Here is a 54,623-nt window from a genome sequence, read left to right on the forward strand (position 1 = left end):
GGCGTCGGGTGCGCGGGGGTGGTGGGGAGCGGTCTGGGCGGGGCGAGGCCGGTGGTGGGCCGCAGGGGGACCTCGCTGGCCAGCAGGGCGACCTTGTCGGCGACCGCGTGGAAGCGGCTGCTGCCCAGCGCCTGGAGCGCGGTGGAGTGCGCCCGGGTGCGGGCCAGGGTCAGCTGGCGGTCGAGCAGCGCGCCCGCCTTGGCCGCGCCCACGGTCAGGTGGGCGCGGTCCGGGGGCGGCCGGTGGGCGGCGGCCGGTACGGTGACGGCCGCGGTCGCGGCGGCCCGGCCCGCCGGCTGCCGGTCCGGGAACGCCGACGAACCGGACAGCCGGTGCAGGGCCTGGAGCAGGCGTTCCAGGCGGGACGCGTACGCGTGCTCCAGCGCCAGCGTGCCGGACAGCCAGGCCAGTTCGGGGCGCATGGCCTCCGCCCACTCGGCGTCCAGCAGCGGCTGGTACGTGTGCAGGGTGCCGCTCAGCCGGCGGGCCGCCCGGCGCAGGGCGCGGGCCGCGTCCACGGGACGCTCGGGCGGGGGTGCCCCGTCCGGCCCGTGTGCCCCGTTCGCGTGCGCGCCGCCGCCTGACTCCCGGTGCAGGCGCAGGGCGCGGAGGAACTCCGTGGCCTGCGCGCGCAGGTAGGACGCGAGGGCGTCCGAGTCCGGGTGCGAGTTCGGGGTCGCGGGTACCGGCGGCCCGGTGGTGGCCGTGGGGTTCGTCGGGTCAAGGTGCTGCTGTGCCACGCCGGCGCCTCCGGGCGTCTATGAGCATCTCCTGGATGTTGCGCAGGGGTTGGCCGTCCGCGTCGGCCGCGTGCCGGGTCCACTCGCCGTCCGGGCCGAGGTGCCAGGAGGCGGTGCCGTCGGACATGCCGGTCTCGAGGAGCCGGTTGAGGGCCGCCCGGTGGGCCGGGTCGGTGACCCGGACCAGGGCCTCTATGCGGCGGTCGAGGTTGCGGTGCATCATGTCGGCGCTGCCGAACCAGACCTCGGGCTCACCGCCGTTGCCGAAGGCGAAGACACGCGAGTGTTCGAGGAAGCGGCCGAGGATCGAACGGACCCGGATGTTCTCCGACAGACCCGTCACGCCCGGGCGCAGCGCGCAGATGCCCCGCACCCACACGTCGACCGGGACACCGGCCTGGGACGCGCGGTAGCACGCGTCGACCACGGCCTCGTCGACCATCGAGTTGACCTTGATGCGGATGTAGGCGGGGCGCCCGGAGCGGTGGTGCTGGATCTCCTTGTGGATACGGGAGACCAGGCCGTCGCGCAGGGACTTGGGCGCGACGAGCAGACGGCGGTAGGTCTCGCGGCGTGAGTAGCCGGAGAGGCGGTTGAACAGGTCGGAGAGGTCCGCGCCGACCTGCGGGTCCGCGGTGAGCAGGCCGAGGTCCTCGTAGAGGCGGGCCGTCTTCGGGTGGTAGTTGCCGGTGCCGACGTGGCTGTAGCGGCGCAGCGTGTCGCCCTCCTGGCGGACGACCAGGGACAGCTTGCAGTGGGTCTTCAGGCCGACGAGGCCGTAGACGACGTGGCAGCCGGACTCCTCCAGCTTGCGGGCCCACTTGATGTTGGCGTGCTCGTCGAAACGGGCCTTGATCTCGACCAGGACGAGGACCTGCTTGCCGGACTCGGCCGCGTCGATGAGCGCGTCGACTATCGGGGAGTCGCCGGAGGTGCGGTACAGCGTCTGCTTGATCGCGAGGACGTCCGGGTCGGCGGCCGCCTGCTCCAGGAAGGCCTGTACGGAGGTGGAGAAGGAGTCGTACGGGTGGTGGAGGAGGACGTCCCTGCTGCGGAGGGCCGCGAAGATGTCCGGCGGTGACGCCGATTCCACCTCGGCCAGGTCGCGGTGGGTGCCGGCGACGAACTTCGGGTACTTCAGCTCCGGGCGGTCGATGCCGTGGATGCGGAAGAGCCCGGTGAGGTCGAGGGGGCCGGGGAGCGGGTAGACCTCCGCCTCGCTGATCTTGAGTTCGCGCACGAGGAGGTCCAGGACCTCGCGGTCGATCGACTCCTCGACCTCCAGGCGGACGGGCGGGCCGAAGCGGCGCCGCATCAGCTCCTTCTCGAGGGCCTGCAGGAGGTTCTCGGCGTCGTCCTCCTCCACCTCGAGGTCCTCGTTGCGGGTGAGGCGGAAGGCGTGGTGCTCCAGGACCTCCATGCCGGGGAAGAGCTCTTCGAGGTGGGCGGCGATCACGTCCTCGAGGGGGACGTAGCGGCCCGGGGCGGCCTCCAGGAAGCGGGAGAGCAGCGGGGGGACCTTGACGCGGGCGAAGTGGCGGTGGCCCGTGACGGGGTTGCGCACGACGACCGCGAGGTTGAGGGAGAGGCCCGAGATGTAGGGGAAGGGGTGCGCCGGGTCGACGGCGAGGGGGGTGAGGACCGGGAAGATCTGGTGCCGGAAGAGGGTGAAGAGGCGGGCCTGCTCCTTCTCCGCGAGCTCGTTCCAGCGGACCAGGTGGATGCCCTCCTCGGCGAGGGCGGGAGCGACGTCCTCGTGGAAGCAGGCGGCATGGCGGGCCATGAGCTCGCGTGAGCGGGCCCAGATCATGTCCAGGACCTCACGGGGCTGGAGGCCGGAGGCGGAGCGGGTGGCGACACCGGTCGCTATGCGGCGCTTGAGGCCGGCGACGCGGACCATGAAGAACTCGTCCAGGTTGCTGGCGAAGATCGCGAGGAAGTTGGCACGCTCGAGGAGGGGGGTGTTCGGGTCCTCCGCGAGTTCGAGCACGCGTTCGTTGAACGCGAGCCAGCTGCGTTCACGGTCCAGGAAGCGGCCCTGCGGCAGCTGGGCGCCGCCGGCCTGGGACTCCTCCGACTCCTCGTAGCCGTCGAGGTCGGCGTCGATGTCGGGTTCCAGGTCGGAGACCGTGGCGGCCACGGTGTGCGGGCGGTGCGCGGCGATGGAGCCCACGGAGGGCTGGGGGTGCTGGACCTCTGCCTGGGTGTTCGGCTGCCTCATGAACCCATTCTTCCGCGCCACGCGCAGGACAGGCGCGTCGGAAGGCGCGGAATGTTCTGCTCCTGGTGGCACGGTCGGCTTCATTCGGTGAGGGTCGCAAGGCTGTCTGAATCGATGGTTACGGGGACATGACGTGTGGGATAGCGGGGGGCCTCTGACGGGTGCGGGGCGGCGCCCGATGGCGCCGGCCGGCGCCACCCGCCGCCCGGCCGGAAGATTCCGGCTGCGATCGTGTGAACCGCCCGGCCGGGCTCGTCCGATGAGGAGACGTGAGCGAAACGAGGAGCGACGGCGCGCTGCTGCGGGCCGTCGCGGACGACGGCGACCGGCGCGCCTTCGAGGAGCTGTACCGCCGGTACGCGCCCTGGCTGACCGCCCGCATGCGCAGCCGCTGCGCCGACACCGGCGTCGTCGACGACGTCGTGCAGGAGACCTTTCTCGCGGTGTGGCGGGGCAGTGCGCGCTACCGGGAGGACGGGGACGTGGCGGGCTGGCTGTGGCGGATCGGGTCGCGGCGGCTGATCGACGTGCTGCGCGGCGACGGGGCGCGGGGACGGCTGCGGCAGGCACTGGCCCGGCTGCGGCACCGGGACGAGGTCTCCGCCGAGGAGCGCGTGCTCGCCGGCGTCGAGCACGGGGACCTCGCCGGCGCCCTCGTCCGGCTCTCGCCGGAGCTGCGCGCGGTGCTCCAGGCCACGGTCGTCGACGGGCTGACCACCCGCGAGGCGGCCGTCCTGCTCGGCATCCCGCCGGGCACGGTCAAGACGCGGGCGATGCGGGCCCGCCGGCAGTTGCGGGAGGCGCTGGCATGAGAAGCGAAGACAGGCGCCGGGACACCTGGCACGTGGACGTGGACGACCTGCGGGCGTACGCCCGGGGGACGCTGACCGTGCCCGCGCTGTGGTCCGCCGACACCCACCTGACCGCCTGCGCGCACTGCCGCGGCGTCCTCGCCGAGGTGAGCGACGTCGCCGTGCTGGACCAGGGATGGGAGCGGCTCGACGCCGAGCTGGACGCGCCCCGGCCGGGTCGGTTCGAGGGGCTGCTGGTGCGGTGCGGCGTCTCCGACGGCACCGCGCGGCTGCTCGCGGCCACCCCCGTACTGCGCCGCTCCTGGCTCGGCGCGGTCGTCGCCGTGCTGCTCGTGACCTTCGTCGCCGCCTTCTCGGCCGGCGTCGCCGACAGGCCCACCCTGTTCCTCGCCCTCGCGCCCCTGCTGCCGCTGGCCGGGGTGGCGCTCGCCTACGGGCCCGCGCTGGACCCGACGTACGAGCTGGCGGTCGTCTCACCGGTGCACGGCTTCCGGCTGCTGATGATCCGCACGGTCGCCGTGCTGGTCGTGGCGCTCGGCGTCAACGGCCTGGCGACCCTCGCCCTGCCGGGGTACGGGCTGCGCGCCCTGGCCTGGCTGCTGCCCGGGCTCGCCCTCACCACGGCCGGGCTCGCGCTGACGCCCCGGCTCGGTCCCGTGGTCGCGCCGTCCGTGACCGCGGGGGCGTGGGGGGCCGTACTGCTGGCCGCGGACACGGCCCGCGCCGCCGGGGACGGCCCGCTGGCACCGTTCACCGCGGCCGGGCAGGGCGTGGCCGCGGCCGTGGCCCTCCTGGGGGCCGGGCTGCTCTTCCTGGTCCGTGACCGGTTCGACGTCTCCGCGCGCGGTGCCGCGTGAGTCCTTCCTCTTCCCCGCTTCCCCTCTTCTTCCTGTACGGGAGTGCCGTATGAATCCCACCGTCTCCGCCTCAGGGCTCAGCCTCCACCACGGCCGCACCCGCGCCCTCGACGACGTGTCGCTGCGGCTGACCCCGGGCGTCACGGGGCTGCTCGGGCCCAACGGGGCCGGGAAGACCACGCTCCTCAGGGTGCTCGCCACCGCCGTGCCCGCCGACCGGGGCTCCTTCACCGTGCTCGGGCACGATCCGGGGACCGCGCGCGGACGGCAGGAGGTACGGCGGCGGCTCGGGTACCTGCCGCAGACGCCCGGCTTCCACCCGGACTTCACCGCCTTCGAGTTCGTCGACTACGTCGCGATCCTGAAGGAACTGACGGACCGGGGCGCCCGCCACCGCGAGGTGCGGCGGGTGCTGGAGGAGGTGAACCTGGGCGACGTACGCGGACGGAAGATCAAGAAGCTGTCCGGCGGCATGCGGCAGCGGGTCGCGCTCGCGGCCGCCCTGGTCGGTGACCCCGGGTTCCTGGTGCTCGACGAACCGACCGTCGGGCTCGACCCGGAGCAGCGGATGCGGTTCCGGGAACTGATCGCCGGGGCCGGGGAGGGGCGCACCGTGCTGCTCTCCACCCACCAGACCGAGGACGTCGCGATGCTCTGCCACCGCGTGGTCGTCATGGCCGCCGGGACGGTGCGGTTCGACGGCACCCCGGCCGAGCTGACCGCGCGGGCCGCCGGACGCGTGTGGAGCAGTACGGAGCGGGACGCGGGCGCGAAGGCGGGGTGGCGTACGGGGACCGGTTCCTTCCGGAACGTCGGTGATCCGCCCGCGGGAGCGGACCTGGTCGAACCCACGTTGGAGGACGGCTACCTGCTCGCCCTCGACGGTGCCGTCCCGGAGGTGGCCGCGTGAGTGCCGTGCTGGTGACGGATCCCCCCGTCGCGGACACCGGGGCCCGCGGTGGCGGCGTACGGGCCGTGCTCGCCCTGGCCCGGTTCGAGGCACGCCGGCTGCTGACGAGCGTCCCCGTCCTCCTGGCCTTCCTCGCGTACGTCGCCTGGATCGTGTGGCGCACCCTCGACTCCGCGGACGGCTACCCCGCCCTCCAGGACGCCGACCGCGCCACCCAGAGCATGCCGATGCTCGTCGGGCTCGCCGTCCTGCTCTACGCCAACTTCGCCGTCCTGCGCTCCGAGCGGCACGGCACCGAGGCGCACTTCGCGGTGCAGGTCGTCCAGCCCTGGCGCCGTACGGTGGCCCACGCGCTGTCCGTCGTGCCGGCCGCCCTGCTCACCGCGGTCTGTGTGGCCGGGCAGTTCACCTGGGAGGCGTTCAAACCGGGGGCGGTCGGGCACGGCTCGCCGGCCGAGCTGGTCGTGGGACCGCTGACGGTCCTGCTGTTCGGAACGCTCGGGGTGCTGCTGGCCCGGGTGGCGCGGTCGGGGCTCGCCGCGCCGCTGACGATGGTCCTCCTGCTGTTCGCCTTCGCGCTCGGCACGGGGCCGAGCGGCATGGACGGTACGTCGTGGCTGGCACCGGCCGTCGCCGGGGGCAGCGCGGACACCCTCCCCTCCGAGCTGCTGGGCCGGCCCGCCGCCTGGCACGCCCTGTACCTGACGGGCGTCGCCCTGTGCGCGGCCTTCCTCGCGGTGCTCCTCGCCGGCGGACGGAACCTGGCCGTCCGGGCGGGTGTCGTCCTGACCCTCGCGCTGGCGGTGACGGGCGGTGTGCTGCAGGCCAGGGGCGTGGCGCCGTCACCGGAGCTGACCGCGGCCCGTGAGCGTGCCTCGGTACGGCCGGAGCAGACGTGCGTGGAGCGCGGGCGGTCGACGTACTGCGCCTTCCCCGAGTGGGTGCCCCGCGTCGGTACGTGGGCCGAGGTCGTCGACCGTGTCCAGTCCCGCGCGGGCGGCTCCGCGCACGACCGGCCGCTCGTCGTACGCCAGCGGATCGACGCCCGGTACGGGCTGGAGAGCGACGCCGCGATCCCGTCGCTGACCGAGGCGCACCAGGTGACCGTGGGCACCGCCTGGGGCGGCAACCGGGTCCCGGAGTTCTCCAGCGCCGTCGCCGCCGTGCTGGTCGCGGGCACCGAGGAGGCCGGGGGTGAGATCTGCGACGGGCGGATGGTCACCCTCATGTGGCTCTCCCTGAGCTGGCAGGACGACCCGGTGAACGCCCTGCGCCGGGTCCGTCTCGACGACAGCGTGGAGGGGGCGGCGATCGTCCTGTCGCCGACCAACCCGCTGACCATGACGGAGGGGCAGACGGACGTCGTACGGCGCCTGCTCGAGAAGCCGCGGCCCGGGGTCGGGGACCGGGTGAAGGCGCACTGGGACGAGCTGACCTCGCCGGGCGTCACCACCGCCCGCGCCGCCGAACTGCTGGGCGTGGCCGGGCCGGACAAGGCGGACTCGTGCGAGGAGTGACGCCGGCCCTGGTCGGCCCGGTGTGGCGCACGCTGCCGTGGCGGACCCTGGGCGCGGCCGGCGCCCTCGGGCTGCTGCTCGCCGCCGCCCCGGGGCTCATGGACGCGGAGCCGGCCCGCTGGCAGACGCTCGTCATCCTGCGGGGCATCGCCCTGATCGGCGCGCTCGGGCTGGCCTTCCTGCTGGACGACCCGGCCCGGCACCTCACCACTCCCGTCCCGACCGGGCGCCCGCTGCGGCAGGCGCTGCGGGTGGGGCTGGTCGCACCGTTCGTCGCGCTGTGGTGGACGGCCGTGCTGCTGCTCGCCCCCGCGGCGTCCCGGCCCCCGGCCGGTGACATCACGCTGGAGGCCGCGGTGCTGGGCGTCCTGGCGCTCGCCGGCGCCGCGGCGGCGGTACGGCTGACGGACGAGGTGCGTCCGGGACCGGTCGTCGTGGCGGCACTGCTGCTGACGGCCGTCCTCGCGCCCCTGCTGGCACCGGACGGCTGGGCGCTGTTCGTGCCGCCCGACGACCCGCGGTGGCCGGTGGCCCACGACCGGTGGGCGGTGCTGCTGGCGGCGGTGGTCGTGGTGTGGGGGGTGTGCGGGCCGGAGCCGTTGGGGCGACGGCGGCAGCGACGGCGGAAGCGTGGGGCGCGGCGGGCGCGTGGGGCCACCTGACGGGTGCGGCACGCGCGCCATCCGGCCGGTGCGGCGCGTGGGGCTCCACCTGGCCGGTGCGGCGCGTGGACCTCACGTGCCCGTGCGGTGTCTGTCGCGGGGCGTCACGTCTCCGTGCGGTACATCAGGTCCGTCTCGTGCGTGACGAAGCCCAGGCGCTCGTAGACGGACACCGCGGCCTCGTTGTCGGCGTCGACGTACAGCATGGCCGTGGGCAGTCCCAGCCCCGCCAGGTGGCGCAGGCCGATGGTGGTCAGGGCCTTGCCCAGGCCACCGCCCTGGGCGTCGGGGCGGATGCCGAGGACGTACACCTCACCCAGCCGCTCGGCCGCGTGCACCTTGGTCCAGTGGAAGCCGACCAGTTCGCCGCCCCGCTCGGCCAGGAAGAACCCCGCCGGGTCGAACCACGCCTCGGCCTTGCGGTCGTCGAGGTCCCGCTGGGTGAGGGCGCCCTGCTCGGGATGGTGGGCGAAGGCGGCGGCGTTCACCGCGAGCCAGGCCGCGTCGTCCTGCCCGGGGACGAAGGTGCGCACGGTCACGCCCTCCGGCAGGCGCGGGTCGCTCAGTTCCAGGTCGGCCAAGGGGCGCCGCATCTGACGCAGTTCGCGGAAGAGGGTGAGCCCGAGCACCTGCGCGAGGTGCCGGGCGGCGGAGTGGCCGCCGTGCGCCCAGATCCGCAGCCGCTTGCCGGAGGCGGCGAGCAGCGCGGAGCCCAGCGCCCGCCCGTGCCCCTGCCCCCGGTGCGAGGGGTGGACGACCAGTTCGGCGGCCGGCGGCTCCACCGGGTCGGTGTCCTCCAGCTGGGCGTAGCCGACGAGTTCGCTGCCGTTCACGGTGAGCAGCAGGTGCGCGATGCCCTCCCGTGCGGCGCCGCGCAGTTGCAGCCGTCCCTGCTCGGACACGGCCTGCTGCCCGTCGTTCCGGGCGGCCTCGGCGAGCAGGGCGAGGACGGCGTCGGTCTGCTCCGGGGTGAGTTCGGCGAGGGTCTCGATCGAGCGGGGGCGGCCGGGCCGTACGGTGTCGTCGCTGGTCATGCGTACGAGGGTAAGGGGCGGGCGCGGCAAAGCGGCGGCATCCCAAGGAGAAGGCCGGGCCACAAGCTAAACCAGGATGTAACCCGGAACCCCCTGTCGCGCTACGCGCGTTGACTCTAGGCTGCTGCGCCGACGAGCCGTCTCCTCAGCGGCTCGCGTCACGCACACCACAGGGGGGCGCATGCCACTCACCGCACCGTCGCACCAACCGCGCCGCAGACGTCGTACGAACCGTCTCCTCGCCGTCGCCGCCACCGTCCTCACCGCCGGGGCGCTCGCCGCGGCGGCGCTGCCGGCGACGGCCAGCGCGGGCGAGAGCGGCCGGGGCCACGGGGGCCACGAGCCCGACCACCGCTCCGGCCGCTACCAGGACGTCCAGCTCCTGTCCTTCAACGACCTGCACGGCAACCTGGAACCGCCGGCCGGTTCCTCCGGCCGGGTCACCGAACTCCAGCCGGACGGCACGACGAGGACGGTCGACGCGGGCGGCGTCGAGTACCTCGCCACCCACCTGCGTGAGGCCCGCAAGGGCCACCGTTACTCCATCACCGCCGCCGGCGGCGACATGGTCGGCGCGTCACCCCTCCTCTCCGGCCTCTTCCACGACGAGCCGACCATCGAGGCGCTGAACAAGCTCGACCTGGACGTGACGAGCGTCGGCAACCACGAGTTCGACGAGGGCGCGACCGAGCTCGGCCGCCTCCAGAACGGCGGCTGCCACCCCACCGAGGGCTGCTACACGGAGGAGGAGTTCGAGGGCGCCGACTTCCCGTACCTGGCGGCGAACGTCCTCGACGAGAAGACGAAGAAGCCCGTCCTGAAGCCGTACTGGGTGTGGAAGCAGAAGGGCGTCAAGGTCGGCTTCATCGGCGTGACCCTGGAGGGCACCCCGGACGTCGTGTCGGCCGAGGGCGTGAAGGGCCTGTCCTTCAAGGACGAGGTCGAGACGATCAACACGTACGCCAAGGAGCTCCAGCGCCAGGGCGTGAAGTCGATCGTGGCCCTCGTCCACGAGGGCGGCTTTCCGGCATCGTCCTCCTACAACTACGACTGCGACTCCCCGGGCGCCGGCGACGGCATCTCCGGCCCGATCGCCGACATCGCCGAGAACGTCACCCCGCAGGTCGACGCGCTGGTCACCGGCCACACCCACGCGGCGTACGTCTGCACGATCCCGGACCCGGCGGGCAAGCCCCGCATGGTCACGTCGGCCGCGTCCTTCGGCCGCCTCTACACGGACACGACGCTGACCTACGACCGCCGCACGGGTGACATAGCCCGTACGGCCGTGAAGTCGGCGAACCACGTGGTGACACGGGACGTACCGAAGGCGCCGGACATGACCCGGCTGCTCGACAAGTGGAGCACCCTCGCCGCCCCGATCGGCAGCCGCCCCGTCGGCTACATCTCCGGCGACATCCCCCGCGACGGCACCGAGTCCCCGCTGGGCGACCTGATCGCCGACGCGCAACTGGCCTACGGGAAGTCCCAGGACCCGGAGACCGACCTCGCCCTGATGAACCCGGGCGGCATCCGCGCGCCGCTCACGTACGCGGCCACGGGGAACGAGGGCGACGGCGTGGTGACGTACGCCGAGGGCTTCGCGGTCCAGCCCTTCGCCAACACGGTGAACCTCAAGGACTACACGGGCGCCCAGCTGATCCAGGTCCTCAAGGAGCAGGTGAGCGGCCCGAACGCGTCGGCCCCGAAGATCCTCCAGGTCTCGTCCGGCCTGACCTACACCCTGGACCTGACGAAGACGGGCGCCGACCGTGTCGTCACGGACTCCATCCGCCTGAACGGCTCGGCGATCGACCCGGCCGCCACGTACCGCGTCGCCTCGAACGGCTTCCTCGCGGGCGGCGGCGACGGCTTCCCCACCCTGGGCGAGGGCACGAACGAACTCGTCGGCGCGGACGACCTGACGGCACTGGAGCAGTACCTGACGGCCCACTCCTCGGCGACCGACCCGATCACCCCGCCGACGGCGGACCGGATCACGGTCGTGCGGTAGCCGACCGCCGGCGTTTCCGCCTCGGGGCCCGGGCGTGTACATCCTGTACGCGCCCGGGCCTCATCGCGTCCCTGAGGACAGTGATGTGACCTCGGCGCACCGCGGCCACCCCCGGCGGGCCGACGCCCGCGGCCTCGGCCGTGCTGCCGAGGCCGCGCCGCGCCACCGGTGGGGCGTCGGCACGGGGCCCGTCCGCCAGGCCGGCGTGCGTCGACTGGCCCACAAGGTCCTGGAGCGCATGCCCGTTGCGGCACTGCGCTCGGCGGAACGGGGGAGCGCCGCGCGGTCCGCTACGACGCGGTAGGCACCCAGCCGCCCAGCCAGTCCCCGATCTGCTGGTCCGCCGCCTGGGCGTCGGTCAGGTGGGGGCGGTCGGAGCTCGCGGGGCCCGCGCCGGGGCCCGTGTTGCGGTACTCGGCGAAGCGGTCGTCCTTCCAGGAGAAGCCGCTCATGTCGCTCCACGGGGCGGACTTGACCGCGGCGCTGAGGGTGGTGTCGCGGACCGTGGTCTGGGGGTCGAGGGAGGCGTCGCCGCCCGCGTGCCAGGGACGGCCGAGGTGGAAGCTCCGGTCGGCGACGTCGCCGTTGACCGTGGAGGCGGCGATGAGGATGCCCTTGCGGCCGGCGGGGGTGCTCGGGGCGGTGACATAGCCGCCCGAGGTGCCGTTCCAGCGCTTCTTCAGGGTGATGACCGACCGGTCGATCACGGCCGTCGCCCGGCCGAAGATGAAGTCGACGTTGCCGACGACGTAGGAGTTGGTCACGCGGACGCGGCCGGGCTTGTCCTTCGACGCCGTGTCCAGGAGCAGCGTGTCCTGGTCGCCCGTGACGATCACGCCGTCCAGGAAGACCTTGTCGGCCGCCGTGCGCAGGGCCACCGCCTGGTGGGCGGACAGGGACTGGTTCGCCTTCTCGTCGAAGTCGTTCGAGATCGTCAGGTTGCGCGCCTGGAAGTCGTCGGCCTCGACGGCGACCGTGGCGCTGCCCGCGGTGCCGTAGGTCCCGGAGCCGTCCGGCTTGGGCGTCCCGGCGGCGTTGCCGTACACGATCACCGTGTCCTTGCGGCTGCCACCGGTGCCCCGGAGGGTGACGTGCGGCTTGTTGGAGGGGATCCTGACCGTCTCGCGGTACGTTCCCGGCTTGACCTCGATGACCACCCGGGCCGGGTTGTTCGCGGGTACGGCGTTCACGGCCGCCTGCACGGTCCGGTACTGGCCGCTGCCGTCCCGGGCGACCGTGAGGGTCGTCGCCGCCTTGGCGGCGGCCGGCTTCGTGCCGATCGAGCCGCGCGGGCCCGTGCCCGACCTGAGCAGGGACGGCACGTCCGCCGCCCTGTCGAGCGTGTAGGCGTAGTACTTCTTCGGGTCGAAGGCCGTGCCACCACCGCTCTCGTTGCGGCCGGACGTGCCGGTGAAGACGCTGCCGCGCTGGACCAGGGCCGCGGTGCTGTCCCTGGTGACGGGGTTCCGCACGCCCTGGAAGTAGCTGTTCTCCAGGACCATCCTCGTCCTGCCGCGGGCGTAGTTGCCGTAGGCGGACGTGATGTCCGTGCCGGGGGCGTCCTCCAGGTAGTTGTTGTAGAGGTGCGCGTGGGCGGCGTTGTCGGTGGACGGGTTGCGCTGCTCGGTCTCGCGGAACCAGTTGTGGTGGACCGTGATGTCCGTGGTGACGTTCTTCGTCCAGCCGATGCCGAAGGTCTTGTTGTTGTTGCTCAGCTTGTTCCAGGAGACCGTGACGTTCGTGCTGTCCTTGCGGACGTCGATCAGGCCGTCCGCCATGTGCCGCAGGTCGTTGTGGTCGATCCAGACGTGGTGGGCGCCGTCCATCTGGATCGCGTCGAAGTCGTGCTCCTTGTCGTTCCAGACGCCCTGGTACGAGTCCCGGATCGTGAGGTTGCGGATGATCACGTTGTGGACGCCGGGGCCGAGGAAGAAGCCGCCGCCCGCTATCTGGCCCGAGGTGCCGGAGCCGACGATCGTCTTGTCCGAGGCGACCTTGATCTCCTTGCCGACCGGGGCCATGTCGATCGTCCCGGCGACCACGATGACGTACGGCTCGGCGGCCGTCGCGTACTTCTCCAGCTCCGCCTGCGTGCGCACGGTCACCGTCTTGCCGTCCCGGCCGCCGTACGTGCCGTTCTGGCCGAGGGCGTTGACGGAGGCGAAACCGTCGGCGGTCGCGGTCGCCCAGGCGGGCGCGGCGGTCGTGGCGGACGCCTCCTGGGCGCCGGAGCCGAAGACGCCGAGGTCCGTTCCGTAGACCAGGGTGCCGGTGGCGGTCAGGGCGAGGGGGAACCCGATGGCCAGGGCTTTCCTGCCCTTGCGGTGACGGGGCTTGCTGCGGTGCTCACTCATACGGCGGTCCTTTCCACGTGGGGGGATGTCCGCCGCTCAGTCGCCGCCCGGCATCGAAAGGTTGCCGCTGGCCAGGACCTTTCCGCCCTACGGCACCTCGGGAGGGGGTGTGGGCGCCCCCGGCAGGCGGATCGTGGCGGTCGTGCCGCCTCCCTCCGCCGGTGTCAGGGTCACCTCGCCGCCCGCCTGCTGCACCGTCCGCGCCACGATCGACAGGCCCAGACCGGAGCCGGGCAGGGCGCGTGCGCTCGGCGAGCGCCAGAAGCGGTCGAAGACGTGGGGGAGTTCGTCGGCCGGGACGCCGGGGCCGTGGTCGCGGACGGTGAGGACGCCGTCGGCCAGGCGTACCTCGACGATGCCGGACTCCGGGCTGAACTTCACCGCGTTGTCCAGGATGTTGACGACCGCGCGTTCCAGGGCGGCCGGTTCGGCCCGTACGTACCAGGGCTGTACGTCCGCCGTGATCGTCAGCTCCGGGCCGCGCAGGCGGGCGCGGCGCAGGGCCGACTCGACGACGTCGTGCCAGGGGAGGATCCGGGTACGGCCCGCGTGCTGGCCGGTGTCGGGGCGGGAGAGTTCCTGGAGGTCGCCGATCAGCGCCGCCAGTTCCGACATCTGCGCCTTCACCGAGGCGAGCAGCGCCTTGCGGTCCGCCTCCGGGATGGGGCGGCCGGTCTCCTCGCTGCGGCCGAGGAGTTCGATGTTGGTGCGGAGGGAGGTGAGGGGGGTGCGCAACTCGTGGCCCGCGTCGGCGATGAGCTGCTGCTGCAGGTCGCGGGAGCTGGCCAGGGACGAGGTCATGCTGTTGAAGGAGCGGGAGAGGCGGGCGATCTCGTCGTCGCTGTCGTCCTCCACGGGGATGCGGACGGCCAGGTCCTCGGTGCGGGCGACGTGTTCGACGGCCCGGGTCAGTTCGTCCATGGGCCGCAGACCGGCCCGGGCCACCCAGAGCCCGGCGACACCGGCGCCCACGACTCCCGCACCCGCGACGAAGAGGAGCACCAGGGCGAGGTTGCTGAGGGAGCTGTTCACCTCGCTCAGAGGTCGCGCGGCGGAGACGGCGACGTCCGGCAGGCCGGGGACGGTGTAGGTGAAGACGCGGTACGGGGTGCCGTCGGACCCGGTCGCGTTGTGCAGCGCGTCGGAGGACGAGCCCTCGGCCACGGCGTGGTCGGTGCCGGTGAGCGGGACCTCCTCCGTGCCGATGATGAGGCAGCTCCCACCCGCCCGGTCCACGAGCTGTACGGACGAGCCGAAGGGGTTCTGTTCGTGCGTGACGGGGTCGTGCGCGCACAGGCCGGTGCGCAGGTTGACGTACTGGCTCACCTGCTGCCCGTCCATGCGGTTCGCCTTCAGGGCCTCGTCCAGCGAGCTCACCAGCACGCTCTTCACCACGAACCAGCACGCCACTGCCGCCGCCGCCACCGCGAATGCCACCGCCGACGCAACCAGCAACGACAGCCGGGCCCGGATGGGCAGCGCACGGAACCGGCGGACCAGTCCTCTCACTCCGCGCCGCCCTGCCGCAGGACGTAGCCGACGCCGCGCACCGTGTGCACGAGGCGCGGTTCGCCGCCCGCCTCGGTCTTGCGGCGCAGGTACATGACGTACACGTCGAGGGAGTTGGACGACGGCTCGAAGTCGAAGCCCCAGACCGCCTTCAGGATCTGCTCCCGCGTGAGGACCTGGCGCGGGTGCGCCATGAACATCTCCAGCAGCGTGAACTCCGTGCGGGTCAGTTCCACGCGCCGCCCGCCCCGGACGACCTCCCGTGTCGCCAGGTCCATGGTCAGGTCGGCGAAGGTGAGGGAGTCGTCGTCCTCGGTGGTGGCCTCGACCGCCGCCGCGTAGGAGCTGCGGCGCAGCAGCGCGCGGATGCGGGCGAACAGCTCGTCCAGCTCGAAGGGTTTGACCAGGTAGTCGTCGGCGCCGGCGTCCAGGCCGGTCACCCGGTCGCCGACCGTGTCGCGGGCCGTCAGCATCAGGATCGGGGTCGTGTCGCCCGCGCCGCGGATCCGCCGGGCGGCGGTCAGGCCGTCCATGCGGGGCATCTGGATGTCGAGGACGACCAGGTCGGGCCGGTACGCCGCCGCCTTCTCCAGGGCGTCGGCGCCGTCGACAGCGACCTCGGTGTCGTACCCCTCGAAGGCGAGGCTGCGCTGGAGGGCTTCGCGCACCGCGGGTTCGTCGTCGACGATCAGGATGCGCTGGACGTCACGGTCGCGGTCGCCTTCTGCGGGGCTCATGGGCTCGGGTTCCTCGGATGCGGTCGATGCGGTGGATGCGGGTGGAGCGGGTGGATGCGGTGGATGCGGGCGGAGCGGGTGGATGCGGTGGATGCGGGCGGAGCGGGTGGATGCGGTGGATGCGGGCGGACGCGGTGGCCGTGGTCGACGCGATGGACGCGGTGGGCACGGCTGTCAACGCCTTCAGCGTCGCACGTTCTCGTGCCGCTCAGCCGTCGGCGCCCGCCCGCAGTGCCGACAGGTCGGCCTTGACGGTGTTGACCGGGATGGCGAACCCGAGGCCGACGCTGCCCGCGGCGGCGGAGGACTCGGTCGCCGAGTACATCGCGGAGTTGATGCCCACGATGTTTCCGTTCATGTCGATCAGCGCGCCACCGGAGTTGCCCGGATTGAGGGAGGCGTCGGTCTGGATCGCCTTGTACGTCGTCGTCGACGAGCCGGTGTCGCCGTTGAACTCCTGGCCACCGAACTCGAACGGCCAGCCACCGCCCTGGCGCTGCTGCCGCTGCTGCTGGTCCTCGTCCGTCGAGACGGTCACGTCACGGTTCAGGGCCGAGACGATGCCGCTGGTCACGGTGCCGGTCAGGCCCTCCGGAGAGCCGATCGCCACGACCTGGTCGCCCACCCGGACGCCGGCCGAGTCGCCGAGCGTGGCGGCCTTCAGCCCGGAGGCGTTCTCCAGCTTGATCAGCGCGAGGTCCTTGCTGCTGTCGGTGCCGACGACCTGCGCGGTGTACTGCTTGCCGTCGTTCGTCGTCACCTTGACGGACGAGGCGCCGGACACGACGTGGTTGTTGGTGATGATCTCGCCGTCGCCGGTGATGATCACACCGGAACCGGTGGAGGAACCGGCGTTCGAGGTCGCGTTGATCTCCACGATGCTCGGGCTGACGGCCTGGGCGACCCCGGCGACCGTGCCCCTCTGGCTGGACGGCACCACGGTGGTGCTGGTGGCGCTGGAGGCGACGGTGTCGCTGCCGGTCAGCTCCTGGATGCCGTACGCGGTGCCGCCGCTGACGGCCGCCGCGACGATCGCCACGGCCGCGAGCAGGCCGACCGGGCCGCGACGAGCCGACCGCTTCCCGTGCGGCTGCACCGGCTGCACCGGCTGCACCGGCTGTTCGGGGTGCCCGGGCTGCGTGGACGCCGTGGGCGGCTGCGCGGGCGGGGGCGGCCACGCGGGGTCGACGGGAGAGGAGGCGTGCTGCTGGGTTCCCCGGTACGGGTCGGCGTACGGGTTCTCTTGCGCGTGCTCGTACTCGCCGCTGCGGCGGAGGCTCTCGGTCATGTTCATGAGCCTCCCGCTCCCGTATGAGAGCACCCTGAGGGCTGTCTGAGAAGCCCGGCAGAACCTCGTATGCCCGATGTAAAGAGCCAGGGCGGGCGCAGAGACAGGCGGGGCACGGAACTCTGCCGAGTGGACCCGGCCGGCCGCCGGAGGCTACTCGCAGCCGCAGGACTGCCGTACCACCAGCCGCGACGGGAACACCTTCAGCCGCTCCCGTCGTGAGCCCGCCACCCGCAGACCGTCGTCGAGGACCAGGTCCACGGCGGACCGCGCCATGGCCGACCGGTCGGAGGCGACCGTCGTCAGCGGCGGGTCCGCCAGGTCCGCCTCCTTGATGTCGTCGAAGCCGGCCACCGCCAGCTCGCCGGGCACGTCGATGCGCAGTTCGCGGGCCGCGCGCAGCAGGCCGAGCGCCTGGTCGTCGGTGGAGCAGAAGACCGCGGGCGGTCGCCGGGGCCCGGCGAGGAGCTCCAGCGCCACGCGGTACGCGTCGTAGCGGTTGTACGGCGCCTCGAAGAGCCGGCCCTCGGTGGAGAGCCCGGCCTCCTTCATCGCGCGCCGCCAGCCCTCGACGTGGTCGGAGACCGGGTCGCCGACGGACGGTGTCTCGGCGGTGCCGCCCATGCAGGCGACGTACTCGTACCCGTGCTCCAGCAGGTGGCGCACGGCGAGCTGGGCGCCGCCCAGGTCGTCGGTGACGACGGCGACGTCGTCGATGGCCTCGGGGCGCTCGTGCAGCAGGACGACCCGGGCGTCCCAGGCGTCGATCTCGGCGGCGGCCAGGTCGCTCAGGGCGTGGCTGACCAGGATCAGGCCGGAGACCCGCATGCCGAGGAAGGCGCGCAGGTAGTGGACCTCGCGCTCGGCGACGTAGTCGGTGTTGCCGACGAGGACCATCTTCCCGCGCTCGGACGCGGCCTGTTCGACGGCGTGGGCCATCTCCCCGAAGAAGGGCTGGCGGGCGTCCGGGATGATCAGTCCTATGAGGTCCGTGCGCCGCGACGCCATGGCCTGGGCGACCCGGTCCGGCCGGTACCCCAGCTCCTTGATCGCGGCGAGGACACGCTCGCGCGTGGCCGGGGCGACCGGCCGGGGTCCGTTGTTGATGACATAGCTGACGACGGCGGTGGAAGTCCCCGCCAGCCGCGCCACATCGTCCCGAGTCACCTTGGCCACGCGCGGAGTCTACGCGGATGGACCCGCTCTGGGCAGGGCGTATCAGACCTTGGCCGAGGTCGCTTCCGCGGTGCCCGGCGCCGCCGCCCCGGCCTCGCTCTTCACCGTGGCGTCCTCCCCCGGGCGCCCCGCCCTCTCCGCCCTGTCCGTCCTGTCCGCCTTCTCCGTCTTTTCCGCCTTCCCGGGCTTCTCGGGCTTCTCCGGCGTGACGAAGCGGTAGCCGACGTTGCGGACGGTGCCGATCAGCGACTCGTGCTCGGGGCCGAGCTTGGCGCGCAGCCGCCGTACGTGCACGTCGACGGTGCGGGTGCCGCCGAAGTAGTCGTAGCCCCACACCTCCTGGAGCAGCTGGGCGCGGGTGAAGACCCGGCCCGGGTGCTGGGCGAGGTACTTCAGCAGCTCGAACTCCTTGAAGGTCAGGTCCAGGACCCGGCCCTTGAGCTTCGCGGAGTACGTCGCCTCGTCCACCGACAGGTCGCCGTTGCGGATCTCCATGGGGGAGTCGTCGCTGACGATCTGCTGACGGCCCATGGCCAGCCGCAGCCGGGCCTCGACCTCCGCCGGACCGGCGGTGTCCAGCAGGACGTCGTCGATGCCCCAGTCGGCGGTGACGGCGGCGAGGCCGCCCTCGGTGACGACGAGGATCAGCGGACAGCCGAGCCCCGTGGAGCGCAGCAGCTGACACAGGCTGCGGACCTGGGGCAGGTCACGGCGCCCGTCGACGAGGATCACGTCGGCGCCGGGGGTGTCGACCAGGGCGGGGCCCTCCGCGGGGGCCACGCGGACGTTGTGCAGCAGCAGGCCGAGGGCGGGGAGCACCTCCGTCGACGGCTGGAGGGCGTTGGTCAGGAGCAGCAGAGAGCTCATCGCGCCCCACCTGCCCGGGTCGTCTCACGGTCGTGCACGGTTCGCTCGCCCATAACGTCTGGTTCCTCCTCGGTCCCTGCGAGGACGTTTACGGCACTGCTTCGTACGGGTGCGGATCCCGTGCCCGTGGGGCCCGCCGTGCGTCCGGGAGGTGAACGTTCGCCAACGCTCCCGAAAGCACGAAAGGACCCGGGGGCTACGTCGCCCGAGTCCTCTGCCCAGCAGAATAGCCGACATGAGCATCTGTCCGTCAGGTCATGTGGCGCGTTCCACCATTCGTCCGCATCGCGAGACCCCCCGGGGGATGTCCCGGGAGACCTCACGGCGAGCGCCTGCACGGACACCCGCACGGACACCCGCACGGACCTTCCTGCGGGCGGCCGACGGGGTCCGGATCGACGCCGTGTACGAGCCCGGCACCACCGGCGGCATCGCCTGTGACCTGGTCTTCGTCGTCGCGCACGGCTTCACGGGCGACGCGGACCGCCCGCACGTGCGGCGGATCGCGGCGGCGTTCGCGCGCCACGGGGCCGTGGTCACGTTCTCCTTCCGGGGGCACGGCGCGTCCGGCGGACGGTCCACCGTCGGTGACCGGGAGGTGCTCGACCTGGCGGCGGCGGTGACCTGGGCGCGCGGCTTCGGGCACGCCCGCGTGGTGACCGTCGGCTTCTCCATGGGCGGCTCGGTGGTCCTGCGGCACGCCGCGCTCCACGGCGGTGACAGCGCGGCCCGCACGGACGCCGTGGTGTCGGTCAGCGCCCCCGCCCGCTGGTACTACCGGGGGACGGCACCCATGCGCCGGCTGCACTGGCTGGTGATGCGGCCCACGGGGCGCCTGGTGGGCCGCTACGGCCTGCGCACCCGTATCCACCACCGGGACTGGGACCCGGTGCCGCTGTCGCCGGTGGAGGCGGTACCGAGGATCGCCCCGACGCCCCTGCTGGTGGTGCACGGCGACCGGGACGGCTACTTTCCCGTCGACCACCCCCGGATGCTGGCCGAGGCCGCCGGTGACCACGGCGAACTCTGGCTGGAGCCCGGCATGGGCCACGCGGAGCACGCGTCCGGCGAGGAGCTGCTGCGCCGGATCGGCGACTGGGCCGTGAGCCGGGCGGGCTAGCCTGAGGTGTTCACTGCCGGGCGGCACGGACGCCGACCGGCACCGGCGACGAAGGATCCAGATGGCAAAGGTCACGGTGCGCTACTGGGCCGCCGCGAAGGCCGCGGCGGGGGTGGCCGAGGAGCCGTACGAGGCGGCCACGCTCGCCGACGCGCTCGGCGCGGTGCGCGAACGCCACCCCGGCGAGCTCACGCGCGTGCTGCTGCGCTGCTCGTTCCTCGTCGACGGCGACCCCGTGGGCACCCGCGGGCATGAGACGGTACGGCTGGCCGAGGGCGGCACGGTCGAGGTGCTCCCGCCGTTCGCAGGAGGGTGAGCGATGACCAACCAGCCGCATCAGCCGCACCAGGCGTATCAGTCCTACGAGGGCTATGAGGGGTACGAGGGGTACGACGCCCAGGCATGGACCGGACAGCAGCAGCCCCAGGGGCAGCAGGCGTACCAGGGGTACGAGGACCCGGACGCCGCCCAGTACACGCAGCAGTGGCAGGGGCAGACCTGGGAGACCCAGACGCAGCCGCCGGTCTCGGTGGAGGAGACGGCGTACATGCCGCCACTGGCCCCGCAGACCCCTCAGCCGTACCAGCAGCCGGCCCCGGCGCCGTACGGAACGACGACCGGGGGCTACCCGCAGCCGGCGTACCCGTCCCAGCCGCAGCCGCAGCCGCAGCCGCAGCCCCAGCAGTATCAGCAGCCGCAGCCGTACACCCCCGCTGCGCCCGCCCCCACGGCCTCCGCCGCCCCCTCTCCTGTCCCGGAGACGACGGAGGCGCCGGAAACCTCGGAGGCGGCGGAGTACGGTCCCGCGACCCTCGCCGGGAACACGCGGATCACCGACGCGCAGCGCGCCCGTGCGGAGGGGCGTTCGCCGATCATCGACCCGGGGATGCAGCCCGCCGGGCTCACCGCGCTGCTCGGGCTGCTGCTGGCCGGTGCGGCGGCGCTCGGCACGTACGCGCTCCTCGTCCCGCTCGTCGTCCTCCAGGCCGTCACCTCGGCGGGCTGGTTCCGGCTGAACGGAATGTGGCCCGCCCGGCAGGGCATCGCCCTGGGCTTCGCGGGGGCGCTCGCCGCCGACGCGGCACTGCTGGCGTCGGACCGTTCCCCGGCGGCCATCCTCGGCACGCTCGGGGTGTGGGTCCTGCTCTCCCTCGTCCTGCAACTGCGCTCGCACGCCGACCCCGACGAGCGGATGTACGGCCTGATGGCGACCGTCGCCGCGGCGGCCCTGGCCGTCGTCGCGGGCGGGTACCTCGCCGCGGACACGGACGCGGTGACGGTCGGGGCGGTCGCGGTGGCCGTCGCCGTGGTGGTCCGCGCCCTGCCGCTGCCGACACCGGCGTCGGTGGTCGTCGCGCTGCTCGCGGCGGCCGGGACGGGGCTCGCGGTCGGTTCGCTGACGGGGCTCGGGACGCCGGGGGCACTGCTGGGCGCGGGCGCGGCGGTGTGCGCGCTGATCGGTCACCGGGTGGCGGCGTACGACTACCCCTCCCGGTTCGTCCACTTCACGGCTGGTGTGGCACTGCCCCTGGCGGCCGCGGCGCCGGCCGTGTACGTGCTCGGCCGGACCCTCGGCTGAGTCCGGCGCCTCGCCGCCGAATCCGTGCGACGACTGTCAAAACGGGGGCTCCGCTCCCCCCGACGGCCCGACGGCCCGACGGCCCGACGGCCCGGCGGCCCGGCGGCCTGGTGGCCCGGTTCCGGCCCGGTGGCTCGGGTGTCGTGGCGGCCGGGCGTTCCGGCAGGTGCTGGGGTCTCGGCGGGCCTGGTGGCCTCGTGACCGCGTGCTCCCGGTCCGACGGTTCCGGTGGCCTGGCGGCCCGGTGGTCCGGTTCCGGCCCGGTGGCCGGGGTGTTGTGGCGGTCGGGCGTTCCGGCAGGTGCTGGGGCTTCGGCGGGTCGGCGGGCCTGGTGGCCTCGTGACCCCGTGCTCCCGGCCCGACGACCCCGGTGGCCCGGGTGCTTCCGGCTCGGTTCCGGCCCGGCGGCCCGGTTCCGGCCCGGTGGCCGGTGTTCTGGCGGCCCTGTGCTCCCGGCCCGATGACCCCCGGTGGCCCGGGTGCTTCCGGCCCGATGACCCCCGGTGGCCCGGGTGCTTCCGGCCCGGTGGCCCGGTGGTCCGGTTCCGGCCCGGTGGCCGGGGTGTTGTGGCGGTCGGGCGTTCCGGCAGGTGCTGGGGCTTCGGCGGGCCGGGTGGCCTGGCGGCCCCCGGGCTCCCGGTCCGACGGTCCCGTGGCCCGGTGCTTCCGGTCTGGTGGGCTCGGTGTGCTGACGGTCGGCGTCCCGGCAGGTCCTGGTGCCCGGCGGGCCTGGTGGTCTCGTGGGCCGATCCCCCGGCCCTGCTCCAGCCCGACGACCCCGACGACCCCGGCGGGCCCCGACGACCCCGGCGGGCCCCGACGACCCCGGCGGGCCCCGGCGGGCCCCGGCGGGCCCGCGTCGCGGCGCCCGGGGCTCCCGCCCCGGCTGCTCCCCTGTCACAGCTGATCGACAAAACCGCGGCGGCCCTTCCCAGCCGCGTTACCCTCGCGCTGGACGGTTGTCGGTCGTCGGTGACCGCCGTCTTTGACTGCACAGGGTTGGGGAAACACCGCATGCGCGCACTGCGAATACTGCTGATCGTCGTCGTGATCCTGGGTGGCCTCTTCGTGATCGCGGACCGTGTCGCGGTCAACTTCGCGGAGGACGAGGCGGCGGACAAGCTGCGGAGCACCGAGAACCTGGCGTCGACGCCGGACGTCTCCATCAAGGGCTTCCCCTTCCTCACGCAGGTCGTCGGCGGTGAACTGGACGACGTCGAGATCGGCATCGACGACTACGAGGCGTCCACCGCCAACCGCGCCGAGAAGATCCGCGTCGACGATCTCCGGGCCACCATGAAGGGCGTCGAGTTCTCGAGCGACTTCAGCTCCGCCACCGCCGCCTCGGCCACCGGCAGCGCGACCGTCAGCTACGACGAGCTGATGAAGGCGGCCAAGTCCGAGCCCACGGACGTCGCGCCCGGCGTCAGCGCCAAGGTCATCGGCCTCTCCGACGGTGGCAACGGCAAGATCAAGGTGACGCTCCGGGCCACGGCCTTCGGCGTCGAGGTGCCCGAGCCGGTCGACGTACTCAGCACGGTCACGGTCAAGGACAACAACGTGGAGGTCGTCGCCGACGGTCTGCCCGAGGTCGGCGGCAAGCAGCTCGCCGAGTCGCGGATCCGCGCCATCACCGACTTCCAGCAGACGATCGACGAACTGCCGGGCGGCGTGAAGCTCGACAAGGTCCAGGCGGCGAAGGACGGCGTCGAGATCACGGTGAAGGGTTCGAACGTCCGGCTGGCCGGGTAGGGACGACGACGGCCGGGCGCGGCCGGCCGCTCGCCCGCGCCCCGCTCGCCGCGCCCACCCCCGTGGGGCCTGGCGTCCGACAGGCGAGACGGTCCCGTCCGTACCGCAGATGCGAGAGGAGCGCACCGGTCCGGACGTCCTCGCGCGGCACCCGGACGGGCGTTTCGATCCCACATCCCGGACGATCCCGTCTCAGGATGCAACACGCCGGTGACACGCCCCGCTGTCCGTCCCTACGATCGGGCCTTATGAAGCGCCAGGCGGACCTCACGAAGCGGCGGGCAGTGGACCTGTGCCGCGTTGCCGCCATGCTCTGTCGCACCTTCTGAACGGACGGCGACGTCGCCGTCCGTGCCCCTCACCGCCCTGTCCAGGGACCCGCGCGCCGCTCCGCCATGAGCGCGCACACCCTCTCACCGCACGTCCCGCCGCAACTGCCCCGGAGGAGAAAACATGAGCCGCAGCGACGTCCTGGTCGACGCCGACTGGCTGCAGGACCACCTGGACGACCCGAACATCGCGATCGTCGAGGTGGACGAGGACACGTCCGCGTACGACAAGAACCACATCAAGAACGCGATCCGGATCGACTGGACCCAGGACCTCCAGGACCCGGTGCGCCGTGACTTCATCGACCAGGAGGGCTTCGAGAAGCTCCTGTCCGCGAAGGGCATCGCCAACGACACGCTGGTGATCCTCTACGGCGGCAACAACAACTGGTTCGCGTCCTACGCCTACTGGTACTTCAAGCTGTACGGCCACGAGAACGTCAAGCTCCTCGACGGCGGCCGCAAGAAGTGGGAGCTGGACGCCCGCGAGCTGGTCGACGGCACCGAGGTGCCCGAGCGCCCGGCCACCGACTACAAGGCCAAGCCGCAGGACACGTCCATCCGTGCCTTCCGCGACGACGTGGTCGCCGCGATCGGCGCGCAGAACCTGGTCGACGTCCGTTCGCCCGACGAGTTCTCCGGCAAGCTGCTCGCCCCGGCCCATCTCCCGCAGGAGCAGTCGCAGCGCCCGGGGCACGTGCCGTCCGCCCGCAACATCCCGTGGTCGAAGAACGCCAACGACGACGGCACCTTCAAGTCGGACGAGGAGCTCAAGCAGCTCTACACCGACGAGCAGGTCGACCTGGCGAAGGACACCATCGCCTACTGCCGCATCGGTGAGCGCTCGGCCCTGACCTGGTTCGTCCTGCACGAGCTGCTGGGCGTGGAGAACGTCAAGAACTACGACGGCTCCTGGACCGAGTACGGCTCCCTCGTCGGCGTGCCGATCGAGCTCGGCGCCGCGAAGTAAGCACCCGACCGACCTTTCCCAACCCCTCAGGAGTACGACATGTGCGGAGCGAAGGCCGGCGGCCCCGACGCCTCGACGATCAAGCCCGGTGAGACCACGATCCAGGGCCAGGTGACCCGCGACGGCGAGCCGGTGACGGGCTACGTCCGTCTGCTGGACTCCACCGGCGAGTTCACGGCGGAGGTCCCCACCTCCGCGACGGGCCAGTTCCGTTTCTACGCGGCCGAGGGCACCTGGACCGTACGGGCGCTCGTCCCGGGCGCCAGCGCCGACCGCACGGTCGTCGCCCAGCAGGGTGGTCTGGCGGAGGTCGCGATCGCCGTCTGACGGCACGCCACGCAACGTCCGAGGGGCCGCGCCCACCGGGTTGGACACCTGGGGTGCGGCCCCTTCGGCATGCCCGGGTCCGCTCCGGCGGACGGGCCTACGCTGGACGTATGTACGCACGGCGGCGGCGTGTCTACTTCGTGATGATGGGCGTCTGCATCGCGCTGTTCGTCCTGGCCTGGGGCGTCGTCCGCCTCTGGTCGGTCCCGGCAGCCGTCGGCATGTGCGTGGCCGCCATGGTCATCCCTCCGTTCGCCGCGGTGGTCGCCAACCGCCGGGGCCCCGACGACCGCTGGTGGGACGACCCCTCCGGCGACCCCGAGTCCGACAAGTGGTGGGACGAACTGGACGGCCGGAAGGGCCCGAGGCCCTAGCAGGTCCGGAGAGCCGGGACGCGGCCGCGCCGTGCCCTGGCCGGTGAGTACGCGGGGCGTGGCTCCGCTTCACGGCCGTCGTAGGCGCCCGGACGGTCGCTACGTGACCGGGCGGGTGCCGAGCGGGCCCGTCCACCTCGAAAGCGTGAGCATTTCGCCCTCTACTGTCATCGTGGCGCTCGTCTGAGCGTCACGATGACACTTCTCCGTCAGTTGTTCACGCTTTTCAGCAGGGTCAGTAGACGAGCGCCTGGGTGTCGTCGGCCAGTGCCTCCTGTACGAAGACCTGGGCGCCCGCGATGCGTACGCCCTCGATGACGTCCTTCTCGGTGAGGTCGCGACGGGCCGCGCACTGGGTGCACAGCGTCACCCGGCCGCCCGCCAGGAGTGAGTCGAGCAGGTCGGGCAGCGGCGCGGCGTGCGGCAGCTCGAACTCGGCCGCGCGCCCCGGCACCGCGAACCACGAGGACTCCCCGGTCAGCCACAGGGACACCTCGACCCCGCTGGCCACGGCCACCGCCGCCACGGTGAACGCCTGCGAGCAGCGCTCCGGGGCATCGGCCCCCGCCGTCACCTTGATCACGAGCTTCTTCGCCATGCCGGAAGCGTAGCCCGCACGGGCGGCGTCAGACGGCGACGGTGATCGTCACCAGCAGCGTCGCGACACAGAGGACGGTGAGCAGGCCGCTGACCGTGGCACCGTCCAGCCTGACGTACGGCAGGGCCCGGCGCCCCGGTGCGGGTTCCGGCGCGGTCCTGGGCGGGTGCTGCGGGTGGAACGGGGGCAGCGCGAAACCGGGGGAGAGGGGAGCCCGCTCCCGCCGGGGCGAGAGCCGCTGCGCCCGCCTGCACTCCTCGTAGGGCAGTCCGCCGCCGTGGGTCACGCCTCGTGCTCCTTGCGCTGGTGCTGGCGCAGCAGGACGTTCGCGTCCGTCACCGCGCTGTGGTCGAACACCGCCCGCGCGGCCTCCCGCCGGTCGGCGAGCCAGGCGCAGGCCTCGCAGCCGGAGACCGGCGCGGGCGGCCTGCCCGGGTCGCCGGGGGCCGGGGGCGTGGCGAGGGAGCGGTCGTTCGCGGCGCGCAGGCTCGCCCCGAGGCGCTCGCGGTCGGTCGCCGGGCGCAGCGCGGCCGGCTCCGCCTCCCACTCCCGGCCACCGCCGAGGGGGCGGAGCAGCACGCGCGCCCCGCTGCGGCCCCGGTACTCACCGACTTTGGCGGCGGCGGTGTCGTAGAGCACGGTGCCGGGCTCGTAGGTGGCCGGTTCTGTTCTCACGGGTCCGCTCCCTTACGTCAACGTCTGTACGGAATGCGACAGTTGCCCTACTCTGCGTAGTGGTGGGCAGTTACGAGCATGACCCACGCCAGGGGTCGCCAAGCCCGGAACGGCCGCTAGTGCCACACGGGGCACTCCAAATTCCACACATTCCACAGCCGGGAGGGGTGCGGTGCCGCAGCGGAGGGCGATCACGGGTCGCAGTCAGGAACCGAGGGCACGGTTCGCGGAGGAGCTGCGGCTGCTCCGGCACGGGCGGGGCGTGTCCCTGCGGGGCGTCGCGGAGGCGGTGGGGTGGGACGCGTCCCAGTTCGGAAAGATGGAGAACGGCCACACACTGGGCGGCCCGGAGATCGTGGAGGCGCTGGACCAGTACTACGGCACGGGCGGGATGCTGCTCACGCTGTGGGAACTGGCAGTGGCCGACCCGACGCAGTTCAAGGAGCGGTACCGGCGGTACATGGTCCTGGAGGCCGAGGCGGTGAGTATGTGGCAGTACTCGCCGAGCATCGTGCCGGGCCTGCTCCAGACGCCGGAGTACGCGGCGGAGTTGCTCAGCCAGGGCGGGCTGACGGGCGTGGAACTGGACAAGCAGGTGGCGGCACGCATGAGCCGCCGCGAGCCGCTGCTGGCCGAGGGCGGCCCGCAGTTCCGGGCCATCCTCTCGGAGACGGTGCTGCACAGTTCGCTGCGCAGCACGGCTGAGTGGCATGCGCAATTGCGCCATCTCGTCGCGATGGGGGAGCGCCCCAACATCAGCGTCCAGGTGGTGCCCTGGGCGGCGGGGCTGCACGCGCTGACCAACACCCACACCATGTTTCTGCACGGCGCGGGGCGGATCGTCGCCTGGGTCGAGACCGGTTACTCGGGTGAACTGGTCCAGGAAACAACGGCAGTCGACCAGCTTCAGCTCCGATACGATCGAGTGCGCGATATGGCCCTGTCTCCGGGCGGGTCGCGGGAGTTCATCGAGCGGATGCTGGAGGAAGCGCCATGCGAGCCATCGATCTGAGCACGATCACCTGGCGCAGGAGCAGCTACAGCAACCAGGACGGCGGCGAGTGCCTCGAGGTCTCCGACGACCTCCTCCGTGCCGCCGACTGGCGCAGGAGCAGCTACAGCAACCAGGACGGCGGCAACTGCGTCGAGGTCGCCCAGGACCTCCCCTCCCTCGTGCCCGTCCGGGACAGCAAGGATCCCTCCCGCGGCGCGCTCCTCTTCACCGCGCCGGCGTGGGCCGCATTCGTGGGCGGAGTCCGGCGGGAAGCGGCCGGAGGGGCCGCGTAAGCTGGGGGCGGCCCTGTCGTATGCCCCCCGCTCAAGGAGCACCCCGTGGAGATCTTCTTCGAAGCCCTGCTGGTCCTGGTCTGCGTCGGCGTCCTCGCCTTCGCCGGTCTGACCGTGAAGAAGCTGTACCAGGGCCAGCGCTGATCACCGACGCCAGGAAGTAAGTCCGCTCATGATCGAGATCCCGTCCGACCTGCACAAGGACCTCGTCCCCCTCGCCTTCCTCCTCGGCGACTGGGCGGGCGCGGGTGTGCACGACTTCCCCGGTGCCGAGAAGTGCAACTTCGGGCAGGAGGTCAGCTTCACCCACGACGGCCGTGACTTCCTGGAGTACCAGTCCCACACCTGGGTCCTGGACCAGGACGGGAACAAGGTCCGGCCCCTGGAGTCGGAGCACGGCTTCTGGCGCATCGACGCGAACCGCAAGGTCGAGGTCACGATGACCCGCGACGATGGCGTCATCGAGATCTGGTACGGCGAGATGGCCGACCAGAAGCCGCAGATCGACCTGGTGACGGACGCGGTGGCCCGCACGGCCGCCTCGCGGCCCTACACCGGCGGCAAGCGGCTGTACGGCTACGTCAAGAGCGACCTGATGTGGGTCGGCGAGAAGCAGACCCCCGAGGTCGAGCTGCGCCCCTACATGTCCGCGCACCTGAAGAAGGTCGTCACCCCCGAGGACGTCGAGCGCTGGGCCAAGGCCCTGCCGGACGACATGCCCGACGACGGGATCGCTTTCTTCAAGTAGTCACCCGTGAGTGGTTCCGTGCGGTGAGCAGTCATGGAGAGGCCTTCGGGGCACGGGCCCGATGCCGGTGTCGGCGGTACCGGCCCCGACGGTGCTCCGGGGCGGCTCCCGGGCGGTGCGCCGAGGCCGAAGCGTTGTTGACGGGAGCGTTCACCGCCGCACCATGACGCGGGCCGCCGGGCCTAGACTCTTGGGTGTGGTGAGCACCGACTGGAAGAGCGACCTCAGGCAGCGCGGCTACCGGCTGACCCCGCAGCGGCAGCTGGTGCTCGAAGCCGTCGACACCCTTGAACACGCGACCCCCGACGACATCCTCGGCGAAGTGAGGAAGACGGCGTCGGGGGTCAACATTTCCACCGTGTACCGCACGCTGGAGCTCCTGGAGGAGCTCGGGCTGGTCAGCCACGCCCACCTGGGACACGGTGCGCCCACCTACCACCTGGCCGACCGGCACCACCACATCCACCTGGTCTGCCGGGACTGCACCAACGTGATCGAGGCCGACCTGTCGGTGGCCGCCGAGTTCACCGCCAAGCTGCGCGAGCGGTTCGGCTTCGACACGGACATGAAGCACTTCGCCATCTTCGGACGGTGCGAGGACTGCTCCCTGAAGGGTTCAACTACCGAGTCGTAGGCTAGGCGTATGAAGAGCCCCCTGCTGTCCCTGCCCGGCGCCGTCCCCGCCGAGGGCGTGGACGAAGGCGTCGCCGCCCACTACGGCGACCTGTTCCGCGAGCAGCGTTCCCTCGCCGAAGGCACCGGCTTCGTCGACCTCTCGCACCGGGGCGTCGTCACCGTCAGCGGCGACGACCGGCTGGCCTGGCTGCACCTGCTGCTCACCCAGCACGTCAGCGACCTGCCCACCGGCCAGGCCACCGAGGCGCTGATCCTCTCCGCCAACGGCCACATCGAACACGCCCTGTACCTCGTGGACGACGGCACGAGTGTCTGGGCCCACGTGGAACCGGGCAGCCAGGAGGCGCTGCTCGCCTACCTGGAGTCGATGAAGTTCTTCTACCGGGTCGAGGTCGCCGACCGCACCGCCGACATCGCGGTCGTGCACCTTCCGGCCGGCTCCATCGCCGAGGCCCCCGAGAGCGCCGTCGTCCGCGAGACGCCGTACGGCCGTGATCTCTTCCTGCCGCGCGACGAGCTGGAGGCGTTCGCGGCGCAGGCCGGACCGCCGGCCGGCATCCTCGCCCACGAGGCGCTGCGCGTCGAGCAGCACCGGCCCCGCGTCGGCTTCGAGACCGACCACCGGACCATCCCGCACGAGCTGGGCTGGATCGGCACGGCGGTCCACCTCCAGAAGGGCTGCTACCGCGGGCAGGAGACCGTCGCCCGCGTACAGAACCTCGGCAAGCCGCCGCGCCGCCTGGTCTTCCTGCACCTGGACGGCAGCGAGGTCCACCTGCCGGGACCCGGCGCGGAGATCCGCCTCGCGGACGACGGCCCCGACGGCCGGAAGATCGGCTTCATCACCACGTCCGTCCGCCACCACGAGCTCGGCCCGGTCGCCCTCGCCCTGGTGAAGCGGAACGTGCCGGTGGACGCCCGGCTGCTGGCTCAGGACACGGCGGCCGCGCAGGAGACGGTCGTCGAACCCTGAAGCCGAGCCCCCGGGACGAGGCCCGGCGGGAGCCCCCGGCACGAGGCCCGGCGGCGGCGAGCCGGTGGGCCTCAGACCTCCACCAGGACCGTGAACGGGCCGTCGTTGGTCAGCGACACCCGCATCTGCGCGCCGAAGCGGCCCGTCGCCACGGTCGCGCCCAGGGAGCGCAACTGCGCGACGACCTCGTCGACGAGCGGTTCGGCGACATCACCGGGCGCCGCGGCGTTCCAGGTGGGACGGCGGCCCTTGCGGGCGTCGCCGTAAAGGGTGAACTGGCTGATGACCAGGAGCGGTGCGTCGATGTCGCTGCACGACTTCTCCTCGTGCAGCACCCGCACCGACCAGAGCTTGCGGGCCAGCTGCGCCGCCTTCTCCTTGGTGTCGTCGTGGGTGACGCCGACCAGGACGCACAGGCCCTCGCCGTCGATCGCGCCCACGGTCTCGCCGTCCACGACGACGCTCGCGCCGTCCACCCTCTGCACCACTGCACGCATCCCGTCATGATGCCGTGCGCTCCGAGCGCGTCGGAACGCGGGCCCGTACGGGGTTTCTTTTTCTCCACCTGACCCCCCATCCGGGGCTGATCAAGGGCACTCGGTCACATAGCGGCCACGCGGGGTGGCACGATGCTCCCAGACGCCGGTCGAGGGGACGGTTGAGGCACATGAGCACACCGAGTACGGGGCAGCCGCTTGGGACTGTCCCGTTGACACGTCCGGGTGGCCTGGATGCCCCCCGGCCACCCGTGCAGCGCACGGACAGCCCCGAGCTGCCCGTGGGTCCGCCGGAGCACGACCTGCCCGCGCTGAACCTGCCGGAGCTGCGCACGCTGCGCCGGGACGCCCAGCGCGAGGAGGCCGACCTCAGCTACGTACGGCGGCTGCTGCAGGGGCGGATCGACATCCTGCGCGCGGAGCTGACACGGCGCGGGTCGGCGTCCCTGGCGGACGTGGTGGAGGCGTCCGTGGTCGAGCGGCTGTCGGAGATCCTGACCGACGCCCCGGCCCGGCAGCGTTCCTCCGCCCGGCACGTGACGCTGGGCACGCCGCGCAGCGAGGAGGGGCGGCGGCTGGCCGCGGAGATGCTGGGCGAGGTGGAGCTGTCCGACCTGACGGCCCGCACCGACGCCGAGCTGACCACCGCGATGGGGCGGCTCGTGCGGTACGAGCAGCAGGTGTCCCGGCGCAGGCAGCGGCTCCAGCGCACGGCCGACGACTGCAGCGCGGAGATCGCACGCCGGTACCGTGAAGGGGAAGCACAAGTCGACGACCTGCTCGTGTGACACCGGGGGCGGCTTCTTGAGCCGTCCCCGGGGCCGTCCGGTGACCCCGGGCGTCGCCGGGCGGGTCTCCCGTCCGGAAGGCCACCGCCGATGTCCGCGCCGCAGCAGCCCCAGCAACCTCAGTCGCCCCAGTCCGCGCCCACGTCCGCCCTCTCGCCCGTCGTGCCGCCCGTCCTCGCCGAGGTCGTGCGGTCCGGCTTCGTCGAGGGGCGGCACCGGGGCAGCCTGGTCGTCCTGGGGGCCGACGGGGCCGTGGAGCTGGCGCTGGGGGAGGTGACGGCGCCGGTCTTCCCGCGCTCCGCCAACAAGCCGATGCAGGCGGCGGGCGTCCTGCGGGCCGGGCTCGACCTCACGGGGGAGCGGCTTGCGCTGGCCGCCGCGAGCCACTCCGGTGAGCCCTTCCACCGCGACCTGGTCCGCAAGATGCTGGACGAGCACGGCCTGGACCCGGCCCTGCTCCAGTGCCCGGCCGACCTGCCGCTGGAACCCGAGGAGCGGGACACGTACCTGGCGTCGGGCGCGGTGCCCGACCGGGTCACCATGAACTGCTCCGGCAAGCACACCGCGATGCTCGCCGTCTGCCTGCGGCGCGGCTGGCCGCTGGAGACCTACCTCGACGCGGACCACCCGCTCCAGCGGATCATCCACAGGGTTGTGGAGGACGCGGCGGGCGAGCCGGTCGCCGCCGTCGGCACGGACGGGTGCGGGGCGCCGCTGATGGCGATCAGCCTGGTCGGGCTGGCCCGCGCCTTCCGCGCCTTCGTGGGCGCCGAGCCCGGCACGGCCGAGCGCCGGGTGGCCGACGCGATGCGCGCCCACCCCGAGTACGTGGCCGGCACGCGTCGCGCCGACACCTGGCTGATGCGGGAGGTGCCCGGCACCCTGTCCAAGATGGGCGCGGAGGCCGTCCAGGCGGTGGCCCTGCCGGACGGCCGCGCCCTGGCCTTCAAGGTGGAGGACGGCGCGACCCGCGCCCTGGGCCCGGTCCTGGCCCGCGCGCTGACGCTGCTGGGTGTGGAGAGCCCGGTGGTGGACCGCATCGGCCGTACGCCCCTGCTGGGCGGCGGGCGCGAGGTGGGGGAGATCAGGGCGGCGTTCTGAGCCGGACGCCCGCGGGCACATGTCCGCGACGCCGACGTGCCCGCCGCCCTACCGTGGGCCCATGACCCGCCGCACCGACATCGACGTACGTCCCATCACCGAGGCCGAGTTCCCCGACTGGAACCGCGCCCTGAACACCGGCTTCCTGCAGCCGCCCGCCGTCGGCGCCGAGCAGTTGGAGGCCCGCCGCAACCAGTTCGTCCCCGGCAGGCTCCTCGGCGCCTTCGACGGCGGCCGCTGTGTGGCGACCTTCCGTTCGTTCGCGCAGGAGGTCACCGCCGTGGGCGGCGCCCCGGTGCCCGCCGACGCGGTCTCCAACGTCACCGTCACCGCGACCCACCGCCGCCGCGGCCTGCTCACCCGCATGATGGCGCAGGACCTGGCGGCGGCGAAGGAGCGCGGCGACGTCGTCGCGACGCTGATCGCGGCCGAGTACCCGATCTACGGCCGGTACGGCTTCGGCCCCGCCACCACCATGACCGAGTGGACGGTCGACGTCCCCCGGGCCGGTCTCGACCCGCGCCGGGCGGGGCCGGAGGACGGCGGCCGGATCGACCTCGTGGACGGGGAGGACGTCCGCAAGCTGGGCCCCGAGCTGCACGACCGGCTGCGCCGGGCCCAGCCGGGCGCGGTCAGCCGCGCCGAGCTGTGGTGGCTGGTCAGGACCGGCGTCCTGAGCATGGACGGCTCCCCGTGGACCGAGCCCTGCTACGCGGTGTACCGCTCGGCGGGCGGCGAGGTCGAGGGCATGGCCGCGTACCGGTCCGACGGCCACTGGGGCGACGCCAAGCAGCCGCTGAACACGGCGACCGTCGACTGGCTGCTGGCCGTGACCCCGGCCGCCGAGCGCGCCCTGTGGCGGTACCTGTGCTCGATCGACTGGATCACGAAGGTGAAGAGCGGCTGGCGGGCCCCCGACGACCTGCTCCCGGACCTCCTGCCGGACCCGCGCGCGGCCAGGATCACCAGGCAGGCGGACTGGCTGTGGGTGCGGATCCTCGACGTCGTACGGGCGCTGGAGGCGCGGACGTACGAGGGGCAGGGGTCGCTGGTGCTGGAGGTCGTGGACCGGGGAGGCCTGACCGGCGGGCGGTGGCGGCTGGAGGCGGGAGCGGACGGGGCGTCCTGCGCGCCGACCACCGAGAGCGCCCACCTCGTGCTCGACGTGGCCGAGCTGGCGGCGCTGTGGCTGGGGGACGGGTCGGCCGTCCGGCTGGCGGCGCTCGGCCGGGTGCGGGAAGAACGAGCGGGCGCCGCCCGTGTGGCCGACGCCCTGCTGCGTACGTCCAGGCGGCCTTGGTGCCCGGACATGTTCTGAAGCCGGCTCCCTTCTGCCGGTGACGGTGGGTGTGCGCATCCGTAGCGCGTGTTCAGTTGTGGTTGCGGTGCCTCTATGCGGTTGTGGTTGTTGTGCGTGGTGCTGACTGACTGTCCGGGCTCCCGGCTCCCCTCCGGAAGGGGGCCCGGACAGCAGTACGCCGGTTCAGCCGGACTGGGCGAGCAGCATCACGAGGATCACCGCCCCCACACCGCCGATCATGGTGTTCTTCGCCTTGATCCCGATGGACAGCGCGACGAACGCGATGATGCCCATGGGCCCGTACTTCCACTGCACGAGCTGCTCGAAGCCGATGGCCAGAGCGGCGATGACGATGGCGATGAGCGGCATGGTGGACCCCCTGTCACCGTGGCGGCCAACCCTTGGACGAGTCGACCACTCTGCTCAAGTTGGTAACCAACTTACTCTGCTTGTCTTCATCTGGGGAGGTGTTCCGCCAACTTTCTGTAGCCTCAGGAGAGATGGCGTGAACCGAGCAGTGCTCTGATCGCCCTGTGACCGGCGGCGCTCAGAGGGCGGGCTTGGCCACCAGCAGCGCCAGCACCACCGCACCGGCGGAACTGACGGCCGGGTTCCTGGCCTTGATGCCCAGCGTGAGCAGGAGCAGACCGGCGATGCCGGAGGCCCCGTACCGCCACTGGACGATCTGCTCGAAGCCGACGACGAAGACCGCGGCGACGAGACTGAGGACGTGCATGCTCTTCTCCCCCTTCGGAGCGGCTTTCCAGCCAACCGAATCCAGTTGGCAACCAACTCGTGGTTAGGTTCTTCCTCTTGGTTGCCATCTATAAACAGGGTCGAAGTAACTCTCTTGAGGTAGGTCGGAGTTGTAGCATTTGGTTGTGACTCAGGAGAACGTGTCCGTGAACGGCGGCAGAAGGCTCTCGGCGCAGGAGATCGCCGACATCCTCCGGGACCGGATCAGCGGGGGTGAGCTCAGGGCGGGCGACCGCCTGCCCACCCAGGCCGAACTGGCCGACGAGTTCGGTGTGGAGCGCGGCGTCGTCCGTCAGGCGCTGCGGGCGCTTCAGGAGCACGGCCTGCTCACGAACATCAGCAAGGGCAGTCCGCCCCGCATCGCCGAGCCCACCCCGAACCGGGCCGGGCCCCAGCCGACGATGACGGCGCTGGGACCGCGGCTCTCGGAGGCCTTCTCGGTGCCGCACGTGCGGGTGGACGTCGTGTGTCACACGTCGGAGACCCTGGTGCTGGCGCTCAGCGAGCCGATCCGCATGATCTACGAGGGCAGCGTCCGTCCCGAGTCGATCGAGTTCCGCGTCCTGCTGCCGGCCCGGGACATCCCGTTGGCCTTCCCCGTCCTGGTGGAGGCCGAGGAGGACGATCCGGTCCACCAGCGCTGGCTGCAGATGCGCAACGCGCAGGCCCGCGTGCTCGCGCACAACCTGCACGGCATACGGAACGCCCGCCGCGTGGACGTGCGTATCGCCTTCCGCGCACTGCCCTTCACCCCGCCGATGAAGCTGTACGTGCTCAACGGGGAGGAGGCGCTCTTCGGCTACTACATGGTCGAAAGGCGACAGGAGGAGTGGGAGGGCCGGACGCTGGAGATGTTCGACGCCCTCGGCTCCCAGTCCCTCCTGTTCTCCTTCACCAGGCAGGGCAGTCAGCATGACGCGCAGTTCGTGGAGGAGTCGGGCAAGTGGTTCGATTCCCAGTGGGAGACCATCAGCACGGACCTGAGCCTCGACCTGTGACCACCGTGACCGCAGCGACCGCGGAGCCGGAGCGGGTGGCCGACGAGCTCGGTCGCACGGTCGGGGACGTGCGGCTGGTGCTGTGGGACTTCGACGGTCCGATCTGCCGGCTCTTCGCCCGGCACCGGGCGAGTGCGGTCGCCGACGTGCTCGTGGGCTGGCTGGCGGACCGCGGGATGGCACACCTTCTGTCGGCGGACGAACGCGCGGCCGGTGACCCCCAGGCCGTCCTGCGGGCCGTGGGACGCCGGCGGCCCGGGAGCGGTCTGGTGACCGAGCTGGAGGAGCGCTACACCGCGGAGGAACTCCGGGCCGTCACCACGGCGACGCCCACCGCCTACACCGAGCCGCTCATCCGTGCCTGGTCGGCGGCCGGGGTCCGGCCGGCCGTCGTGACGAACAACTCCCCGCGCGCGGCGAGCGCCTATCTCTCCCGCCGTGACCTGCTGCCGTGTTTCGGGCCGCACGTCTACGGACGCGACGACCGCCCCCACCACCTCAAGCCCAGCCCGCACCTCCTCCATCGGGCCATGGACGGGACGGGCACCGCCGCCTCCGCCGCCCTGATGATCGGTGACTCCCCCGACGACCTCGGGGCGGCGCGGAGCGCCGGCGTCGCCTTCCTGGGCTACGCGCGCGACGAGCGCAAGCTGCGGCTGCTGCGCGAGGCCGGTGCGCGGCTCGTCATCGGGTCGTTCGCACCGCTCCTGCTGACGGTGGGCCGGCACGGCGCCCGGGGCGGGCCCGCGACCGTAGGCTCGCCCCATGAGTGAGCCCGGCCTGCGTGAGCGCAAGAAGCAGCGGACCATCCAGTTGCTGTCGGACATCGCCATCGGGCTCTTCGTGGAGAAGGGGTTCGACGCGGTGTCCGTCGCGGAGGTGGCCGCCGCGGCCGAGGTGTCCAAGCCGACGCTCTTCCGGTACTTCCCGGCCAAGGAGGACCTCGTCCTGCACCGCATCGCCGACCACGAGGGCGAGGCGGCACGGGTGGTGGGGGAGGGGCCGACCCCGCTCGCGGCGCTGCGCCGGCACTTCCTGGCGGGGCTGGAGCGCTGCGACCCGGTGACCGGGCTCAGTGACCGTCCCGACGTACTCGCCTTCCACGCGCTGCTCTACGGCACCCCCGCCCTCACGGCCCGGCTGCACACGCACCTGGAGCGGTCGGAGGCCGCGCTCGCCGACGCCCTCGGCGGCGACCTGGACGCCAGGCTCGCCGCCGGGCAGATCATCGCCGTACAGCGGGTCCTCGCGCTGGAGAACTGGCGGCGCGTCTCGGCGGGGGAGCGGGTGGCCGACGTGCGGGAGGAGGCGTCGGCTGCGGCGGAACGGGCGTTCGCCATGCTGGCGGCGGGGCTGCCACGGCTCGCCGCCCGGCGAGACGACCGAGCCGAAGTGACCGAGCCGAAGTGACCGAGCCGAAGTGACCGGGTCGAGGTGACCGAGTAAGAAACGTAACCGAGTAACGATATTCGGGTACGCTCGATGGAATGACATCACCCGACCCCGCCCTCCGGCACGCCCTCGCCCAGGAACGCGCCCACCACGAGCACTGCCGCGCCGCCTTCGCCGCCATGGTCGAGGGCGCCAGGGAACACGTCGTCACCGGTGAGGACGTCTCCGCCTCCGGAGCCGACGCCGAGGTGCTCGGACGCCGGCTGCGCAGCCGCGCCAAGGCGCTGGGCGAGCTGCCCGAGGGTCCCCTGTTCTTCGGGCGGCTGGACTTCGCCGAACCGGACACCGGTGGCGACCGCGCGGGGCGGCGCCCGCGGCCGGCGGACGCCGAACCGGCACTGCACATCGGGCGGCTGCGGATCACCGAGGACCCCGCCGCCCCACCCCTCGTCGTCGACTGGCGCGCCCCCGTGGCCCGCGCCTTCTACCAGGCCACCGCCGGCGACCCGCGCGGCGTCGCCGTCCGCCGCCGTTTCGGGTGGGCGCCCGGCAGCCGCGGGGACTCGGCCGATCTCACCGGCCTCGAGGACGAGCACCTCGGCCGGGGAGAGTCCGGGGCCGGTGACATCGTCGCCCGGGAGATCCAACGCCCCCGCGTCGGCCCCATGCGGGACATCGCCGCCACCATCCAGCCCGAGCAGGACGACCTCGTCCGCGCGGACCTCACCGCCACGGTCTGCGTCCAGGGCGCCCCCGGGACGGGCAAGACCGCCGTGGGTCTGCACCGGGCCGCCTACCTGCTCTACACCCACCCGCAGCGCATCCGCGGCGGCGGACTGCTCATCCTCGGCCCCAACCCCACCTTCCTGTCCTACATCGCCGAGGTGCTGCCCGCCCTCGGCGAGACCGGCGTACGGCAGTCCACGCTGGCCCAGGAGATCGCCCGGCACCCGGTCACCGCCACGGACGACGAGCGGGCCGCCGCCGTCAAGCACGACGCCCGGACGGCCGAGGTGCTGCGCCGCGCCCTGTACGCGCGCGTGGCCACCGACGCCGCCGACCCCCTCGCCGTACCGGACGGCTCCTACCGCTGGCGGGTCCCGGCCGACGAGCTGGCCCGGATCGTGGCGGACGTACGGGCCGAGGAACCGCCGTACACCGTGGGGCGCGAGCGGGTACGGGCACGGATCGTGCGGTACGTCCAGGACCGGGCCGAGCGGCGCGGCGGACCGCGTACGGCCGCCTGGGTGCGCCGGATCGAACGGGCCCGGCCGGTCGGCGCGTACCTCGACTCCGTCTGGCCCAGGGTGCGTCCGGAGGAGGTCGTCGCGGACCTGCTCGGTGACCCCGGCGCGCTGGCGCGGGCCGCCGACGGGCTGCTGGACGACGACGAGCAGAAGGCGCTGCTGTGGCCGGCCCGGACGCCGCGGTCGTGGAGGTCGGCCCGCTGGTCCGCCGCCGACCTGGTCCTCATCGACGAGGTCGCCGGACTCCTCGAACACCCCGAGGGCTACGGCCACATCGTCGTCGACGAGGCCCAGGACCTCTCCCCGATGGAGTGCCGGGCCATCGCCCGCCGGGCCGCGTTCGGTTCCCTCACCGTCCTCGGCGACCTGGCCCAGGGGACCACGCCGTGGGCCGCGCGGTCGTGGCGGACGGCCCTCGCGCACCTGGGCCGGCCGGACGCGGCCGTGGTGCCGCTGACCACCGGGTTCCGGGTGCCGCGGGCGGTCGTCGGCCTGGCCAACCGGCTGCTGGCGCGGCTGGACGTGGACGTGCCGCAGGCCCGTTCCCTGCGCGGCGACGGCGAGTTGACGATGCGCCCGACCGCGCCCGGAGAGGTGACCGGCGCGGTCGTCGACGCCGTACGGGGCGCTCTCGGCCGGGACGGCTCGGTCGGTGTCGTCGCCGCCGACGCGGACGTGCGCCGGCTGCGGGAGGCCCTCGACGCGGCCGGGATCCCGGCGGCGGGGCCGGAGGAACTCGGCGCCCGGGTGGCCGTGGTCCCGGCGAGCGTCGTCAAGGGCCTGGAGTACGACCACGTCGTCGCCGTCGAACCGGCGGCGATCGCGGAGGCGGAGGGGTCCGGCGGGCGGGGCCTGCACCGGCTGTACGTGGTGCTCACCCGGGCGGTGTCCCGGCTGGACGTGGTGCACGGGCGGCCCCTGCCCTTCTGAGGCCGCCCGGGGCCGTTCAGCGGCGGGCGGTGATCAGTTCGGCGACGCGGGTGAACCCGTCCGTGCCGTGGCCGAGCGCGATCACCCGCCGGGCCTGCCCCTCGATCACGCGCATCACGCTCGCGTCGATGCCGTGCGCCTCGGAGGCGTGGACGACGTGCGCCATCGTCGACGCGGCCGAGGTGATCGGGTTCAGCTCGCCCGAGTAGGTGCCCGCGTCGGTGTCGGCCGCGAACTCGGTGAACAGCGGCGGCAGGATCGCGGCGATGCCCTGGGCGAAGGGGGCCAGTTCACCGCCGGTGACACCCTCCGCCCGGGCCACGGCGAGGGCGTGCGCGTAACCCGCCATCGCCGTCCAGAAGATGTCCAGGAGCGCGATGTCGTACGCCGCGGCCCGCCCGGGGTCCTCACCGAGGTGGGTGTGGGTGCCGCCGAGCGCCGCCAGCACGGGCCGGTGCTCCCCGTACAGCTCCTCGGGGCCGCTGTGCAGGAACACCGCGTCGGCCGTGCCGATGGTGGGCGCCGGGGTCATGATCGCGCCGTCCAGGTAGCGGATGCCGTGCCGGTCCGCCCATGCCGCCGTGTCCCGGGCGCGCTGGGGGGTGTCGGCGCTCAGGTTCACGACCGTACGGCCCTTGAGGGCGGTCTCCACGGCGTCCTGGCGCAGCACGGCGTCCGAGGCGTCGTAGTTCACCACGCAGACGACGGTCAGCGGGGCGGCGGCGACCGCCTCCTCGGCCGACGCCGCCACGACCGCGCCCCTCGCGACGAGGTCGCCTTCCCGGCCCGGGGTGCGGTTCCACACGGTGGTGCGCAGACCGGCGTCGAGGAAGGCGGCGGCCAGGGCCCGGCCCATCGGGCCGAGCCCGAGGACGGTGACGGCGGCGGCAGACTGGTCGGTGTGCTCGGACATACTTCAACTCCCGTAATCTGACAAATGATTGCTGACAATTGCTGATGAAAGGGGCGCGCTGTGGCGCACCGGCGTCAGGACCTGAACGTCTGTGGGGTGACCGCCGCGATCGCGGTGATCGAGGGCAAGTGGAAGACCACGCTGCTGTGGTTGCTGGAGTCGGGGCCGCACCGGCCGGCCGAGCTGCGCCGACGGGTGCCCGGCCTCACCGAGAAGGTGCTGACCCAGGCGCTGCGCGAGATGGAGGCGGACGGGCTGGTGGACCGGCGGGTGTACGACGTGCTTCCGCTGAAGACCGAGTACTCCCTGACCGCGTTCGGCCGCGACCTCGCCGAGGCCCTCTCCCTCCTCTCCGACTGGGGCCACCGCCGCCTGGACAGGCTGGCCGGCGACGGAGTCGGCGCCCGCGAGGCCACCGCCTCCTGACGCGCCTGCCCGTCCCCCTCAGTCTCGGTCCGCCGGGGCGTGCTGCCCAGTACGCACAAAAAAGTGGGTAGGCGCGGCGGGGGCGGCACCACGGGAGGTGCACTCTTGCAAGCAGGTTGCTTGCAATAGTTAGCGGCGTGGTGCATCGTGGAGGCATGGCATCGCTCAACGTCGGCAATCTCGGTGAGTACCTGCGCGAGCAACGGCGCCACGCGCAGTTGTCGCTGCGGCAGCTCGCCGACGCCGCCGGGGTGTCCAATCCGTACCTGAGCCAGATCGAGCGCGGACTGCGCAAACCGAGCGCGGAGGTGCTGCAGCAGGTCGCCAAGGCGCTGCGGATCTCCGCCGAGACGCTGTACGTGCGCGCCGGGATCCTGGACGCGGAACGGGACGGCGAGTTCCGGCGGGAGGACGCGACGCGGGCGGCCCTCCTCGCCGACCCGACGCTGAACGAGCGGCAGAAGCAGGTGCTGCTCCAGATCTACGAGTCCTTCCGCAAGGAGAACGGGTTCGCCGCCGGCACGGACGGCCCGGCGGCGGCCCAGGACGGACCGGCGGGCGGCGCCCCCGTCGGCGACGCCTCCATATCCGGGCACCGCTCCCGGGCGACCGGCGGCGGTGACGACGCCGGCCCGCGGCGGACGGCCGGATGAGCGGGAGCGCGCGACCGCAGGCCGGGACGCGGGACCACCACAAAACCCTCAGTCGAACGTCATTCCGGAGGACCAACACCATGGCCATCACCGACGACCTGCGTAAGACCCTCAGCGACCCCACCCCGCTCTACTTCGCCGCGGGCACCGCCGACCTGGCCTTCGAGCAGGCCAAGAAGGTGCCGGTACTGGTGGAGCAGCTGCGCGCCGAGGCCCCCGCCCGCATCGAGGCCGTACGCAACACCGACCCGAAGGCCGTCCAGGAGAAGGCGACCGCCCGCGTCAGGGAGACGCAGGGCACCCTCCAGGCCAAGGCCAACGAGCTCTTCGGCTCGCTGGACGCCGACTTCAAGAAGCTCGGTGAAACCGCCCAGGACCTCGCGCTGCGCTCGGTCGGTGTCGCCGCCGAGTACGCCGTCAAGGCCCGGGAGACCTACGAGAAGGTCGCCGAGCGCGGCGAGCAGGCCGTGCGCACCTGGCGCGGACAGGCCGCCGACGGCATCGAGGACATCGCCGAGGAGGTGGAGGAACTCGCCGTGGCCGTCGAGCCGGACAAGCCCGGGCCGGCCCGGGGCACGGAGGACAAGCCCGCCGAGGCGAAGCGGACCCCCGCCCCCCGCAAGGCCGCCCCGGCCAAGAAGAGCACCACCGCCAAGAAGACGACGCCGCCCGCCAAGTAAGGGCGACGGATCCGGCACGGGCCGGGCACCCTTGGGGTGTCCGGCCCGTTCTTCCGGGTACGGTGGCCGCGTAGGACGAACCGAGTCTGGTGGTGGACGTTGTGCTGATGCAGGGGTTCGCAGGCTTCATGTGGCTGCTGAGCACTGCCCTGATCCTTTTCAGCGGCTTCGCGTTGATCGACGCCGCCACGCGCCGGGAGGACGCCTACCGCGCGGCCGACAAGAAGACCAAGCCGTTCTGGCTGATCATCCTCGGGCTCGCCTTCGTGGTGAATCTGATCTTCAACATCCTGTCGTTCCTGCCGATCCTCGGGCTCATCGCGACGATCGTGTACATGGTCGACGTACGGCCCGCGCTGCGCGGTCTGCCGGGCGGCGGGCGCAACACCCGCCGCGGCTCCAGCAGCGACGGCCCCTACGGCCCGTACAACGGCGGACGCTGAGGCGCCCCCGAAGGGACGCGGCGGCCGTCGTGACCGGTTGTGCATGACAGGCGGCCGGCGGAAGCGGGACGTCCGGGCGGACGCCCTGAGCGGCCCCCGCCCGGGCCGCTCAGGGCGTCCGGCCGTTCAGCGCGTCAGGGCCGCTCGGGCGTCCGGTCCAGCAGGACCACTGCCACGTCGTCCGCCAGTTCGCCGCCGTTGAGTTCGCGGACCTCGTTGACGGCCGCCCGCAGCAGCCTCTCCCCCCGCAGCCCCTCGGAGAGCTGGCGGCGGACCATCTCCACCATGCCGTCCTGGCCGAGCCGCTCCCGGCCCTCGCCGGTGTGTCCCTCGATCAGGCCGTCGGTGTAGAGCATCAGGCTCCACTCGGCGCCCAGCTCCACCTGCGTGCGCGGCCAGCGAGCGCCCGGCAGCAGGCCGAGGGCCGGACCGTTGTTGTCGTGGGGCAGCAGCCGTGCGGGGGTGCCCGGGCCGGCGACCAGGGGCGCGGGGTGCCCGGCCAGGCACAGGCCGGCGCGGCGGCCGTCCGGGGCGATGTCCACGGCGCACAGCGTCGCGAAGATCTCGTCGTCCGGGCGCTCGTGCTCCAGTACCTGCTGGAGCGTGCCGAGCAGCTCGTCGCCGCAGAGCCCCGCCAGGGTCAGCGCCCGCCAGGCGATCCGCAGTTCCACGCCGAGCGCCGCCTCGTCCGGGCCGTGCCCGCAGACGTCGCCGATCATGGCGTGCACGGTGCCGTCCGGGGTGCGGACGACGTCGTAGAAGTCGCCGCCCAGCAGGGCGCGTGAGCGTCCCGGGCGGTAGCGGGCGGCGAAGCGCAGCGGGGAGCCGGCCAGCAGCGGGGTCGGCAGCAGACCGCGCTCCAGGCGGCGGTTCTCCTGGGCGCGCAGCCGGCCCTCGGCCAGGCGCCGCTCCGCCGAGTCGGACCGCTTGCGCTCCACGGCGTAGCGGATCGCCCGGCTCAGCAGCCGGCCGTCCAGCTCGTCGCGGAACAGGTAGTCCTGGGCGCCGACCGCCACCGCCTCCGCGCCGCGTTCGGCGTCGCTGGAGGAGGTGAGCGCGAGCACGGCGTGCCGGGGCGCGAGCTCCAGCACGTGCCGGAGCACCGCCAGCTCGTCGTCGCCCTTCGCGTCACCGTCGTCGCCGTCGGCGCCCGTGCGGGCCGGGGCGGACGGGGCCGGCAGGGCGAGGTCCAGCAGGATGCAGTGGACGTCGTCGGTCAGCAGCCGCTCGGCCTCGGTGAGGTTGCGGGCGGTGCGGACGCGGATCGGCTTGCCGGCCTGGTCGAGGAGGTCGGGCACGATCGGCGAGCCGACCGGGTCGTCCTCGATCAGCAGCAACGTCAGGTTCGTGGGGACGTTCTCGCGCCGGCCGGTGCCGGGGGCGGTGCCTGCGCCGGTGCTCGTGCCGGTGCTCTTGTCCCTGGTCAGGTCCGTGGTCTTCTCGCGCTTCTCCGGGGTGTTCTCTCGCCGGGTGGTGGGGTTCTCGGCCGGGGACGTCCCGGGCGGGGCCTGTTCCGTGGAAGGGCCGCGGTCCGGGGAAGCGGCGGGCGCCTGACCGCACTCCACGGCCGGGATCGCCCTTGGCCGCGTTACGGGTACGGGCATCGTCTTGGTTTCCTTCCCTCCCCCCGAGGGCACGGCGGGGCGAGGGACCTCGACCCACCGACGGGGACCATAGCGGGTGACGGCGCCGCCGCGGAATGGCCCAGGACACGCCGGGCGCTCTCCGGCCGCTGTCATATGCCGCGTTGTGTACCGCAGTTGGACACGTCGACCGGAGGCGGGGGATGACGAACGTCACGCGCGGGGCGCCGCCGGGCGTGGACTGGGTCACGTGGCCCGCCTCACGCCCGGCGCGGGGAGGCGGCCCCCTCACCGCGTGGGCGCCGCCCCCGTGTCGGGCCGGACCACCCCGAGGATGGGCATCGAACCGGCCCCCGCGATCGTCACCGGGCGGCCCGGGCGCGGGGCGTGCACGACGGAGCCGTCGCCGACGTACATGCCGACGTGGCTGGCGTCGTCGAAGTAGATGATCAGGTCGCCGGGGCGCATGTCCTTGACGTCGACGCGCTCGAGCTGTTTCCACTGCTGCTGCGAGGTGCGCGGGATCGCCCGCCCGGCCGCCACCCACGCCTGTGAGGTCAGGCCGGAGCAGTCGTAGGCCTTCGGGCCCTCGGCGCCCCACTGGTACGGCTTGCCGACCTGGGCGGTGGCGTACTCGACCGCCTTCCTGCCCCGCTCGGTCGCCTCTGCGTCGAGGTCCTTGAGGACGCCGGTGCCGAGCCAGGCCGTCTGGGCCCTGGCCTGGGCCTCCCGCTCCAGTCGGGCGAGGCGCTCCTTCTCCTCCTTCTCCAGCTCGGACTCCAGCTTCTCGGCCGCCGAGATCTGCTTCTCGATCTCCTTCTGGGCGGTGGCCCTGGCCCTGCGGTTAGCCTCCAGCGTCCGGAACCGGGCGGAGGCGTCCGCCTCGTAGGTTTTCAGGTCCTCCTGCGCGCGGGTCAGCTCGCCGAGCAGGCCCTTGGTCGCGCGCTGGCCCTGGACCACCCGGCCGGTGCCGTCGAGGAAGTCCTCGGGGTCCTCGCTCAGCACCAGTTTGGCCTCGTCGGGCATGCCGCCGGTGCGGTACTGGGCGCGGGCCGCGGCGCCCGCGCGGTCCCTCAGCGCGTCCAGCCGCTCCTGGCCCTTGACGATCTTCTTGGCCAGTTCGACCAGTTCGGCGGACTGCTTCTGCGCCTTCTCCTCGGCGGCGTTGTACGCGTCCGTGGCCACCGCCGCCGCCCGGTAGAGCTTGTCGAGCTTCTCGCGTACGGCTACCAGGTCCTTGCCGACGGGGGCGGCCGGGCCGGGGGAGGCGCTGGGGGAGGCGCTGGGGGCGCCGGAGGTCGGTGTGGGTCCCGGGTCCGCGAACGCCGTACCCGGCGCCGCGAGCACGGTGACCGCGCAGACCACGGTCACGGCCGCGGTCACCCAGCCATGCTTCCCCGTACGCATACCTCGCCCCCAAACTGATTAACCGTCAGTAACATACGTCGTCCGGGGGATCGTGCCACGCCGGCGCGGAAAGCGACAGAGGTCGTGCTTCCCTCGGTTTCTGTCCCCGCTCCCCGCTCCCCGCTCCCCGCTCCCCGCTCCCCGCTCCCTCGCCGGCCTGTCCCGCCGCGCCGTACCGCGCCTACGGCCGTGGGCCGGGCTCCGCGCGGAGATCGTTCCCGGCGCCGGCCCAGCCGCGCGGCGCCAGGGCCTCCCACCGCACCGTCACCTCGCCCTGGCGCCACCGCGCCGGCCCGTCCGCCACCGGCCAGTCGGCCGTCAGGTCCCGCACCGCCCGCATCCAGCGCTGGCGGGCGCCGTAGGAGGCGTAGGGCGCGGCGGCGGCCCAGGCGCGGTCGAAGTCACGCAGGAAGGCGTGCACCGGCTCGCCGGGCACGTTGCGGTGGATGAGCGCCTTGGGCAGGCGCTCGGCCAGGTCGGAGGGGCGTTCCAGCGAGCCGAGCCGGGTCGCGAAGGTCACCGTCCGCGGCCCCTGCGGTCCGAGAGCGACCCACACGTGCCGGCGCCCGATCTCGTCGCAGGTCCCCTCGACCAGCAGCCCGCCGCGGGAGTGCTCCGACGCCGGCGCGAGCCGCGCGCACAGCCGCTGCCAGACGGCGCCGACCTCTGCCTCGTCGTACTGGCGCAGCACGTTCGCCGCGCGGATGAGGAGGGGCCGGCGGGAGAGGGGGATCTCGAAGCCGCCGTGCCGGAAGACGAGCCCCGCGCGCGCGTACGGCTCGGCCGCCGTCACCCGCGTCCGGTCGATCTCGACGCCCACCACACGGGTGTGCGGAGCGACGGCGCGCAGGCGGTGCAGCAGCTCGACGGCCGTCCAGGGGGCCGCGCCGTAACCGAGGTCGACGGCGACGGGATCGGTGGCGCGCCGCAGTTCGGCGCCGTGCGTGGCCGCGATCCAGCGGTCCATGCGGCGCAGCCGGTTGGGATTCGTCGTCCCGCGCGTCACCGTGCCCACGACCGGGGTCCCGCCGCCGGAGCGAAGCCGGGCGTGGGGGAGGGAGGCGGCGCGGGAGGGCATGCCTACGAGGGTATGCGGCCCGGTCCGCCCTCCATGACGCATCTCCCCCTCGAACGGTTGAGCGATCCACGGTAATGATTCGGCAAAGGCCCGGAAACCGGAAATGGAACGCCACAATCCGGTGTTCCGTCCGGTTGGAGGCGCGGCACGTGCCTTCGAAGGCATGCCCGCAGCGAGGAGGAACGGCTCGTGAGCCAGTACGTCAGCAGGCTCGGGCGTCGCTCACCGGCGGCCACCCCGCGGCGCAGGCTGCTGCGCAGGCCCCGCCGCGTCGCCATGCTCTCCGTGCACACCTCACCGCTCCACCAGCCCGGCACCGGCGACGCCGGCGGCATGAACGTCTACATCGTCGAACTCGCGCAGCGCCTCGCCGCGATCAACATCGAGGTCGAGATCTTCACGCGGGCGACCTCCGGGGGGCTTCCCCCGTCCGTCCAGCTCGCCCCCGGCGTCCTCGTCCGGCACGTCGACGCCGGCCCCTACGAGGGCCTGGCCAAGGAGGAGCTCCCGGCCCAGCTGTGCGCCTTCACCCACGGCGTCATGCAGGCGTGGGCCGGCCACCGCCCCGGCTACTACGACCTGGTCCACTCCCACTACTGGCTCTCCGGCCACGTCGGCTGGCTCGCCGCCCAGCGCTGGGGCGCCCCGCTCGTGCACGCCATGCACACCATGGCCAAGGTCAAGAACGCCAACCTGGCCGACGGCGACACCCCCGAACCGGCGGCCCGCGTCATCGGCGAGACCCAGATCGTCGCCGCCTCCGACCGGCTGATCGCCAACACCGCCGAGGAGGCCGACGAACTGGTCCGGCACTACACCGCCGACCCGGCCAAGGTCGCCGTCGTCCACCCCGGCGTGAACCTCGACCGGTTCCGCCCCTTCCCCAAGGGCTCCGAGCCCCGGGGAACGGGCCGGGCCACGACCGCCCGCGCCGCCGCCCGCGCCCGCCTCGGCCTGCCGCAGGACGCGCTGATCCCGCTCTTCGCCGGCCGCATACAGCCGCTGAAGGCGCCGGACGTGCTGCTGCGCGCCGTGGCCGTCCTGCTCGACGAGCGACCCGAGCTGCGCTCCCGCATCGTCGTCCCCGTCGTCGGCGGCCCCAGCGGCAGCGGCCTCGCCAAGCCCGAGGGACTGCAGAAGCTCGCCGCCCGGCTCGGCATCGCGGACGTCGTACGGTTCCGCCCGCCCGTCGGGCAGGAACAGCTCGCCGACTGGTTCCGGGCCGCGTCCGTGCTGGTCATGCCCTCCTACAGCGAGTCCTTCGGGCTGGTCGCGATAGAGGCCCAGGCCGCCGGCACGCCGGTGCTCGCCGCAGCGGTCGGCGGACTCCCGGTCGCCGTGCGCGACGGGCACACCGGTCGCCTCGTCCAGGGCCACGACCCCGCCGCGTACGCGCGCGTGCTGGGCGACTTCGCCGACGACCCGGAGCTGGCGGAACGGATGGGCGCCGCCGCCGCCCGGCACGCCCAGTCCTTCGGCTGGGACAGCGCCGCCGCCGCGACGGCCGACGTCTACACGGCCGCGATCCACGCCCACCGGCGTCGCGTACCCTCCCACCATGGCTGAGGCACAGAAGGCAGCACAGGTCGTCGAAAACGCCCTCCAGGACGCCGAACTGGAGTGGGAGAGCCCCGAGTCGGGCAGTTACGTCGTCAAGCTGCCCGGCACCCGCAAGCTGTCGACGACGGTCTCCCTCCTCGTCGGCCGGCACTCCCTCTCGGTCAACGCCTTCGTCATCCGCCACCCCGACGAGAACGAACCGGCCGTCCACCGCTGGCTGCTGGAACGCAACCTCAAGCTGTACGGCGTGAGTTACGCCGTCGACCGCCTCGGCGACATCTACGTCGCCGCCCGGCTGCCCCTGGCGGCCGTCACCGCCGACGAGGTCGACCGCCTCCTCGGCCAGGTCCTGGAAGCCGCCGACGGCGCCTTCAACACCCTGCTGGAGCTGGGCTTCGCCTCGGCCATCCGCAAGGAGTACGAGTGGCGGACCGCGCGCGGGGAGTCCACGCGGAACCTGGAGGCGTTCCGGCACCTGACCGAGCGCCCCGAGGCCTGAGCCGCGACACGGCCCGCGGGGCCTGCACGGCCTGCACGGCCCGCGGGGACGTCGTCGGCCGCGCGGTCGTTGCCCGCACGGTTGTCGCGGCCCGTGTGGTCGTCGCGGTCAGCGCCGTCCGCCGCTGGTGCGGTAGCGCCCGGGCGTGACGCCCACGAGTCTCCTGAAGTGCCGCGTCAGATGGGCCTGGTCGTAGAAACCCGTCGCGGCGGCCACCTCCGCCGGTGCGCGTCCCGCCAGCAGCAGCCGCCGGGCCCGGTCGACGCGGCGGGACATCAGGTACTGGTGCGGAGCGATTCCGTAGGCGCCGCTGAACGCCCGTACCAGGTGCGCCGGATGGGCGGGCACGAGGCCGGCCGCCTCCTCCAGGCCGATCCCCTGGACGACCCGCTCGTCGAGCAGTTCACGCAGCCGTCGGGCGAGCACGGGGTCCCGGCGGGCCGGTCTGTCCCCGCGGCGGGGCAGCAGGTGGGAGCGGAGCCGCTCTCCGATCAGCGTCAGCCGGCTCTGTGCCTCCAGCTCGTCACCGGGCCGGGCCAGCGCGGCGTGCACCTGCCCGACCCGCCGCCGCAGCACCGGGTCGCGCAGGTCGGGGGCGTCGACGGCCGGCCCGATCAGCTCCTCGCCCAGCAGGGAGGCGTCCAGGTACAGGACGCGCTTGCGGAAGCCGCCCGGGGTGGCGGGGGAGCCGTTGTGCGGCACGTGCGGCGGCAGCAGCGACACCGTGTCGTGCGGGGTGCCGTGCTCGTGCCGGTCCAGGTCGTAGCGCACCGCGCCGTCGTCGACGATGAGCAGCGTCCACGCCTCGTGGACGTGCATCGGGTAGGCGTACTCGGTGTAGTGGGCGTGGAAGACCTCGACGACGCCCGGGACGCGGGGGCGCCAGGCGGAGACCTGCTCCTGCCGGGCCGGCGGTCGTACGGAGGCCATGCAAAAAACGTACAAGACCCCGTCGCGCGCCGACCGGCAGTCTCACCGTATGAGCACCCACGACGCAGCCCCCGTCCGCTTCGACACCAAGATCGCCGTCCTGCTCCGCGAGGACCTGGAGACCTGGCAGCGCCTCAACGTCACCGCCTTCCTGGTCAGCGGTCTGGGCACACAGTTCCCCGAGGTGATCGGCGAGCCCTACGCGGACGCCGACGACGTCGCCTATCTGCCGATGTTCCGCCAGCCGGTGCTGGTCTTCGAAGGCACCAAGGAGACGCTGACCGACGCCCACGCGCGCGTGCTGTCGCGCGCCCTGCCCCGCGCGGTGTTCACGTCCGACCTCTTCACCACGGGCAACGACCGTGACAACCGGGCGGCGGTACGGGCCGTGCCGACCGCGGAACTGGATCTGGTGGGACTGGCGGTGCACGGCCCGAAGAACGCGGTGGACAAGGTGCTCAAGGGAGCGCGGATGCACCCGTGAGCGGCCGGCCCGCGTTCGCCGTCAGGCCGTACCGACCTCGGCCTTCGGGGACGCGGGCAGCTCCTCCTCGGTCACCGTCTCCGAGGCCACCGCCTCCTCGGTCACCGCGTTCTCGGCCGGCAGCCGTCGCATGAGCAGCCAGTACCCCACCGCCGCGACCGTGCCGATGACCGCGCAGATGCCCCACAGCCAGTCGGCGCCGTAGTGGTCGATGACGAAGCCGGACATCAGCGGGGCCACGAGCGCGGCGACGGCCCACGAGGTGCTGTACATGCCCTGGTAGCGCCCGCGCCCGTGCACCGGGGAGAGCCGGACGACGAGCCCGGTCTGGGTCGGCGCGTTCACGATCTCGGCCAGGGTCCACACGCACACCGTGAGGGCGAAGACCCCGACCGACCCGGCGAAGGCGGTGAGCCCGAAGCCGTACCCGGCGAGCAGGGACGAGCCGACGAGCAGCAGCCGCGGATCGCGGTGCTCGATGAACCGGGTGACGGGGATCTGCAGGACGACGATCAGGACGCCGTTGACGGCGATGGCGACGCCGAAGTCCGCGGGCGTGAAACCCGCCTCGCCCATGGCGACCGGCAGCCCCAGGTACCCCTGCTGGAAGATCAGGGCGACGAGGAACGACAGCCCCACGACGCTCATGTAGCGCCCGTCGCGCAGCACGGTGCCGAGGGAGACGCGGTCACCCTCCGCCGTGCCGCCGCCCGTGCCGCCGCCCTTCTGGGGCCGGGACTCCGGCAGCTTCACGAAGACGAGGACGGCGCAGACCATGGTCATGCCCGCCTCGATCAGGAACCCGGCGAGATAGCTGACCTCGGCGATGAACCCGGCCGCCATGGAGGAGATCGCGAAGCCGAGGTTGATCGCCCAGTAGTTGAGCGAGAACGCCCGGATACGGTCCTCGGGCCGCACGATGTCCGCCATCATCGCCTGCACGGCCGGCCGGGAGGCGTTGCTGGCCATGCCGACCAGGAACGCGACGGCCGCGATGGCCACCGGGTCCCGCATGAAGCCGAGCAGCGCGACGGACAGCGCGGTGGAGGCCTGCGCGACGAGCAGCGTGGGCCGCCGCCCCAGCCGGTCGGTCATCACCCCGGCGCCCAGCGAGGACACGACCCCGCCGAGCCCGTGCAGGGCGGCGACCAGACCGGCGTACGAGGCGGAGTACCCGCGGTCGAGGGTCAGGTACAGCGCCATGAAGGTGGCGACGAAGGCGCCGAGCCGGTTGACCAGGGTGCTGGTCCACAGCCACCAGAACTCGCGGGGAAGCCCGGAGACGGATTCACGCGTGGCACGTCTCAGCGCGGCGACGGACATGGGACCCCCGAGAAGCAGATGTAAGCGGCCGGATGTAAGTGGCCGATGCGGTGATCGCAACTTACATTCGAGTCGTTCTCCAGGGCCAGTCGATTAACAGTTCCCGTCAAGCGTCCGCGCTGCGGGCGCGGTGCGCGGGTGGTCAGACGGTTCGATTACGCTCGGAACCATGGCCGACGCACCGTACAAGCTGATCCTCCTCCGCCACGGCGAGAGCGAGTGGAACGAGAAGAACCTGTTCACCGGCTGGGTGGACGTCAACCTCACCCCGAAGGGCGAGAAGGAGGCGACGCGCGGCGGCGAGCTGCTCAAGGACGCCGGCCTGCTGCCCGACGTGGTCCACACGTCCGTCCAGAAGCGCGCGATCCGCACGGCCCAGCTCGCGCTGGAGGCCGCCGACCGCCACTGGATCCCCGTCCACCGCCACTGGCGCCTCAACGAGCGCCACTACGGCGCCCTCCAGGGCAAGGACAAGGCCCAGACGCTCGCCGAGTTCGGCGAGGAGCAGTTCATGCTGTGGCGCCGTTCCTACGACACCCCGCCGCCCCCGCTGGACCGCGACGCCGAGTACTCCCAGTTCTCCGACGCCCGCTACGCGATGCTCCCGCCGGAGCTGCGCCCGCAGACGGAGTGCCTCAAGGACGTCGTCGCCCGCATGCTGCCGTACTGGTTCGACAGCATCGTCCCCGACCTCCTCACCGGCCGCACGGTCCTCGTCGCCGCCCACGGCAACAGCCTGCGCGCCCTGGTCAAGCACCTCGACGGCATCTCCGACGCCGACATCGCGGGCCTGAACATCCCGACCGGCATCCCGCTCTCCTACGACCTGGACGCCGAGTTCAAGCCCCTGAACCCGGGCGGCACGTACCTGGACCCGGACGCGGCCGCAGCCGCGATCGAGGCCGTGAAGAACCAGGGCAAGAAGAAGTAAGCACGTCAGAAGAAGCCCCCTACCTGCAGTTTTGCTGTCAGGAGGGGGCTCTTCTATGCGCCTAGGCCGTGCCTGGGCCGTCAGGTGCGGCGGCTCCAGCGGCGGACCCGGATGTCGAGGGCGATCAGCAGCGCCATCGGTACGGCAATCCCGGCGGGTACGTCCCCCCAGTGGAGGGACCCCGCCACGGCCGCACCGACCAAGCAAAGTGGTAGATCGCGAAGGCAGATGTCGATGCTCAGTCCGAATTGTGGCATGCTTATGTTCTCCAACGTGTCGAGGAGCTTCCCAAGTTTTTTGAACACGGATGGAGATGGGGCCGCCTCCGGGCCAACGGAGGCGGCCTTTCCAATCCGCGAGCAGAACTTAACCACGGATCATCCGACAGTCAAAATTGCCCGCGGTTACCCCCCGGGGGGATCGGTCGATAATTCCGACTGCATGGCCAGCCTCAGTCATGCTAAGCGCCTCAAGGGGGCGCTGCGGCGCACTTGCCGATATCGACTCCGATCCTTCTTTCCGTGCCCGGCCGCTCAGCCACCCGGCCACCCAGGAGGGAGGGTGGCCAGCCGCCCGGCGGGGTGGGCGGCGTCGACAATTGCGTGTCGCAACATTGTCGGCGGACGAAAGTTCACGGATGGTGATTCCAAATGCTGTGGTCGGAGAATTGCATGTCGCAACATTGTCGGCGGACGAAAGTTCACGGATGGTGATTCCAAATGCTGCGGTCGGAGAATTGCATGTCGCAACATTGTCGGCGGACGAGAGTTCACCGACCGAAGCTCACGGATGGAGCGTTTGAGGTGCATCATTCTGCGGGTCAGGAGAAGACGGCCGCAATCGCCTTGCGGGTGCGCTCCTGGCTGGACGGCATCAGGTGCGCGTACACGCGGAGCGTCAGGCCCGGGTCCGAGTGCCCCAGGTACTCGGCGAGGGCCTTGATGTTCTCGCCCGCGTCCAGGAGTACCGAGGCGTAGAAGTGGCGCAGGGCATGCTGCCGTTCTCCCGGGACTCGGCGTACGACTCACCCGGCTTCCGCTCGGGGATTACCCCAGCCGAGGCCAGCGCCCGCTTCCACACCTCCTCGTTGAGGGACGTCCGCCAGACGTGACCGCCGCGCGGCCCGGTGAAAATCAGCCGCTTGGTCATCGGAGGCCCGTCGGCCACCTTCCACGGCAAGGTGATCTCGACCGGCGGGAACCGCTTCATGTGCTCCCGAAGCGCATCGGCGACAGGGCCGGGAAGCGGCACGTCCCGCAGCTTGCCCCCCTTCGGAGGCGCGAACATGGCCTTGCTACGGCTCAGCTTCAGTTGCTGGACCACGTGGAGCGTGTCCGAGTCGAAGTCGATCGCGTCGACGGCCACACCCAGAATCTCGCCCTGGCGGAGCCCACAACCACCACCCAGGTCGACCATGGCTTGGAAGCGCTCGGGCATGGCGGCCCGGACGGCGAAGACCCGCTCAGGCGTCCAGGGCGCAACGCGCTTGTTGTCGACGGTCGGCGGCCGGACCGACCGGGCGGCACACGGGTTGCGGGGAAGGTGCCCGTCGTCCACGGCCGCGCTGAGCGCCGCCCGCACGTTGGAGTAGATCGTCCGGGCATACGACCCGCGGACGCCGTTCTCCTGCAACTGCCGCACCCAGTCCCGGATGTGCGCTGGCTGGAAGGAGCCGAGCGGGCGCGAGCCGAGGTAGGGGAAGGAGTGCAGCCGTAGTTGCGACTCCATCGAGGCTTGGGTGTTCGGGTCGGCGCCCTGCGTGGCGACCCAGCGCTCGGCGTACTGCTGGAAGGTGATCCGGGCCGCGCGCGGGTCGATGTACTGCCCGCGCGCCATGTCCGCCTCGATGTGCGCCAGCCACTGATCAGCGAGCCGCTTCTGACGGTCGGGGAAGCTCTTGGACTTCTCCGTGCCGTCCGGGCCGACGTAGCGAGCGCGGTAGCGCAGGCCGGCCCCGTAACGCTCGGTCTTGACCTTGCGCACCTTCCCGTCCGGGCCAATCTCGGTCCGGTACCAGCGGTCCTGAACGTGCCCGGCCATCGGGCGGCAGCCCCTTCCCGCAGGGACTCGACCCAGGCTTGGACGTCCGCAGGGTCGTAGCGCAGGTGCCGGCCGACCCGGAAGCCGCGGGGGCCGGTGCGCTTGCGGCGCCACTGGTAGACCGTCTCGACACTGGGCAGGTCGAACATCGCCACCAGGTCGTCAGGAGTCAGGTAGCGCGACGGCAGACCACGCGACTCAGAGGCCGCTTCCGCGACAGCAAGGCGACGGCTACCCATGGGTGGGCTCTCCTTCCGTTCCGGGGGAGGATTCGAGGGTCTCGGCGAGCCAGGCTTCGGCGTCGGTGAGGCCGGTTCCGGCGTAGATCCAGTGGGCGAGGACGAGGGCCGTGTCCGGGTCGGTCCCGTCAGCTGCCAGGGCCTGTGCGCGGCGCCATTCGGCGCGGGCGTCGCGGAGGGCGCCGAGGGTGGTGGAGTAGCGGCGGGACTTGGTGGAGAAGTGGCCGCGGAAGCCGAGCATGCGGGCCCAGGCCCGCAGGCGGAGGTGTTCGAGGTCCTTACGCGCGCCGAGGGTCCAGGCGGTGCGGATAAGTCGGCGGGCATGGTCGCTGATGTCGAGCTGGGCGAGTTCGGCGAGG

At 72.7% G+C, this 54,623-nt stretch carries 55 protein-coding genes and 2 pseudogenes (1 of these 57 running past the window's edge); 33 read left to right on the forward strand and 24 right to left on the reverse strand.

What is annotated here, in order from left to right:
• Positions 1 to 740, reverse strand: a 740-nt coding sequence (locus tag KUM32_RS07080; protein WP_217140936.1) for a CHAD domain-containing protein, incomplete at its 3' end; no start/stop codon positions are given.
• Positions 721 to 2,961 carry an RNA degradosome polyphosphate kinase gene (locus tag KUM32_RS07085; RefSeq protein ID WP_217140937.1) on the reverse strand — a complete coding sequence of 747 codons (2,241 nt, stop codon included), beginning with the start codon at positions 2,959 to 2,961 and terminating at the stop codon, positions 721 to 723. The genes KUM32_RS07085 and KUM32_RS07080, both read right to left, overlap by 20 nt.
• A 269-nt stretch (positions 2,962 to 3,230) precedes the next feature.
• Between KUM32_RS07085 and KUM32_RS07090 the strand changes: the two genes are divergently transcribed.
• From KUM32_RS07090 to KUM32_RS07110, 5 genes are read left to right on the forward strand one after another with little or no spacing between them, the layout of a single operon-like run.
• Positions 3,231 to 3,773 (forward strand): RNA polymerase sigma factor, encoded by a 543-nt coding sequence (locus KUM32_RS07090; RefSeq protein WP_217140938.1) that lies wholly within the window; start codon positions 3,231 to 3,233, stop codon positions 3,771 to 3,773.
• Positions 3,770 to 4,630: a zf-HC2 domain-containing protein gene (locus KUM32_RS07095; protein WP_217140939.1), complete on the forward strand. Its 861-nt coding sequence runs from the start codon at positions 3,770 to 3,772 to the stop codon at positions 4,628 to 4,630. The genes KUM32_RS07090 and KUM32_RS07095 overlap by 4 nt, the downstream gene beginning before the upstream one ends.
• 49 nt (positions 4,631 to 4,679) lie before the next feature.
• Positions 4,680 to 5,540, forward strand: a complete 861-nt coding sequence (locus KUM32_RS07100; protein ID WP_217140940.1) for an ABC transporter ATP-binding protein — start codon at positions 4,680 to 4,682, stop codon at positions 5,538 to 5,540.
• Positions 5,537 to 7,057, forward strand: a complete 1,521-nt coding sequence (locus tag KUM32_RS07105; protein ID WP_217140941.1) for an ABC transporter permease — start codon at positions 5,537 to 5,539, stop codon at positions 7,055 to 7,057. The genes KUM32_RS07100 and KUM32_RS07105 overlap by 4 nt, the downstream gene beginning before the upstream one ends.
• Complete coding sequence (locus KUM32_RS07110) at positions 7,045 to 7,719, forward strand: ABC transporter (protein WP_308408615.1); 675 nt, start codon at positions 7,045 to 7,047, stop codon at positions 7,717 to 7,719. The genes KUM32_RS07105 and KUM32_RS07110 overlap by 13 nt, the downstream gene beginning before the upstream one ends.
• Before the next feature lie 104 nt (positions 7,720 to 7,823).
• On the opposite strand, the gene mshD is transcribed toward KUM32_RS07110, so the two are convergent.
• Positions 7,824 to 8,753, reverse strand: coding sequence for a mycothiol synthase (gene mshD, locus KUM32_RS07115; protein ID WP_217140942.1), 930 nt, complete (start codon positions 8,751 to 8,753; stop codon positions 7,824 to 7,826).
• A gap of 181 nt (positions 8,754 to 8,934) precedes the next feature.
• Between mshD and KUM32_RS07120 the strand changes: the two genes are divergently transcribed.
• Entirely contained in the window at positions 8,935 to 10,767 is a 1,833-nt protein-coding gene (locus tag KUM32_RS07120) for a bifunctional UDP-sugar hydrolase/5'-nucleotidase (protein WP_217140943.1), read from the forward strand.
• Positions 10,768 to 11,057: 290 nt separating this feature from the next.
• Here KUM32_RS07120 and KUM32_RS07125 read toward each other — a convergent pair whose 3' ends face one another.
• The 6 genes from KUM32_RS07125 to KUM32_RS07150 form a co-directional block, all read right to left on the reverse strand.
• The gene (locus KUM32_RS07125) at positions 11,058 to 13,121 is read right to left on the reverse strand and encodes a pectinesterase family protein (RefSeq protein WP_217140944.1); all 2,064 of its coding nucleotides are present in this window, start codon (positions 13,119 to 13,121) and stop codon (positions 11,058 to 11,060) included.
• A gap of 87 nt (positions 13,122 to 13,208) precedes the next feature.
• Positions 13,209 to 14,630 carry a cell wall metabolism sensor histidine kinase WalK gene (locus KUM32_RS07130; protein WP_217140945.1) on the reverse strand — a complete coding sequence of 474 codons (1,422 nt, stop codon included), beginning with the start codon at positions 14,628 to 14,630 and terminating at the stop codon, positions 13,209 to 13,211.
• Positions 14,627 to 15,367: a response regulator transcription factor gene (locus KUM32_RS07135; RefSeq protein ID WP_217140946.1), complete on the reverse strand. Its 741-nt coding sequence runs from the start codon at positions 15,365 to 15,367 to the stop codon at positions 14,627 to 14,629. Before KUM32_RS07135 ends, KUM32_RS07130 begins: the two co-directional genes overlap by 4 nt.
• A 208-nt stretch (positions 15,368 to 15,575) precedes the next feature.
• Positions 15,576 to 16,655 carry a S1C family serine protease gene (locus KUM32_RS07140; protein ID WP_217140947.1) on the reverse strand — a complete coding sequence of 360 codons (1,080 nt, stop codon included), beginning with the start codon at positions 16,653 to 16,655 and terminating at the stop codon, positions 15,576 to 15,578.
• 153 nt (positions 16,656 to 16,808) lie between these two features.
• Positions 16,809 to 17,831: a LacI family DNA-binding transcriptional regulator gene (locus KUM32_RS07145; protein ID WP_217140948.1), complete on the reverse strand. Its 1,023-nt coding sequence runs from the start codon at positions 17,829 to 17,831 to the stop codon at positions 16,809 to 16,811.
• Between the two features lie 42 nt (positions 17,832 to 17,873).
• Positions 17,874 to 18,698, reverse strand: coding sequence for a response regulator transcription factor (locus KUM32_RS07150; protein WP_217140949.1), 825 nt, complete (start codon positions 18,696 to 18,698; stop codon positions 17,874 to 17,876).
• 235 nt (positions 18,699 to 18,933) lie between these two features.
• Between KUM32_RS07150 and KUM32_RS07155 the strand changes: the two genes are divergently transcribed.
• The 7 genes from KUM32_RS07155 (at position 18,934) to KUM32_RS07185 (ending at position 25,149) form a co-directional block, all read left to right on the forward strand.
• On the forward strand, positions 18,934 to 19,818 hold the full coding sequence (locus KUM32_RS07155; protein WP_217140950.1) for an alpha/beta hydrolase: 885 nt from the start codon (positions 18,934 to 18,936) through the stop codon (positions 19,816 to 19,818).
• A 61-nt stretch (positions 19,819 to 19,879) separates the two neighbouring features.
• A complete protein-coding gene (locus KUM32_RS07160) occupies positions 19,880 to 20,134 on the forward strand; it encodes a MoaD/ThiS family protein (RefSeq protein ID WP_115743314.1) in 255 nt (84 codons plus the stop codon).
• A gap of 3 nt (positions 20,135 to 20,137) precedes the next feature.
• On the forward strand, positions 20,138 to 21,397 hold the full coding sequence (locus KUM32_RS07165; RefSeq protein WP_217140951.1) for a hypothetical protein: 1,260 nt from the start codon (positions 20,138 to 20,140) through the stop codon (positions 21,395 to 21,397).
• Between the two features lie 1,014 nt (positions 21,398 to 22,411).
• A complete protein-coding gene (locus KUM32_RS07170; RefSeq protein WP_217140952.1) occupies positions 22,412 to 23,149 on the forward strand; it encodes a DUF2993 domain-containing protein in 738 nt (245 codons plus the stop codon).
• A 453-nt stretch (positions 23,150 to 23,602) separates the two neighbouring features.
• Complete coding sequence (locus KUM32_RS07175) at positions 23,603 to 24,448, forward strand: sulfurtransferase (RefSeq protein WP_217140953.1); 846 nt, start codon at positions 23,603 to 23,605, stop codon at positions 24,446 to 24,448.
• Between the two features lie 39 nt (positions 24,449 to 24,487).
• A complete protein-coding gene (locus KUM32_RS07180) occupies positions 24,488 to 24,775 on the forward strand; it encodes a DUF1416 domain-containing protein (protein ID WP_100569102.1) in 288 nt (95 codons plus the stop codon).
• Positions 24,776 to 24,885: 110 nt separating this feature from the next.
• Positions 24,886 to 25,149 (forward strand): DUF3099 domain-containing protein, encoded by a 264-nt coding sequence (locus tag KUM32_RS07185; protein WP_217140954.1) that lies wholly within the window; start codon positions 24,886 to 24,888, stop codon positions 25,147 to 25,149.
• Between the two features lie 235 nt (positions 25,150 to 25,384).
• Here the strand turns inward: KUM32_RS07185 and KUM32_RS07190 are convergent, their stop codons facing one another.
• From KUM32_RS07190 to KUM32_RS07200, 3 genes are read right to left on the reverse strand one after another with little or no spacing between them, the layout of a single operon-like run.
• Complete coding sequence (locus KUM32_RS07190; RefSeq protein WP_186778300.1) at positions 25,385 to 25,747, reverse strand: DsrE family protein; 363 nt, start codon at positions 25,745 to 25,747, stop codon at positions 25,385 to 25,387.
• Between the two features lie 28 nt (positions 25,748 to 25,775).
• Entirely contained in the window at positions 25,776 to 26,033 is a 258-nt protein-coding gene (locus KUM32_RS07195) for a hypothetical protein (protein ID WP_217140955.1), read from the reverse strand.
• A complete protein-coding gene (locus tag KUM32_RS07200; RefSeq protein WP_217140956.1) occupies positions 26,030 to 26,422 on the reverse strand; it encodes a hypothetical protein in 393 nt (130 codons plus the stop codon). Before KUM32_RS07200 ends, KUM32_RS07195 begins: the two co-directional genes overlap by 4 nt.
• Before the next feature lie 172 nt (positions 26,423 to 26,594).
• Here KUM32_RS07200 and KUM32_RS07205 point away from each other — a divergent pair, with 172 nt between their 5' ends.
• The 5 genes from KUM32_RS07205 (at position 26,595) to KUM32_RS07225 (ending at position 30,066) form a co-directional block, all read left to right on the forward strand.
• Complete coding sequence (locus tag KUM32_RS07205; RefSeq protein ID WP_217140957.1) at positions 26,595 to 27,434, forward strand: helix-turn-helix transcriptional regulator; 840 nt, start codon at positions 26,595 to 26,597, stop codon at positions 27,432 to 27,434.
• On the forward strand, positions 27,416 to 27,709 hold the full coding sequence (locus KUM32_RS07210; protein ID WP_217140958.1) for a DUF397 domain-containing protein: 294 nt from the start codon (positions 27,416 to 27,418) through the stop codon (positions 27,707 to 27,709). The genes KUM32_RS07205 and KUM32_RS07210 overlap by 19 nt, the downstream gene beginning before the upstream one ends.
• A 172-nt stretch (positions 27,710 to 27,881) precedes the next feature.
• Positions 27,882 to 28,457 carry an FABP family protein gene (locus KUM32_RS07215; protein WP_217140959.1) on the forward strand — a complete coding sequence of 192 codons (576 nt, stop codon included), beginning with the start codon at positions 27,882 to 27,884 and terminating at the stop codon, positions 28,455 to 28,457.
• A 196-nt stretch (positions 28,458 to 28,653) separates the two neighbouring features.
• Positions 28,654 to 29,091, forward strand: coding sequence for a Fur family transcriptional regulator (locus KUM32_RS07220; RefSeq protein WP_217140960.1), 438 nt, complete (start codon positions 28,654 to 28,656; stop codon positions 29,089 to 29,091).
• A gap of 9 nt (positions 29,092 to 29,100) precedes the next feature.
• Positions 29,101 to 30,066, forward strand: a complete 966-nt coding sequence (locus KUM32_RS07225; protein WP_217140961.1) for a folate-binding protein YgfZ — start codon at positions 29,101 to 29,103, stop codon at positions 30,064 to 30,066.
• Between the two features lie 71 nt (positions 30,067 to 30,137).
• On the opposite strand, the gene dtd is transcribed toward KUM32_RS07225, so the two are convergent.
• The gene (gene dtd / locus KUM32_RS07230; RefSeq protein ID WP_217140962.1) at positions 30,138 to 30,563 is read right to left on the reverse strand and encodes a D-aminoacyl-tRNA deacylase; all 426 of its coding nucleotides are present in this window, start codon (positions 30,561 to 30,563) and stop codon (positions 30,138 to 30,140) included.
• Positions 30,564 to 30,733: 170 nt separating this feature from the next.
• Between dtd and KUM32_RS07235 the strand changes: the two genes are divergently transcribed.
• The 3 genes from KUM32_RS07235 (at position 30,734) to KUM32_RS07245 (ending at position 33,770) form a co-directional block, all read left to right on the forward strand.
• Complete coding sequence (locus tag KUM32_RS07235; protein ID WP_217140963.1) at positions 30,734 to 31,351, forward strand: aerial mycelium formation protein; 618 nt, start codon at positions 30,734 to 30,736, stop codon at positions 31,349 to 31,351.
• A 90-nt stretch (positions 31,352 to 31,441) separates the two neighbouring features.
• Positions 31,442 to 32,452 (forward strand): asparaginase, encoded by a 1,011-nt coding sequence (locus KUM32_RS07240; protein ID WP_217140964.1) that lies wholly within the window; start codon positions 31,442 to 31,444, stop codon positions 32,450 to 32,452.
• 61 nt (positions 32,453 to 32,513) lie between these two features.
• Positions 32,514 to 33,770 (forward strand): GNAT family N-acetyltransferase, encoded by a 1,257-nt coding sequence (locus KUM32_RS07245; RefSeq protein ID WP_217140965.1) that lies wholly within the window; start codon positions 32,514 to 32,516, stop codon positions 33,768 to 33,770.
• A 165-nt stretch (positions 33,771 to 33,935) separates the two neighbouring features.
• On the opposite strand, the gene KUM32_RS07250 is transcribed toward KUM32_RS07245, so the two are convergent.
• Positions 33,936 to 34,121 carry a hypothetical protein gene (locus KUM32_RS07250; RefSeq protein WP_217140966.1) on the reverse strand — a complete coding sequence of 62 codons (186 nt, stop codon included), beginning with the start codon at positions 34,119 to 34,121 and terminating at the stop codon, positions 33,936 to 33,938.
• 178 nt (positions 34,122 to 34,299) lie between these two features.
• On the reverse strand, positions 34,300 to 34,488 hold the full coding sequence (locus tag KUM32_RS07255; protein WP_217140967.1) for a hypothetical protein: 189 nt from the start codon (positions 34,486 to 34,488) through the stop codon (positions 34,300 to 34,302).
• 139 nt (positions 34,489 to 34,627) lie between these two features.
• Here KUM32_RS07255 and KUM32_RS07260 point away from each other — a divergent pair, with 139 nt between their 5' ends.
• The 4 genes from KUM32_RS07260 to KUM32_RS07275 all read left to right on the forward strand — a co-directional run bounded on the left by KUM32_RS07260 (position 34,628) and on the right by KUM32_RS07275 (position 39,075).
• Positions 34,628 to 35,506: a GntR family transcriptional regulator gene (locus KUM32_RS07260; RefSeq protein ID WP_217140968.1), complete on the forward strand. Its 879-nt coding sequence runs from the start codon at positions 34,628 to 34,630 to the stop codon at positions 35,504 to 35,506.
• Entirely contained in the window at positions 35,503 to 36,279 is a 777-nt protein-coding gene (locus KUM32_RS07265; protein WP_308408616.1) for an HAD family hydrolase, read from the forward strand. Before KUM32_RS07260 ends, KUM32_RS07265 begins: the two co-directional genes overlap by 4 nt.
• On the forward strand, positions 36,272 to 36,916 hold the full coding sequence (locus KUM32_RS07270) for a TetR/AcrR family transcriptional regulator (RefSeq protein WP_217140970.1): 645 nt from the start codon (positions 36,272 to 36,274) through the stop codon (positions 36,914 to 36,916). The genes KUM32_RS07265 and KUM32_RS07270 overlap by 8 nt, the downstream gene beginning before the upstream one ends.
• A 77-nt stretch (positions 36,917 to 36,993) precedes the next feature.
• Positions 36,994 to 39,075 (forward strand): AAA family ATPase, encoded by a 2,082-nt coding sequence (locus KUM32_RS07275; RefSeq protein ID WP_217140971.1) that lies wholly within the window; start codon positions 36,994 to 36,996, stop codon positions 39,073 to 39,075.
• 16 nt (positions 39,076 to 39,091) lie between these two features.
• On the opposite strand, the gene KUM32_RS07280 is transcribed toward KUM32_RS07275, so the two are convergent.
• Positions 39,092 to 39,988: an NAD(P)-dependent oxidoreductase gene (locus KUM32_RS07280; RefSeq protein WP_217140972.1), complete on the reverse strand. Its 897-nt coding sequence runs from the start codon at positions 39,986 to 39,988 to the stop codon at positions 39,092 to 39,094.
• A gap of 60 nt (positions 39,989 to 40,048) precedes the next feature.
• Between KUM32_RS07280 and KUM32_RS07285 the strand changes: the two genes are divergently transcribed.
• The 4 genes from KUM32_RS07285 (at position 40,049) to KUM32_RS07300 (ending at position 42,190) form a co-directional block, all read left to right on the forward strand.
• Positions 40,049 to 40,414 carry a helix-turn-helix domain-containing protein gene (locus KUM32_RS07285; RefSeq protein ID WP_217140973.1) on the forward strand — a complete coding sequence of 122 codons (366 nt, stop codon included), beginning with the start codon at positions 40,049 to 40,051 and terminating at the stop codon, positions 40,412 to 40,414.
• A 155-nt stretch (positions 40,415 to 40,569) separates the two neighbouring features.
• Positions 40,570 to 41,067: a helix-turn-helix domain-containing protein gene (locus KUM32_RS07290; RefSeq protein WP_217140974.1), complete on the forward strand. Its 498-nt coding sequence runs from the start codon at positions 40,570 to 40,572 to the stop codon at positions 41,065 to 41,067.
• An 80-nt stretch (positions 41,068 to 41,147) separates the two neighbouring features.
• Positions 41,148 to 41,747, forward strand: coding sequence for a hypothetical protein (locus KUM32_RS07295; RefSeq protein ID WP_217140975.1), 600 nt, complete (start codon positions 41,148 to 41,150; stop codon positions 41,745 to 41,747).
• Positions 41,748 to 41,854: 107 nt separating this feature from the next.
• Complete coding sequence (locus KUM32_RS07300; protein ID WP_217140976.1) at positions 41,855 to 42,190, forward strand: DUF2516 family protein; 336 nt, start codon at positions 41,855 to 41,857, stop codon at positions 42,188 to 42,190.
• 134 nt (positions 42,191 to 42,324) lie between these two features.
• Here the strand turns inward: KUM32_RS07300 and KUM32_RS07305 are convergent, their stop codons facing one another.
• From KUM32_RS07305 to KUM32_RS07315, 3 genes are all read right to left on the reverse strand, one after another.
• Entirely contained in the window at positions 42,325 to 43,794 is a 1,470-nt protein-coding gene (locus KUM32_RS07305; protein ID WP_217140977.1) for a PP2C family protein-serine/threonine phosphatase, read from the reverse strand.
• Between the two features lie 267 nt (positions 43,795 to 44,061).
• Positions 44,062 to 45,180, reverse strand: a complete 1,119-nt coding sequence (locus tag KUM32_RS07310; RefSeq protein ID WP_217140978.1) for a C40 family peptidase — start codon at positions 45,178 to 45,180, stop codon at positions 44,062 to 44,064.
• Positions 45,181 to 45,361: 181 nt separating this feature from the next.
• Positions 45,362 to 46,195, reverse strand: a complete 834-nt coding sequence (locus KUM32_RS07315) for a class I SAM-dependent methyltransferase (RefSeq protein ID WP_217141017.1) — start codon at positions 46,193 to 46,195, stop codon at positions 45,362 to 45,364.
• Positions 46,196 to 46,447: 252 nt separating this feature from the next.
• Here KUM32_RS07315 and mshA point away from each other — a divergent pair, with 252 nt between their 5' ends.
• Together mshA and KUM32_RS07325 are read left to right on the forward strand one after the other, a co-directional pair.
• Entirely contained in the window at positions 46,448 to 47,824 is a 1,377-nt protein-coding gene (gene mshA, locus KUM32_RS07320; protein WP_217140979.1) for a D-inositol-3-phosphate glycosyltransferase, read from the forward strand.
• Positions 47,817 to 48,317 (forward strand): YbjN domain-containing protein, encoded by a 501-nt coding sequence (locus KUM32_RS07325; RefSeq protein ID WP_217140980.1) that lies wholly within the window; start codon positions 47,817 to 47,819, stop codon positions 48,315 to 48,317. The genes mshA and KUM32_RS07325 overlap by 8 nt, the downstream gene beginning before the upstream one ends.
• A gap of 108 nt (positions 48,318 to 48,425) precedes the next feature.
• Here KUM32_RS07325 and KUM32_RS07330 read toward each other — a convergent pair whose 3' ends face one another.
• Positions 48,426 to 49,247 carry an AraC family transcriptional regulator gene (locus tag KUM32_RS07330; RefSeq protein ID WP_217140981.1) on the reverse strand — a complete coding sequence of 274 codons (822 nt, stop codon included), beginning with the start codon at positions 49,245 to 49,247 and terminating at the stop codon, positions 48,426 to 48,428.
• Positions 49,248 to 49,296: 49 nt separating this feature from the next.
• On the opposite strand from KUM32_RS07330, the gene KUM32_RS07335 reads away from it, so the two are divergent.
• On the forward strand, positions 49,297 to 49,731 hold the full coding sequence (locus tag KUM32_RS07335) for a DUF2000 domain-containing protein (RefSeq protein ID WP_254405158.1): 435 nt from the start codon (positions 49,297 to 49,299) through the stop codon (positions 49,729 to 49,731).
• A gap of 21 nt (positions 49,732 to 49,752) precedes the next feature.
• Here KUM32_RS07335 and KUM32_RS07340 read toward each other — a convergent pair whose 3' ends face one another.
• On the reverse strand, positions 49,753 to 51,054 hold the full coding sequence (locus KUM32_RS07340) for an MFS transporter (protein ID WP_254405159.1): 1,302 nt from the start codon (positions 51,052 to 51,054) through the stop codon (positions 49,753 to 49,755).
• Between the two features lie 169 nt (positions 51,055 to 51,223).
• Between KUM32_RS07340 and KUM32_RS07345 the strand changes: the two genes are divergently transcribed.
• The gene (locus tag KUM32_RS07345; RefSeq protein ID WP_217140983.1) at positions 51,224 to 51,985 is read left to right on the forward strand and encodes a phosphoglyceromutase; all 762 of its coding nucleotides are present in this window, start codon (positions 51,224 to 51,226) and stop codon (positions 51,983 to 51,985) included.
• Between the two features lie 820 nt (positions 51,986 to 52,805).
• Here the strand turns inward: KUM32_RS07345 and KUM32_RS07350 are convergent.
• The 3 genes and pseudogenes from KUM32_RS07350 to KUM32_RS07360 all read right to left on the reverse strand — a co-directional run.
• Positions 52,806 to 54,025, reverse strand: a pseudogene (locus tag KUM32_RS07350) (tyrosine-type recombinase/integrase).
• Positions 54,026 to 54,027: 2 nt separating this feature from the next.
• Positions 54,028 to 54,264 (reverse strand): annotated as a pseudogene (locus tag KUM32_RS07355) (helix-turn-helix transcriptional regulator); the annotation flags it as partial.
• Positions 54,257 to 54,623, reverse strand: the final stretch of a protein-coding gene (locus KUM32_RS07360; RefSeq protein WP_217140984.1) for a replication initiator. Its footprint extends 929 nt past the window's final position; only the last 367 of its 1,296 coding nucleotides appear in the window; the start codon falls outside the window, past its right edge — the gene reads right to left on this strand; its stop codon occupies positions 54,257 to 54,259. The pseudogene KUM32_RS07355 and the gene KUM32_RS07360, both read right to left, overlap by 8 nt.

Source organism: Streptomyces sp. AC627_RSS907 (assembly GCF_019049165.1).

What these genes read in the sequence shown, in the direction of transcription:
- KUM32_RS07150 (WP_217140949.1), bottom strand. Translation starts at nt 18,698, where the DNA reads ATGAGCTCTCTGCTGCTCCTGACCAACGCCCTCCAGCCGTCGACGGAG.
- KUM32_RS07155 (WP_217140950.1), top strand. Translation starts at nt 18,934, where the DNA reads ATGAGCATCTGTCCGTCAGGTCATGTGGCGCGTTCCACCATTCGTCCG.
- KUM32_RS07235 (WP_217140963.1), top strand. Translation starts at nt 30,734, where the DNA reads ATGAGCACACCGAGTACGGGGCAGCCGCTTGGGACTGTCCCGTTGACA.
- KUM32_RS07095 (WP_217140939.1), top strand. Translation starts at nt 3,770, where the DNA reads ATGAGAAGCGAAGACAGGCGCCGGGACACCTGGCACGTGGACGTGGAC.
- KUM32_RS07270 (WP_217140970.1), top strand. Translation starts at nt 36,272, where the DNA reads ATGAGTGAGCCCGGCCTGCGTGAGCGCAAGAAGCAGCGGACCATCCAG.
- KUM32_RS07120 (WP_217140943.1), top strand. Translation starts at nt 8,935, where the DNA reads ATGCCACTCACCGCACCGTCGCACCAACCGCGCCGCAGACGTCGTACG.
- KUM32_RS07245 (WP_217140965.1), top strand. Translation starts at nt 32,514, where the DNA reads ATGACCCGCCGCACCGACATCGACGTACGTCCCATCACCGAGGCCGAG.
- KUM32_RS07215 (WP_217140959.1), top strand. Translation starts at nt 27,882, where the DNA reads ATGATCGAGATCCCGTCCGACCTGCACAAGGACCTCGTCCCCCTCGCC.
- KUM32_RS07330 (WP_217140981.1), bottom strand. Translation starts at nt 49,247, where the DNA reads ATGGCCTCCGTACGACCGCCGGCCCGGCAGGAGCAGGTCTCCGCCTGG.
- KUM32_RS07170 (WP_217140952.1), top strand. Translation starts at nt 22,412, where the DNA reads ATGCGCGCACTGCGAATACTGCTGATCGTCGTCGTGATCCTGGGTGGC.
- KUM32_RS07185 (WP_217140954.1), top strand. Translation starts at nt 24,886, where the DNA reads ATGTACGCACGGCGGCGGCGTGTCTACTTCGTGATGATGGGCGTCTGC.
- KUM32_RS07255 (WP_217140967.1), bottom strand. Translation starts at nt 34,488, where the DNA reads ATGCACGTCCTCAGTCTCGTCGCCGCGGTCTTCGTCGTCGGCTTCGAG.
- KUM32_RS07290 (WP_217140974.1), top strand. Translation starts at nt 40,570, where the DNA reads ATGGCATCGCTCAACGTCGGCAATCTCGGTGAGTACCTGCGCGAGCAA.
- KUM32_RS07100 (WP_217140940.1), top strand. Translation starts at nt 4,680, where the DNA reads ATGAATCCCACCGTCTCCGCCTCAGGGCTCAGCCTCCACCACGGCCGC.
- KUM32_RS07300 (WP_217140976.1), top strand. Translation starts at nt 41,855, where the DNA reads ATGCAGGGGTTCGCAGGCTTCATGTGGCTGCTGAGCACTGCCCTGATC.
- mshD (WP_217140942.1), bottom strand. Translation starts at nt 8,753, where the DNA reads ATGACCAGCGACGACACCGTACGGCCCGGCCGCCCCCGCTCGATCGAG.
- KUM32_RS07310 (WP_217140978.1), bottom strand. Translation starts at nt 45,180, where the DNA reads ATGCGTACGGGGAAGCATGGCTGGGTGACCGCGGCCGTGACCGTGGTC.
- KUM32_RS07160 (WP_115743314.1), top strand. Translation starts at nt 19,880, where the DNA reads ATGGCAAAGGTCACGGTGCGCTACTGGGCCGCCGCGAAGGCCGCGGCG.
- KUM32_RS07225 (WP_217140961.1), top strand. Translation starts at nt 29,101, where the DNA reads ATGAAGAGCCCCCTGCTGTCCCTGCCCGGCGCCGTCCCCGCCGAGGGC.
- KUM32_RS07165 (WP_217140951.1), top strand. Translation starts at nt 20,138, where the DNA reads ATGACCAACCAGCCGCATCAGCCGCACCAGGCGTATCAGTCCTACGAG.
- KUM32_RS07085 (WP_217140937.1), bottom strand. Translation starts at nt 2,961, where the DNA reads ATGAGGCAGCCGAACACCCAGGCAGAGGTCCAGCACCCCCAGCCCTCC.
- KUM32_RS07275 (WP_217140971.1), top strand. Translation starts at nt 36,994, where the DNA reads ATGACATCACCCGACCCCGCCCTCCGGCACGCCCTCGCCCAGGAACGC.
- KUM32_RS07345 (WP_217140983.1), top strand. Translation starts at nt 51,224, where the DNA reads ATGGCCGACGCACCGTACAAGCTGATCCTCCTCCGCCACGGCGAGAGC.
- KUM32_RS07210 (WP_217140958.1), top strand. Translation starts at nt 27,416, where the DNA reads ATGCGAGCCATCGATCTGAGCACGATCACCTGGCGCAGGAGCAGCTAC.
- dtd (WP_217140962.1), bottom strand. Translation starts at nt 30,563, where the DNA reads ATGCGTGCAGTGGTGCAGAGGGTGGACGGCGCGAGCGTCGTCGTGGAC.
- KUM32_RS07280 (WP_217140972.1), bottom strand. Translation starts at nt 39,988, where the DNA reads ATGTCCGAGCACACCGACCAGTCTGCCGCCGCCGTCACCGTCCTCGGG.
- KUM32_RS07135 (WP_217140946.1), bottom strand. Translation starts at nt 15,367, where the DNA reads ATGAGCCCCGCAGAAGGCGACCGCGACCGTGACGTCCAGCGCATCCTG.
- KUM32_RS07295 (WP_217140975.1), top strand. Translation starts at nt 41,148, where the DNA reads ATGGCCATCACCGACGACCTGCGTAAGACCCTCAGCGACCCCACCCCG.
- KUM32_RS07175 (WP_217140953.1), top strand. Translation starts at nt 23,603, where the DNA reads ATGAGCCGCAGCGACGTCCTGGTCGACGCCGACTGGCTGCAGGACCAC.
- KUM32_RS07240 (WP_217140964.1), top strand. Translation starts at nt 31,442, where the DNA reads ATGTCCGCGCCGCAGCAGCCCCAGCAACCTCAGTCGCCCCAGTCCGCG.
- KUM32_RS07140 (WP_217140947.1), bottom strand. Translation starts at nt 16,655, where the DNA reads ATGACCGAGAGCCTCCGCCGCAGCGGCGAGTACGAGCACGCGCAAGAG.
- KUM32_RS07325 (WP_217140980.1), top strand. Translation starts at nt 47,817, where the DNA reads ATGGCTGAGGCACAGAAGGCAGCACAGGTCGTCGAAAACGCCCTCCAG.
- KUM32_RS07335 (WP_254405158.1), top strand. Translation starts at nt 49,297, where the DNA reads ATGAGCACCCACGACGCAGCCCCCGTCCGCTTCGACACCAAGATCGCC.
- KUM32_RS07250 (WP_217140966.1), bottom strand. Translation starts at nt 34,121, where the DNA reads ATGCCGCTCATCGCCATCGTCATCGCCGCTCTGGCCATCGGCTTCGAG.
- KUM32_RS07340 (WP_254405159.1), bottom strand. Translation starts at nt 51,054, where the DNA reads ATGTCCGTCGCCGCGCTGAGACGTGCCACGCGTGAATCCGTCTCCGGG.
- KUM32_RS07125 (WP_217140944.1), bottom strand. Translation starts at nt 13,121, where the DNA reads ATGAGTGAGCACCGCAGCAAGCCCCGTCACCGCAAGGGCAGGAAAGCC.
- KUM32_RS07305 (WP_217140977.1), bottom strand. Translation starts at nt 43,794, where the DNA reads ATGCCCGTACCCGTAACGCGGCCAAGGGCGATCCCGGCCGTGGAGTGC.
- KUM32_RS07190 (WP_186778300.1), bottom strand. Translation starts at nt 25,747, where the DNA reads ATGGCGAAGAAGCTCGTGATCAAGGTGACGGCGGGGGCCGATGCCCCG.
- KUM32_RS07180 (WP_100569102.1), top strand. Translation starts at nt 24,488, where the DNA reads ATGTGCGGAGCGAAGGCCGGCGGCCCCGACGCCTCGACGATCAAGCCC.